General features: G+C 47.8%; 59 protein-coding genes (2 of these 59 only partly in view). 2 read left to right on the top strand and 57 right to left on the bottom strand.

The genetic code is table 11. From position 1 onward, the window contains the following. From EDI28_RS00600 to ccmA, 16 genes are all read right to left on the bottom strand, one after another. Window positions 1–77 carry the 5' end (the start) of a lipopolysaccharide biosynthesis protein gene (locus EDI28_RS00600; protein WP_128781911.1) on the bottom strand. Its footprint begins 1,336 nt before the window's first position, so 77 of the gene's 1,413 nt are visible here — the first part of the coding sequence; the start codon lies at window positions 75–77; its stop codon lies beyond the left edge, outside the window. After that, the gene (locus EDI28_RS00595) at window positions 74–1,039 is read right to left on the bottom strand and encodes a WavE lipopolysaccharide synthesis family protein (RefSeq protein ID WP_128781910.1); all 966 of its coding nucleotides are present in this window, start codon (window positions 1,037–1,039) and stop codon (window positions 74–76) included. Before EDI28_RS00595 ends, EDI28_RS00600 begins: the two co-directional genes overlap by 4 nt. Window positions 1,040–1,136: 97 nt before the next feature. Then, on the bottom strand, window positions 1,137–2,087 hold the full coding sequence (locus tag EDI28_RS00590) for a hypothetical protein (protein WP_128781909.1): 951 nt from the start codon (window positions 2,085–2,087) through the stop codon (window positions 1,137–1,139). 447 nt (window positions 2,088–2,534) lie between these two features. Then, window positions 2,535–3,263, bottom strand: a complete 729-nt coding sequence (locus tag EDI28_RS00585; protein WP_128781908.1) for a glycosyltransferase family 2 protein — start codon at window positions 3,261–3,263, stop codon at window positions 2,535–2,537. Then, window positions 3,260–4,846 (bottom strand): capsular biosynthesis protein, encoded by a 1,587-nt coding sequence (locus EDI28_RS00580; protein WP_128781907.1) that lies wholly within the window; start codon window positions 4,844–4,846, stop codon window positions 3,260–3,262. The genes EDI28_RS00585 and EDI28_RS00580 overlap by 4 nt, the downstream gene beginning before the upstream one ends. After that, entirely contained in the window at window positions 4,837–5,217 is a 381-nt protein-coding gene (locus EDI28_RS00575) for an HAD-IIIC family phosphatase (protein WP_128781906.1), read from the bottom strand. Before EDI28_RS00575 ends, EDI28_RS00580 begins: the two co-directional genes overlap by 10 nt. A 452-nt stretch (window positions 5,218–5,669) precedes the next feature. Next, window positions 5,670–6,485 carry an MlaA family lipoprotein gene (locus tag EDI28_RS00570; protein WP_128781905.1) on the bottom strand — a complete coding sequence of 272 codons (816 nt, stop codon included), beginning with the start codon at window positions 6,483–6,485 and terminating at the stop codon, window positions 5,670–5,672. A 76-nt stretch (window positions 6,486–6,561) separates the two neighbouring features. Further along, window positions 6,562–7,788: a c-type cytochrome biogenesis protein CcmI gene (ccmI, locus tag EDI28_RS00565; protein ID WP_128781904.1), complete on the bottom strand. Its 1,227-nt coding sequence runs from the start codon at window positions 7,786–7,788 to the stop codon at window positions 6,562–6,564. After that, window positions 7,788–8,291: a cytochrome c-type biogenesis protein gene (locus EDI28_RS00560; protein WP_128781903.1), complete on the bottom strand. Its 504-nt coding sequence runs from the start codon at window positions 8,289–8,291 to the stop codon at window positions 7,788–7,790. Before EDI28_RS00560 ends, ccmI begins: the two co-directional genes overlap by 1 nt. After that, window positions 8,288–8,842, bottom strand: a complete 555-nt coding sequence (locus EDI28_RS00555) for a DsbE family thiol:disulfide interchange protein (protein ID WP_128781902.1) — start codon at window positions 8,840–8,842, stop codon at window positions 8,288–8,290. Before EDI28_RS00555 ends, EDI28_RS00560 begins: the two co-directional genes overlap by 4 nt. Further along, a complete protein-coding gene (locus EDI28_RS00550) occupies window positions 8,842–10,824 on the bottom strand; it encodes a heme lyase CcmF/NrfE family subunit (RefSeq protein ID WP_128781901.1) in 1,983 nt (660 codons plus the stop codon). The genes EDI28_RS00555 and EDI28_RS00550 overlap by 1 nt, the downstream gene beginning before the upstream one ends. After that, on the bottom strand, window positions 10,821–11,306 hold the full coding sequence (gene ccmE / locus EDI28_RS00545; protein WP_128781900.1) for a cytochrome c maturation protein CcmE: 486 nt from the start codon (window positions 11,304–11,306) through the stop codon (window positions 10,821–10,823). The genes EDI28_RS00550 and ccmE overlap by 4 nt, the downstream gene beginning before the upstream one ends. After that, window positions 11,303–11,509, bottom strand: a complete 207-nt coding sequence (gene ccmD / locus EDI28_RS00540) for a heme exporter protein CcmD (protein WP_128781899.1) — start codon at window positions 11,507–11,509, stop codon at window positions 11,303–11,305. Before ccmD ends, ccmE begins: the two co-directional genes overlap by 4 nt. 7 nt (window positions 11,510–11,516) lie before the next feature. Then, window positions 11,517–12,248: a heme ABC transporter permease gene (locus EDI28_RS00535; RefSeq protein WP_128781898.1), complete on the bottom strand. Its 732-nt coding sequence runs from the start codon at window positions 12,246–12,248 to the stop codon at window positions 11,517–11,519. A gap of 236 nt (window positions 12,249–12,484) precedes the next feature. Then, window positions 12,485–13,153, bottom strand: coding sequence for a heme exporter protein CcmB (gene ccmB / locus EDI28_RS00530; RefSeq protein WP_128781897.1), 669 nt, complete (start codon window positions 13,151–13,153; stop codon window positions 12,485–12,487). Window positions 13,154–13,159: 6 nt separating this feature from the next. Beyond that, on the bottom strand, window positions 13,160–13,810 hold the full coding sequence (gene ccmA / locus EDI28_RS00525; protein ID WP_128781896.1) for a cytochrome c biogenesis heme-transporting ATPase CcmA: 651 nt from the start codon (window positions 13,808–13,810) through the stop codon (window positions 13,160–13,162). 336 nt (window positions 13,811–14,146) lie between these two features. On the opposite strand from ccmA, the gene EDI28_RS00520 reads away from it, so the two are divergent. Together EDI28_RS00520 and EDI28_RS00515 are read left to right on the top strand one after the other, a co-directional pair. Further along, the gene (locus tag EDI28_RS00520; RefSeq protein WP_128781895.1) at window positions 14,147–14,764 is read left to right on the top strand and encodes a hypothetical protein; all 618 of its coding nucleotides are present in this window, start codon (window positions 14,147–14,149) and stop codon (window positions 14,762–14,764) included. A gap of 78 nt (window positions 14,765–14,842) precedes the next feature. Further along, the gene (locus EDI28_RS00515; RefSeq protein WP_128781894.1) at window positions 14,843–15,136 is read left to right on the top strand and encodes an EscU/YscU/HrcU family type III secretion system export apparatus switch protein; all 294 of its coding nucleotides are present in this window, start codon (window positions 14,843–14,845) and stop codon (window positions 15,134–15,136) included. A 24-nt stretch (window positions 15,137–15,160) separates the two neighbouring features. Here the strand turns inward: EDI28_RS00515 and EDI28_RS00510 are convergent, their stop codons facing one another. The 41 genes from EDI28_RS00510 to flgH all read right to left on the bottom strand — a co-directional run. Then, window positions 15,161–15,595, bottom strand: coding sequence for a DUF2802 domain-containing protein (locus tag EDI28_RS00510; protein ID WP_128781893.1), 435 nt, complete (start codon window positions 15,593–15,595; stop codon window positions 15,161–15,163). After that, window positions 15,595–16,089: a chemotaxis protein CheW gene (locus EDI28_RS00505; RefSeq protein WP_128781892.1), complete on the bottom strand. Its 495-nt coding sequence runs from the start codon at window positions 16,087–16,089 to the stop codon at window positions 15,595–15,597. Before EDI28_RS00505 ends, EDI28_RS00510 begins: the two co-directional genes overlap by 1 nt. A gap of 22 nt (window positions 16,090–16,111) precedes the next feature. Then, window positions 16,112–17,362 carry a chemotaxis protein CheW gene (locus tag EDI28_RS00500; protein WP_128781891.1) on the bottom strand — a complete coding sequence of 417 codons (1,251 nt, stop codon included), beginning with the start codon at window positions 17,360–17,362 and terminating at the stop codon, window positions 16,112–16,114. Continuing rightward, a complete protein-coding gene (locus tag EDI28_RS00495; RefSeq protein WP_128781890.1) occupies window positions 17,352–18,131 on the bottom strand; it encodes a ParA family protein in 780 nt (259 codons plus the stop codon). Before EDI28_RS00495 ends, EDI28_RS00500 begins: the two co-directional genes overlap by 11 nt. A gap of 10 nt (window positions 18,132–18,141) precedes the next feature. Then, window positions 18,142–19,290 (bottom strand): protein-glutamate methylesterase/protein-glutamine glutaminase, encoded by a 1,149-nt coding sequence (locus tag EDI28_RS00490; RefSeq protein ID WP_128781889.1) that lies wholly within the window; start codon window positions 19,288–19,290, stop codon window positions 18,142–18,144. A gap of 175 nt (window positions 19,291–19,465) precedes the next feature. Then, window positions 19,466–21,805, bottom strand: coding sequence for a chemotaxis protein CheA (locus EDI28_RS00485; protein ID WP_128781888.1), 2,340 nt, complete (start codon window positions 21,803–21,805; stop codon window positions 19,466–19,468). Between the two features lie 9 nt (window positions 21,806–21,814). Beyond that, window positions 21,815–22,534, bottom strand: a complete 720-nt coding sequence (locus EDI28_RS00480; RefSeq protein ID WP_128781887.1) for a protein phosphatase CheZ — start codon at window positions 22,532–22,534, stop codon at window positions 21,815–21,817. Between the two features lie 36 nt (window positions 22,535–22,570). Next, entirely contained in the window at window positions 22,571–22,942 is a 372-nt protein-coding gene (gene cheY, locus EDI28_RS00475; RefSeq protein ID WP_036800231.1) for a chemotaxis response regulator CheY, read from the bottom strand. Window positions 22,943–22,996: 54 nt separating this feature from the next. Next, window positions 22,997–23,719, bottom strand: coding sequence for an RNA polymerase sigma factor FliA (locus EDI28_RS00470; protein ID WP_128781886.1), 723 nt, complete (start codon window positions 23,717–23,719; stop codon window positions 22,997–22,999). Then, window positions 23,712–24,599 carry a MinD/ParA family protein gene (locus EDI28_RS00465; protein WP_128781885.1) on the bottom strand — a complete coding sequence of 296 codons (888 nt, stop codon included), beginning with the start codon at window positions 24,597–24,599 and terminating at the stop codon, window positions 23,712–23,714. The genes EDI28_RS00470 and EDI28_RS00465 overlap by 8 nt, the downstream gene beginning before the upstream one ends. Continuing rightward, window positions 24,592–26,271 (bottom strand): flagellar biosynthesis GTPase FlhF, encoded by a 1,680-nt coding sequence (gene flhF, locus EDI28_RS00460; RefSeq protein WP_128781884.1) that lies wholly within the window; start codon window positions 26,269–26,271, stop codon window positions 24,592–24,594. Before flhF ends, EDI28_RS00465 begins: the two co-directional genes overlap by 8 nt. Before the next feature lie 85 nt (window positions 26,272–26,356). Further along, on the bottom strand, window positions 26,357–28,453 hold the full coding sequence (flhA, locus tag EDI28_RS00455) for a flagellar biosynthesis protein FlhA (protein WP_128781883.1): 2,097 nt from the start codon (window positions 28,451–28,453) through the stop codon (window positions 26,357–26,359). Between the two features lie 151 nt (window positions 28,454–28,604). Continuing rightward, window positions 28,605–29,735: a flagellar biosynthesis protein FlhB gene (flhB, locus tag EDI28_RS00450; RefSeq protein ID WP_128781882.1), complete on the bottom strand. Its 1,131-nt coding sequence runs from the start codon at window positions 29,733–29,735 to the stop codon at window positions 28,605–28,607. Window position 29,736: 1 nt separating this feature from the next. Beyond that, on the bottom strand, window positions 29,737–30,519 hold the full coding sequence (gene fliR / locus EDI28_RS00445; RefSeq protein ID WP_128781881.1) for a flagellar biosynthetic protein FliR: 783 nt from the start codon (window positions 30,517–30,519) through the stop codon (window positions 29,737–29,739). Window positions 30,520–30,572: 53 nt separating this feature from the next. Continuing rightward, complete coding sequence (gene fliQ / locus EDI28_RS00440; protein ID WP_128781880.1) at window positions 30,573–30,842, bottom strand: flagellar biosynthesis protein FliQ; 270 nt, start codon at window positions 30,840–30,842, stop codon at window positions 30,573–30,575. Between the two features lie 19 nt (window positions 30,843–30,861). Further along, a complete protein-coding gene (fliP, locus tag EDI28_RS00435) occupies window positions 30,862–31,710 on the bottom strand; it encodes a flagellar type III secretion system pore protein FliP (protein ID WP_128781879.1) in 849 nt (282 codons plus the stop codon). Next, window positions 31,697–32,104, bottom strand: a complete 408-nt coding sequence (gene fliO / locus EDI28_RS00430; RefSeq protein WP_128781878.1) for a flagellar biosynthetic protein FliO — start codon at window positions 32,102–32,104, stop codon at window positions 31,697–31,699. The genes fliP and fliO overlap by 14 nt, the downstream gene beginning before the upstream one ends. An 8-nt stretch (window positions 32,105–32,112) precedes the next feature. Further along, window positions 32,113–32,505, bottom strand: a complete 393-nt coding sequence (fliN, locus tag EDI28_RS00425) for a flagellar motor switch protein FliN (protein ID WP_128781877.1) — start codon at window positions 32,503–32,505, stop codon at window positions 32,113–32,115. Between the two features lie 15 nt (window positions 32,506–32,520). Next, window positions 32,521–33,576, bottom strand: coding sequence for a flagellar motor switch protein FliM (fliM, locus tag EDI28_RS00420; RefSeq protein WP_128781876.1), 1,056 nt, complete (start codon window positions 33,574–33,576; stop codon window positions 32,521–32,523). A 7-nt stretch (window positions 33,577–33,583) separates the two neighbouring features. Then, window positions 33,584–34,075, bottom strand: coding sequence for a flagellar basal body-associated protein FliL (fliL, locus tag EDI28_RS00415; protein WP_128781875.1), 492 nt, complete (start codon window positions 34,073–34,075; stop codon window positions 33,584–33,586). A gap of 65 nt (window positions 34,076–34,140) precedes the next feature. After that, window positions 34,141–35,997 carry a flagellar hook-length control protein FliK gene (locus EDI28_RS00410; RefSeq protein ID WP_128781874.1) on the bottom strand — a complete coding sequence of 619 codons (1,857 nt, stop codon included), beginning with the start codon at window positions 35,995–35,997 and terminating at the stop codon, window positions 34,141–34,143. 88 nt (window positions 35,998–36,085) lie between these two features. After that, window positions 36,086–36,529, bottom strand: a complete 444-nt coding sequence (fliJ, locus tag EDI28_RS00405; RefSeq protein WP_128781873.1) for a flagellar export protein FliJ — start codon at window positions 36,527–36,529, stop codon at window positions 36,086–36,088. A 34-nt stretch (window positions 36,530–36,563) separates the two neighbouring features. Beyond that, window positions 36,564–37,886, bottom strand: coding sequence for a flagellar protein export ATPase FliI (fliI, locus tag EDI28_RS00400; RefSeq protein ID WP_128781872.1), 1,323 nt, complete (start codon window positions 37,884–37,886; stop codon window positions 36,564–36,566). Continuing rightward, window positions 37,886–38,689: a flagellar assembly protein FliH gene (gene fliH, locus EDI28_RS00395; RefSeq protein WP_128781871.1), complete on the bottom strand. Its 804-nt coding sequence runs from the start codon at window positions 38,687–38,689 to the stop codon at window positions 37,886–37,888. The genes fliI and fliH overlap by 1 nt, the downstream gene beginning before the upstream one ends. Before the next feature lie 44 nt (window positions 38,690–38,733). Beyond that, on the bottom strand, window positions 38,734–39,774 hold the full coding sequence (fliG, locus tag EDI28_RS00390) for a flagellar motor switch protein FliG (protein ID WP_128781870.1): 1,041 nt from the start codon (window positions 39,772–39,774) through the stop codon (window positions 38,734–38,736). Continuing rightward, window positions 39,767–41,515, bottom strand: coding sequence for a flagellar basal-body MS-ring/collar protein FliF (gene fliF / locus EDI28_RS00385; RefSeq protein WP_128781869.1), 1,749 nt, complete (start codon window positions 41,513–41,515; stop codon window positions 39,767–39,769). Before fliF ends, fliG begins: the two co-directional genes overlap by 8 nt. Before the next feature lie 15 nt (window positions 41,516–41,530). Next, on the bottom strand, window positions 41,531–41,842 hold the full coding sequence (fliE, locus tag EDI28_RS00380; protein ID WP_128781868.1) for a flagellar hook-basal body complex protein FliE: 312 nt from the start codon (window positions 41,840–41,842) through the stop codon (window positions 41,531–41,533). Window positions 41,843–41,999: 157 nt separating this feature from the next. After that, complete coding sequence (locus EDI28_RS00375; protein WP_128781867.1) at window positions 42,000–43,382, bottom strand: sigma-54-dependent transcriptional regulator; 1,383 nt, start codon at window positions 43,380–43,382, stop codon at window positions 42,000–42,002. Beyond that, entirely contained in the window at window positions 43,379–44,449 is a 1,071-nt protein-coding gene (locus EDI28_RS00370) for a sensor histidine kinase (protein ID WP_128781866.1), read from the bottom strand. Before EDI28_RS00370 ends, EDI28_RS00375 begins: the two co-directional genes overlap by 4 nt. Window positions 44,450–44,589: 140 nt before the next feature. After that, the gene (locus tag EDI28_RS00365) at window positions 44,590–46,047 is read right to left on the bottom strand and encodes a sigma-54 dependent transcriptional regulator (protein ID WP_128781865.1); all 1,458 of its coding nucleotides are present in this window, start codon (window positions 46,045–46,047) and stop codon (window positions 44,590–44,592) included. A gap of 287 nt (window positions 46,048–46,334) precedes the next feature. Continuing rightward, on the bottom strand, window positions 46,335–46,739 hold the full coding sequence (gene fliS, locus EDI28_RS00360) for a flagellar export chaperone FliS (RefSeq protein WP_128782930.1): 405 nt from the start codon (window positions 46,737–46,739) through the stop codon (window positions 46,335–46,337). Between the two features lie 16 nt (window positions 46,740–46,755). Then, window positions 46,756–47,040: a flagellar rod protein FlaI gene (locus EDI28_RS00355; RefSeq protein ID WP_128781864.1), complete on the bottom strand. Its 285-nt coding sequence runs from the start codon at window positions 47,038–47,040 to the stop codon at window positions 46,756–46,758. Between the two features lie 23 nt (window positions 47,041–47,063). Further along, window positions 47,064–48,443 (bottom strand): flagellar filament capping protein FliD, encoded by a 1,380-nt coding sequence (gene fliD / locus EDI28_RS00350; protein WP_128781863.1) that lies wholly within the window; start codon window positions 48,441–48,443, stop codon window positions 47,064–47,066. Between the two features lie 23 nt (window positions 48,444–48,466). Further along, window positions 48,467–48,922: a flagellar protein FlaG gene (locus EDI28_RS00345; protein WP_128781862.1), complete on the bottom strand. Its 456-nt coding sequence runs from the start codon at window positions 48,920–48,922 to the stop codon at window positions 48,467–48,469. A gap of 65 nt (window positions 48,923–48,987) precedes the next feature. Beyond that, on the bottom strand, window positions 48,988–50,139 hold the full coding sequence (locus EDI28_RS00340) for a flagellin (RefSeq protein WP_128781861.1): 1,152 nt from the start codon (window positions 50,137–50,139) through the stop codon (window positions 48,988–48,990). Window positions 50,140–50,528: 389 nt separating this feature from the next. Continuing rightward, on the bottom strand, window positions 50,529–51,644 hold the full coding sequence (locus tag EDI28_RS00335) for a flagellin (RefSeq protein ID WP_438942781.1): 1,116 nt from the start codon (window positions 51,642–51,644) through the stop codon (window positions 50,529–50,531). A gap of 339 nt (window positions 51,645–51,983) precedes the next feature. Beyond that, window positions 51,984–53,174: a flagellar hook-associated protein FlgL gene (gene flgL / locus EDI28_RS00330; RefSeq protein WP_128781859.1), complete on the bottom strand. Its 1,191-nt coding sequence runs from the start codon at window positions 53,172–53,174 to the stop codon at window positions 51,984–51,986. Window positions 53,175–53,188: 14 nt separating this feature from the next. After that, window positions 53,189–55,072, bottom strand: a complete 1,884-nt coding sequence (gene flgK / locus EDI28_RS00325; RefSeq protein WP_128781858.1) for a flagellar hook-associated protein FlgK — start codon at window positions 55,070–55,072, stop codon at window positions 53,189–53,191. Window positions 55,073–55,220: 148 nt separating this feature from the next. Further along, the gene (flgJ, locus tag EDI28_RS00320; protein ID WP_128781857.1) at window positions 55,221–56,204 is read right to left on the bottom strand and encodes a flagellar assembly peptidoglycan hydrolase FlgJ; all 984 of its coding nucleotides are present in this window, start codon (window positions 56,202–56,204) and stop codon (window positions 55,221–55,223) included. A gap of 20 nt (window positions 56,205–56,224) precedes the next feature. Next, entirely contained in the window at window positions 56,225–57,286 is a 1,062-nt protein-coding gene (locus tag EDI28_RS00315; RefSeq protein WP_233353282.1) for a flagellar basal body P-ring protein FlgI, read from the bottom strand. Window positions 57,287–57,359: 73 nt separating this feature from the next. Further along, window positions 57,360–57,671: the 3' portion of a flagellar basal body L-ring protein FlgH gene (flgH, locus tag EDI28_RS00310; RefSeq protein WP_128781855.1), read on the bottom strand. The gene runs 453 nt beyond the window's last position; the window shows 312 of its 765 coding nt (coding positions 454–765); the start codon falls outside the window, past its right edge; it ends in the stop codon at window positions 57,360–57,362.

The following is a 57,671-nucleotide window of genomic DNA, read 5'->3' as shown; positions in this document are numbered from 1 at the left end:
ACATTAGCAGCTAGAGCAGAAAGTACTTGAATAGGAACATTAATTAGACCTACTGATATCCCTTTCTTATAACTCATAGTTTATATGTCTTCTTCTTTAAATACAACGAGGCTATCATGCATAACTTTTCATGAATAATATATTTAATATTAGATCTTTTTTTCTCGCAGTATTTCCTACTAAGCTGATTCCAGCGAATATAATTAGTTGTTACTGCGTAGAATGCCATAAAACCTTTAAGATCGCTGATGTTTTTTAAATTCAATTCACAGTAGTTCTGATATTTTAAAAAGGTAAACCCAATTCGATTTGGCTCTGCGACTATAAATTCAGATGAAAGTAACCTATTAGTAAAATCTACAAAGTTCTTATCTCTGAAATATGTAGGCAAGTCTTCATGATGTCCCTTAATAAATCCCAGCGTAATTAATTGCTCTGATGAAAACCTTCCGAAGTAGAACCCATTCTTATATTTTCTATCAGGAACGTTGTCTTCATTATGATAATAATCGGATTGAGAAATTAAATCCTGACACCATATTTTCTTTAAATCTTCAGTTAATCCAAAAAAGAACCAATCAGAAACTTGACATACAAACTGAAGGAAGCAGTTAGGGTTTGGAGTGTTTATCGAACTAATCAAAACTCTTTGTTTCAAAATGGTATTATCACTATCTCGGCAATATTTAAGATAGTTGTCTTTATAAAAAGTTATGAAGTTATCACTTGTAAACTCGATATCCGTTCTTGTTTTTACGCAATACTCTGTTTTTACATGAGATATTGCATTAGAAACAGAGTAAATTTGCCTGTTTGTATTTTCATAATTAACTACGTCATCATCCAGGAAAATTTTCAAACTACCAGGGTCTTCATTAAGTACTAATTCATCGTATTCAAGACCGCTAGTATCCTCTCCCTGCCAAGTACTAAGAATGACCCTTGACTCCGGACAATACTTTCTAATTGACTCCAATGATTCTTTTGTTCTATCTCTAATCGGGCCTTGAACTAAAAATGTAATATCTGAATTTCGCATAGATAACCTGGTAAATGACAATATTAGATTAAAAAAGTAAGACCTCATCAGTATGCTTCACTTACTGATGAGGCCATATACCTACAACACAACCCTGTTACTTCAATTTACATATAATTGTATTTCTAATACCATAAATAATGATAGTAACAGAGACAACCATAGAAAGAAGCAAAGCTAATATTGTATATTTCTTCAAATTTGGTGATGTTTTATATTCTGGTAGTTCAGGTTTTATTTGATACCTGAATGGCTCAATATCTATAGAGTCAATATTTATCGACTTTAAAACATCTAGTCTTGACTTAACATGGAAATCATTTCTGAAAACGTTATATGAATTAATCTGATACTCTTTAAGCTGACTATTAATAACCTCAGATCCCAAAGCAATCGGTAAGTTCATATCAAGCCCAGGATCGATAATTGGTTTTTTAATCCCCGATTTTTTTGTTATTTCGCTTGCAAATTTTAGTTTTTCTTTCTCACTTTCAAGTCGATAACTTGCGGTTTTCTCTAAAATATCAGATTTGATAATTAAACTCTTCTGTATAGAGTTAACACTATTTTGGGTATACTCAATAAATTCATCATTAATTTTTGAACTTACATGAGAAAGATAGCCTTTTAATTTTTCTTGAGCTTCTAGAGCTGAAGTTGATATAAAAGACACCTCTACTAACTTCTTATCTGCAGTTACGATAACTTTGATAATTTTATCAACTTGCGAAGATGAAGCTTCTAATCCTATCGATTGAAGGTAATCTCTCTTGTTATCAATACTAGTAACTTCTGATAGGAACTCTTCGAAAACATAATCTAGAGTTAACGGAGCAACAGAGTTATTACCTACACTTGATAAAGCCTTCAACGCTGAAAACAAACTTGAAGTTTGGTTATATGTCGGTGACTTTAAAAGTGATTTTGAAGTCCATTTATCCTCAGTATTTACACCTACAGATATACCTACGACTAAAAAAGCAATAGTAATTAGGACTAATAGTTTATATTTCTGCCTTATTTCTGCTATAAAAGCATTAAAAAACATCGTTTGCCTCGTTTAACAAATCAACCAGTTAAAAACTGGCAGCAATAACGTCATTAATTTTTAGTCAGGATATCTAGATCTACCCAACATATAGTTATGGTCAATTGAGAATCGTCAAGGTTTCACCACACAGCATCAGCCTACGAAATTAAATTACGCTACCGCCCTGAAGTCTCGTATCTTCCATCCGCTGTTTGAGGTGATTCATTCGGATCACCTCAAATTCAATAATTAGACTACATTGTGGAACTTAGGAAGTAACACTTACAACTGTATCGCTACCATAATGTACGGCTTTGTATATTATATCGAAAAACGCTAGCTCAAACTAGGTTAGACAGTATAGTACTGTATTGAATATACACTCTTTATACCAATTCAACATTCAGCGATGCTGTATGTCGACAGAAATAGGCAAAACCGCAAAATCATCTATACACTGGAATATTAGTAAGTTTTATTCATTTTGAATTCAGTATATTCATCAGGAACACCGCAAAAAACCACTTCATCACGGTCAATCAAATGGTAATGTATATCAATCCCTTTTTTTATCAAGAAATTGTATAAAGGTGCTACATAGAGCTCACCTTTTTCCCACTTTTCTTTTGGCATGCTCAGATATTCATTATACGAATCAACAAAAGTCTTCAAATCGCTGAAATAATACAAGCCCGTACAACAAAGGTTTGATATCGGCTTCTTTTCGGCAGTTAAAGATACTCTAGTATCTCCATCGTGTATTGGCTTGGCAAAAGACCAATTATCACCCTCACCTTGAAATACTTCTAAGTACCCCCCCCCCATTTTTTCAAGGTCTGGAAATTGAAAATTTGGTCTAAAAGTATCGATATTAAATATAGTGATCGGGCCTTGATAATCGACTCCATTTAAACCCAGAGCAACAGTCTCCGCCTGCCCACGAGTATCGCTGTCCAATATTGATATATGATAATCTTTAATACCAAGAGATTTGATTTGTTGTTCTACGAAAGTAGCTGTTTCATAAACATCGCGAATGATGAATAGAAATTTTTCCGTTTTAAAATACTGTTTGAAACTATTTATCGCATGACTAAACAATGTTTCACCATGCGCTTCTAGCATGTATTTGGGTTTTTTATAGCCCGCCTTAAAAAAACGGGAACTTAGGCCAGCCATAGGTATAACAATCATTTTTCCAATCTCTTAAGTATTTCGTATAATCGAAAAGCATTAGCAAACAACGCTTGTTGCCTTTGAGGCTCATCAGCATGAAGTGGCAGCATTGACAAAAATAGTTGAATTTGCATGGCATACAAACTTAAGGCTGTTAATCCAAAACGTTTTTCAACTATTTCAACAAAGGCTTGTTGTGTTTCTTTATGTTGACGAGTGCCAGCAAGATCAAAGGCTATTTTCTCACCATTAATATCAACATTATAATAACCTGCTATGATCCAGTCATACATACCCAATACAGAATGGCTTAATTTTGCCAAATCGTAGCGTGTATCACCATAAATAGTTAGCTCGTTATCAGGAGTCAGGCCTCTTGGATCGATAGTTTTCACTCGTCCAGTTCTGAAATCATAAAGAATATTACTGAAACAAAAATCACCATGCAAAACAGTTTCTTTTTGCTGCTCACTCGGCAAATAAAGCTCACAACTCGAAACTAACTCTGCTAATGATACAGGTTCTTGATCATTAAACACCCATTTTTGGTTAAGTGTTATCCCCTGACTTTCGCAATATTCTGCTAATCTTTGCTTAGTTTTTACACCAAATAGTTCACTTAACTTATTCACCGTCGCACCATCCGGCGCCCGGAAATCAATGCACTCGTCAATAAAGTCTATACAACCTCCTAAAATTTTCTTCCAAATTATAGTTGGTATTTCAGCAAATACGTATAGTTCATTAAGTGCGGTATGATGTAAATACTCTAGGCGGTATGAAAATCGTTCTGGCGTATTGCTAGAACCAAGGTACTGTGGAATATAACCTCGCAGCCTCGGTGGCAACGTATCAAACCAGTTTGCCTCAGCTCTAATCTTTTGATTCTTATAGCTCGACTTTTCAATCCATTCAGGAGTTATTATCAACTCATTAAATGCACGTTGTGTAGTGAAAGCTGCCTTAGAACGATAATACGTATTTACATGGCCAAAATCTAGCCAACTTTCAGTCTTAACTGCGGTAAGACCTAGCTCCTTATGGTAGCGATTCAGGCCGCCTAAAAAGTTCCAATGACTTTGCGTGATAGACTTTATCAATTGTCGAGGTTGGCTAAATTTAAAGTAGCCATTTACGACATTATTGGTATCCGCATTAAGGTTATTCTCACTATTTTCCAACCAATGCATATCATCATCAGTTACAACTGCCCAGTTATAACTATCTTGTACTTCTGAAATTCCCACGATATCGTCCCCAGTAGGTAAGGACGTTAACAAAGTATCACCAAAAAGAACGTGAAGTGGAGTATCAAGCGATCGTTCGGTTAAGTTAATAGCCGCAACCAAGGAAGCACCCAAACTTAAATTATCAGGTGTTCTGACAATTTTGACAGTGTTACCTTCTAACCATTTTAAGTCTATGCTCGACAGTTTATAGGACTCAGGGATAGAAATGATTACTTCAACATTTTCGGGTGCTAATTTCACCTGATGCTGGAATAACCTCCGATTACCTAAAGGAAGAAAACTTGGAGGAATTTTTCCGAATTCAGATTCAAGTTCTTGGCCAACATATGCCGCTGACATAATTAGGAACATTGTTTTTCCTTCTCAAATAATTGATTTATTTCATTGAGAGATAAACTTGCGAACTCAGATGGGCGTACTGCACGATCGTCAATGTAAAATCCTTCATGCCCACACCATGGTTTTCCAACAAGAATTTCATCATACGGTACGTTATGTTTGTTTAACCACTCTGTTATAATCGGTAATGTATGGATATTTATTTTTCCTACATTTCCTTCGTATGTGCGCATATTACGTGCAGTTGCAATGGTAATTGTAAAGCCATTATTTTTATAATCTTTTAGTGTTTCAATAACATCTTCTCTTGGTAATACATTGCGATAATCCGACGTATTAGCCTGAGTTAAGGTACCATCTAAGTCCACAACCAACTTCTTCATAACAAAACCAACATGTTAATAACTTATTTTTATGACACAAATGCCATCAAGACTAATTTTAGAACACCAAAGCATACTACATTAATTCACAATTTTAAATTGATTAAGACCAAAATTATGCCATATCCAGGATGAATAACTGGCTATTCCAACCTTCAACAACCAGTCATAACTATTTGTTTATTAAGCTTTAAAATGATTAACCCACCTAAATCAAAGAACAATCCCTTATTCTTTGACTAAGATAAACATCAACCAAGTCTTATTCATCGGAGTATGCTACAGGGCCTATGCAAAGTAACAGTTAATTGCCATGAAATGCATGTTACACTGTCAGAATATTGACAGCACTGCAACAACGTCAACATTCAGATTTATTAGCTTGTCTTGGATGATGCAATTAAATCTGACGCTTTTTGTTGAGTTGTCGTTATACTAGACGTAAACACCAATCACTCATCCACCTCATCCAGAAAATCATCCAGATACTCTTCGCTTTCAGGCTCTTCGGCGACACTTTCGCCACCTGTGGCACGGAAGTTCTTGTTCTGGATGTAAGCATCTCGGGTAAATATATACGGATCAGGAGAGTCTTTTAGCAGTCCTTCTTGCGAAACAAGAGCGGCGCGGTCTTCCATGCCTTCGAAGGCCCACTTGCCTAAGCTCTGCCAGAATGTCAGCAAGTTAAGCGGGAAGTAAAGTCCGTCAACAAAATCGCCAGCGCCTTCACGCAGGGTAACAGGGCCATAAACGGGAACCATAAAGTAAGGGCCGTTTTCTACGCCGTAATAACCCAATGAGTCACCGAAGGCGCGCTCGCTTGGCTTGGTAATATCAGCCGCTGTGGCGATATCGATTAAGCCAGCCAAACCAAAAACGGAGTTGATCCAAAAACGGTTAAAATGGGTGACGGCTTCTTCACCATCAAGCATGATAATGCTGTTGATCATGTTGGCGGGTTCATCCAGGTTAGACAGAAAGTTACGGATCCCTGTTCTGACCGGGGAAGGAACATAGTCTACATAGGCAAGAGATACTGGGCGAGCTACATACGGGTCGAGATAATCATAGTTAAGCTCCCACATAGCGCGGTTGAACCCTTCAAATGGGTCATAGGTACCTTTGACATTATATTGGGTTACCTGCTCAACGTATTCAGCATTGGTTTCCGTTGCCGTTTCTTGATTTAGAGCCTCATCATTTGGCGTCTCGGCACAGCCTGAGAGCCCAAGAATCAAAAGCAGTGATAAAAGGGTTGTTCTTTTCAAAGGTTTATTCCACGAAAATAAAAAAAGCAGACCGGACAATGATATCCAGCCTGCTCTATGAGTTCCAGCGAAGTTATCAGTATTGCTTATCAATCACCACATTTGTGGAGCCGCCAAGCGAAATTACATCGCTCTGACCATACCAGTCGCCTTTCTTGGTCATCACATTACCATCAGTATCAATACGCGCTTTAACAATCATATTGGGTAACGACGACATCAAACGTTCAGGGATCATGCTATCGCTATCGCTCAGCGTTAGCATCAACGGGAACTGAGACAACGGCATCCGACGTGCTGCAACAGGCATCGGTGCGCCATCAGCAGAATGCACTGAGATAATAACCAGCCCCTGCGTAGGCAGATTGACGGATGAGCCTAGCTCCACTTTCACCGAGACAGTCTTTGTCGGGATAGCAGCCTGTTTGCTTACCTGAGTGATCTGAGCCTGCGCTCGTTCAATACTGCGGTCCAGCATCTTGGCTCGAGGATCATCTTCACCAATCATCTTCTTCATCATGGTCCAGTATGAGACGGCCTGCGGGTAATCTCCACGTTCAAACGAATCGAAAGCCAACAGTGACATCGCACGAATATTGGTGTGATCCTGCTTGATAACACTGCGTAATAGCTGGCGTGCATAGTCGCTCTTAGCCGGATCACCAATCAACATCAGAGTTTGGGCATAGCTCAGCTGAACCTCAGGATTTCCTGGTTCCAATGCATACGCACGCTTCATTGCTCCCTGTGCTGTATCAGCATCGCGATTCGCCATACCGATACGACCAAGCAGCAACCAACCTGTCGCATCATTCGGGTTATCATGCAGACGGGTACGCAGTGCCAAGGTCAAATCGTTCATCTCGGCATCACTCAGCGGATCGGCACTTTGCTCATCCATCAGACGCTTCGATAGTTCAGGTAGCTGCGCGACTGTCTGTTGCCAAGATTCCACCTTATCAAGATTGCCGACACTGAAGTACATGCCGTAACACACACCCACCAGCAAAATAAGACCAGGGATCAACATGGCAGTACTTACCGCCGTTTTTTGCTGATCAGTATGCACTGGCACGTCATCAAGCAATGACTGCTGCAACTCAGACACCAGCTCACCCTGATTAGAAACCAAGCCTTCGCTGGTTTCTTCTTCCAACTCGTCAATACGATCTTTAAAGAAGGCTTTGTTCAGCTCATCACGGCTAGCGATATCATCTTGCGTTTTGCCATACAGCATAGGCACAATGAAAATAGCTGCAGCGATCAGAACCAAAACAACGGTTATTAGCCAAAACAACGTCATTACTTCACCTTCCCGTTGTTATTCGGTTGTTGTTCCATTTCTTCCAACAGTGATTTCAAGCGTTGTTCTTCATCTGCTTTCAGCTTTACTGTTGTTTGCTTCTCTCCATTTTTGCGAGAGCGCATCACCAACACCGTAAAACCGATCAACACAAACAACAATGGACCAGCCCACAGGATGATCGTTGACAGCATCAGCGGTGGATCGTAGGTCACAAAGTTGCCATAACGGGCAATCATATAGTCGACGACATCTTGCTCGCTTTTACCTTCGCTTAGCAAATCAAACGCCTTCTGCCGCATATCTTTGGCCAGTTCAGCATTTGAATCCGCGATGGTGTTGTTCTGACATTTAGGACAGCGCAGCGTTGCAGTCAGGTTGTGGAAAGCTTGTTCCTGTTCAAGAGTTTTAAACTCATAAACATCAATGGCTGCCGATACTGGAAGCGCAGCTGCCAACACAAGGCTAAGCCCCAGAAGTATGGCTGTGATTCTTTTGATCATCCCTTCGCTTCCTCCAGCAGTGCCTGATACATCGGCTCAAGCGTGTCTGCCCAGTTGCGCTCATTAACATCGCCAACATGGCGATAACGAACGATACCCTTGGCATCAATCAGGAAGGTCTCTGGTGCGCCATAGACCCCCAGATCCATCCCTAACATACCGTTACCATCGAACAGGCTATGAATATAAGGGTTACCTAACTCGTTTAACCACCGGACAGCCTTGATACGCTCATCCTTATAGTTAAGACCAATGATCTTCACGCCTTTACTTGCCAGATCATTGAGGTAGGTATGCTCGGCATAACACGTAGGACACCATGTCGCCCATACATTCAGCAGCAGTGGCTCACCTTTGAAGATATCCTGCTCGTACAACTTGCCCGTTTCAACCAAGTCTTCAAGTTTGAAATTCGGTACAGGTTTACCCACCAATACCGACTCAAGCTTGGTCGGATCGTCACCGCCTGCATTGCGGGTCAGCTGGACCATAAATACCATCGCCAGAGCCAAAAACAGTACCAGAGGTACAAACAATAATTTCTTATTCATCAGTTAACCTCTGCTTGTTTGGCGGCTTTAGCATTGCCAACTTTAGCTTTCTTACGAAAACGGTAACGTTTATCACTAATTGCCATCACGCCACCTAAGGCCATTAGTACTGAGCCAAACCAAATCCAGTTTACAAATGGTTTGAAGTAAATTCGGACAGCCCAGGCACCATCGTCCAGTCTCTCGCCCATGGCGACATACAGGTCGCGGGTAACACCGCTGTCGATAGCCGCTTCGGTCATCATCGAGCCAGCTGTAGTATAAAAACGTTTCTCTGCGTGCAGAGTGGTCTCATGCTTACCATTACGGGTAATATTGAAGTCAGCGATATAACCGTCATAGTTCGGGCCATCGGCATCACGCAGACCGGCAAAGTTAAAATCATAACCCTGCACCTGTATGGTTTCGCCCGGAGCCAACCGAACATCCCGCTCGATATCGTAGTTGGAAACCAACGTCATACCGATCACAGAGACGGCCAGGCCAATATGACCAAGCATCATCGCCCAGTGGCTACGACCTAGTTTGCCCAAACCCTTCATGAAAGTATGGCGGTGCGTGGCACGCTGGTAGAGCTCGAACCCGTGCATCACTACGATCCAAACCGCCATGACTAAACCCAGTATCGCCATTGGCTCCATGCTGTCAGTAAACAGCATTATGGCCAAAAACGAGAACGGCAGCGTGATCGCCGCAGAGATAATCATCGGCTTGGTGATGTTCGATATATTATCGCGTTTCCAACGCACCATTGGGCCAATACCCAGAATGAAGGCAAACGGGATCATCAGCCATGTAAACAGAGTATTGAAGAACGGAACACCAATTGATACAGAACCAAGACCAATCTGCTTGTGGATCAACGGTAACAGGGTGCCGATCAACACAACCAATAAGCCGGCAATCAACAACAGGTTATTAGCAAGCAGCAGGTTCTCACGCGAGAACAGGCTATAGTTACCACGCGCTCTAATTTGACCACCGCGTAGTGCATACAGCAACAAAGAACCGCCGATAACGACGACAAGGAAGCCAAGAATAAACATGCCTCGCGCCGGATCTGATGCAAAAGCATGCACCGACACCAAGACACCAGAACGAACGAGGAAAGTACCCAGTAAGCTTAGCGAGAACGCTGAAATTGCTAACAGCACTGTCCAGGCTTTAAATGTACCGCGTTTTTCCGTAACAGAAAGTGAGTGCATCAATGCCGTGCCCGCAAGCCATGGCATGAAAGATGCGTTTTCTACCGGATCCCAGAACCACCAGCCACCCCAGCCTAGTTCATAGTAAGCCCACCATGAACCTAGTGCGATACCAAGAGTCAGGAATGACCATGCAGCAATCGTCCAAGGACGAGACCAGCGCGCCCAGGCCGTATCCAGACGACCTGTCATCAGTGAGGCAATAGCAAAGGCAAAAGCCACAGAAAAGCCGACATAGCCCATGTACAACATCGGCGGGTGAATGATCAGACCCGGATCCTGCAACAGCGGATTCAAATCACGGCCATCAACCGGGAAGAAAGGTAAGGTACGTAGGAACGGGTTGGAAGTGACGATGATAAACAGCAGGAAACCCACTGAAATCATACCCATTACCGCCAAAACCCGAGAAACTGATTCTAACGGCATACCTCGGCTGAACATGGCAACGGCTGCTGCCCAAGTTGCCTGGATCAATACCCAAAGCAACAGTGAACCTTCATGCGCCCCCCAAACGGCGGTGATACGGTAGTACCACGGCAATAGGCTGTTGGAGTTACTGGCAACATAGGTTACGGTGAAATCGTTAGTGTAAAATGCCCAGCACAATACGATGAATGACAACAGCAACATGCCGAACACACCGAAAGTCAGTGGACGAGCCATTCTCATCATTGACTGGTTGCCGACAGAGGCACCATACAATGGATAGATACTTGCGAGGATCGACAGACCCAACGCAACAATCAGGCTAAAATGCCCTAGTTCTGCAATCATTGAACACTACCCTGCATCTGTTCTTCGCTATATTGAAGAGGTTCATGGGTTTTCTTCATCGCTTCAGCAACTTCCGGCGGCATATACTCTTCATCGTGTTTTGCCAACACTTCGTGAGCTTCTATTGTCGTTGGATCAATCAGCACACCCTGTGCCACGATGCCCTGACCTTCACGGAACAGATCCGGCAAAATACCATCGTACTTAATAGTAACTGCCGGGCCGACATCTGCCACATCAAAACGTACGATCAGCGACTGTGGATCACGTTGAACCGACCCCACGACAACCATACCGCCAATTCGCAGACGCTGCCCTACTTCGGGCTTGGTACCATCAGGCTTACCTTGTACCAACTCGGTAGGGGTGTAGAACAGGTCCATATTCTGGTTTAACGCATATAGCATCAAACCAATCGTTGCGCCGAGGCCCAGAACTAACGCCAACACTAACGTCAGGCGTTTTTTTCGTCTCGGGTTCATAGTGTGTTCTCCAGTTTTTTCGCTTCTTTAATACGGTGCTCACGAGCGATTTTGTTCTTGATTTCTACCGCAAGGCGGCGTTTTTTACTCAGACTTGAAATTAAAATCCACAGTAGTGCGGCAAAGGAGATGCCATAGGCCCCCCAGACATAAGATGCGTAACCACCCATCGCTAAAAAGTCACTGAAAGATTCAAAATGCATGATGGCCTCACTTCATTAATTCGCGTACCCAAGGGCGATGACTTTCACGGGCAATGATTTCATTGCGTAGACGTACCAGTGTTACCGCACCAAAGAAACAGGCAAAGCCGACAATATTCAGTAACAGCGGCCACAGCATGCTGCTATCCATCGACGGTTTATCAAATTTCGTAATTGTGGCACCTTGGTGCAGTGTATTCCACCACTCAACCGAGAAGTGGATGATAGGCAGGTTAATCACGCCGACCATCGCGAGAATACCCGCAGCCTTTGCCGCCGTCTTCTGATCATCGAAGGCGCTATAAAGCGCGATTACACCTAGATACAGGAACAGCAAAATCAGCTCGGAAGTCAAACGGGCATCCCATACCCACCAGGCTCCCCACATCGGTTTGCCCCAAATAGCACCAGTGAGTAGAGCAATCACGGTAAAGACAGCACCTATAGGCGCCATTGCCGCAGCTGCCATATCGGATAGCCTGATCTGCCAGACCATACCGATAAAGGCGGCAATCGCCATCGACATATAGGCCCCCATCGACCAGATGGCCGCAGGAACATGAAGATAAATGATCCGGAAACTATCGCCCTGCTGGTAATCTGTCGGGGCAAACATTAATCCCCAGATAGTACCGCCAATAATTCCCAACATCGCAATAATTGAGAACCAAGGTAACAGGGTACCGCATAGACGGTAGCAATTTTCAGCTTTCGCGTAGGGATGTAACCACTTCCACATATTTCTGCTCTACTCGTATAATTGTAATAAGTACGTTTTCAGCCAGCGTATCGTTCACTATCAGTGAAGAACAACATACTAATGAAACACTTCTCATCATTCATTCAGGATAAGCAAAGTTGAATACCTCCTTTGAGGTACTTACTCGCCTAACCTTCGCTTCCTTGTTCTTGCTCAAAATTGTCTCATGAGATCCATTATTATGAGACATATTACTCAAGTCTAATTGTAATCTTTTATTGCACACTAATTCGTAATGAAGCGGCAACGGCAAATGGTGCCAACGTGGCCGAGCCAACCAACATCGCTCCCATCAATGCTAGTTGCCCATTGAAAGCCATGCCAAGGCTGGCTGCATCAATGGCAGAAGTTGCAAAGATAAGCACGGGGATATACAGCGGCAAAATCAACAGGCTCAACAACACGCCACCTTTGCGCAGCCCCACAGTCAGGGCAACCCCTATTGCCCCGAGAAAACTCAATGTCGGCGTACCGATAAGCAGTGTCAGTACCACTGCCTGCCACGTCTGCCAATCTAGCGATAGCAAAATTGCCAGCAACGGGCTGATCAAAAGCAAAGGTACACCGGTAAGTAGCCAATGTGCCACCATCTTAGCAAATGCCAGCACCGGCAACGGGGTCGGCATCAGCAGCATCTGCTCAAGCGAGCCATCGACAAAGTCATCTCGAAACAAACGCTCCAGTGACAACAATGCCGCCAGCAAGGCCGCCACCCAAACAATACCTGGTGCAATCCGAGCCAACAGATTCGGCTCCGGTCCTACTCCCAACGGGAACAGGGTGATCACAATGATAAAAAACCACAACGGGTTAAACACATCAGCCTGACGACGAAATGCAATCAGCAGTTCACGTCGAATGACTTGAAAAATAGCGCTTAGCATCCTGAACTACTGCCCCAACTTAATCTTCCGTAAATGATTACTGTCTGTAAACATATCCTGGTGAGTCGTAAGCAACACCACACCACCACGCTCGACATGCGACAGGAATAACTGTTCCAGCACTTTCACGCCTTGTTTATCGATGGCCGTTAATGGCTCATCCAGAATCCATAGCTTATGATTGCTTATCCACAAACGGGCCAATGCCACACGGCGCTGCTGGCCGGCTGAAAGCTGACCGGCAGGGACATCTTCCCGCCCGGCAAGACCGACATGAGCCAGTGCCTGCCATAAGCACTCTTCGCCGCTAACCTGCGGCTTACCCTTCAAACCAGAGCCTTCCGTATTGGTATGCATTGCCTGGAAAAAAGCCAGGTTTTCAAAAGCGGTCAGCTCACGCTTTACCCCGGTCTGGTGACCGAGGAACAGCAAATCCTGGTAGTAGTCTTCCCGTGCTGATTCGATCTTTTCGTTATTCCAGCACACGTTACCGCTGTCTGCTCGCCCGAGACCGGCAATGATCCGCAGCAAGGTTGTTTTTCCGGCGCCGTTATGTCCCTCAACCTGAACCAGCTCTCCCGATGAAACGGAAAAACTCAGGTCATCGAACAATACCCGCTCGTCACGGACACAGCTTAATTCTTGTACAGACAACATATTAAATGATGTATCCTAGGTGACACAATTTAGCGGGCATATTACCACACTGGTCCAGAATTTTGTTAGACACCCAGTTGTATACTTCTATCACTTAGGTTAGTAATTGTGACATACATGCGTATCGATAACCTCCAAGCCTCTGCTTTAACTAAGAGTGGACAACTACACCCTAAAAAAGTGCCAGGAAATGAGACAAATCACAAATTACCTCAAACCGTGAATACCAATATCCCTATTAAGGGACAAATTTCCCAACTCTCTCAAGTATTAATGCAAATGAATGTGCTGCAACGTTTTTTTACAACTTTTGTAGCACTCGCTTCTAGTTCATCGATGCCATCATCACCTATTGTGACTAATTTGCTGTCTCAGCTTCTAATGCCTGAAAATCAAGCCACTCTCATACAATGGCTTAGACAAGGTGCAGGCAAGCAAGTGCTGGCCCAGCTGTTGGAACAATCTAGGCAATCAGATAGTCCGCTAAAACAGTGGTTACTACAGCTTCCTGCTGATAAGCAGGAGGAGTTCAGTGCATTGCTCAAACTCGCAGCAGAACAACGGTTGGCTCCTGCCGTAAAAGACACGGATACCACCTTGCTGCAACTACACCTGCTGCAACCGAACGGTCGCGAGCTGAAATTGTCAGTGGAAAAAGATCCCGGCTCTGGTGCAGGTAAAAAATCTAACCATTCTCCCAAATGGACCATCCGGCTGGCGTTGCCTGTCGGTCACGACGATACCGTGCATGCAGTTGCTGTATGGGAAAAAGAAACGTTGGCGCTACATTTTGAATCCGACAGCAGAAACTGGCTTCAGCGAACTGAATCACTTTCACCTATTCTGACCGAGCGATTGGCAATACTGGGGATCCAAAGTGAGCCTGCTACATTTACGTTTCGCCCCCCGCAAGTTTCCGAGCCAAAGAGAGAGGGGCTGTCGATCCTGATATAGACAGAATCAGAATTAGCCCTAACATCACATGGCCTTAGGCACGCAGCAAGTAATAACGACTATGTGGAAAAATCGAAAATGAATAACAAAAGTGCGATTGCACTACACTATGACGGGCAGCAGACTCCAACCGTTACGGCCAAGGGCTATAACCAATTAGCCGAACACATTATTGAACAAGTAAAACAGCAGGGTGGCTTGATCCATCACGACGAGGCCTTGGTTAATTATCTCAATAATCTTGAAGTGGGTGATGAAATTCCGGAAAACCTCTATCGAATCATCGCTGAATTGATTGCTTTTTCCTGGTTACTAAACGGAAAAACCCCTCCCGGCTGGGAAGGGCTCTCTAGTATTGATGAGCAAGTTTAATGTGACTAAATAAAGACGGCTTTTTCAACGCCGTCTTGGTTGCGCCATCTTTTGTTGCAAGCGCAGCAAAAGTTCCGCTTCCGCCTTCGGCAAATCACACTCTTCCATCAGCTCATTGACATCGGCGCCTAGCTCAACCATTTTACTGGCTCGGCTGTAGAGTTTTCCATCAGGATCCAGCATGGCCATTTCACCCTGCCGATCTGATATCATCTCAAGGTTTTCGGCCATATCAGCAAGCTTCTGGCTCATACCTATCGTCCCAGCTCGCAACTCAGTAAACTGCTTGAGCAGACTTTCATGCTGATGCCGAGAGTTTTTCAATACCAATTCTGTTGCAGCAAATTTTGCTTCCAGTGCCTGACGGGCCTTACGCTCACGACGAACCATCAGCCATGAAACAAACACGGCAAGTATCGCGACGGCAACCGGCAACCATTGCAAAATGAGGTTTAGCATTACAAGTACGCCATCTCATCCCATTCTTCGTCAGACAGCAACTTGTTCAGGTCAACCAGGATCAACAGCTCACCATCACGGTTGCTCACGCCCTGGATAAACTTAGCACTCTCTTCAGTACCCACACTTGGTGTACTGTCGATTTCTGAACTGCGTAGATAAACGACTTCTGCTACGCTATCAACCAAGATACCAATAACCTGCTTCTCAGCTTCAATAATCACGATACGGGTATTATCAGAAATTTCACCTGGCATTAGGCCAAAGCGAGAACGGGTATCAATAACCGTAACCACGTTACCACGCAGATTGATGATACCTATAACGTAATCTGGAGCACCTGGTACTGGGGCAATTTCCGAGTAGCGCAATACTTCTCGTACCTGCATCACATTGATGCCGTAGGTTTCCTCTTCCAGCTGGAAGGTTACCCATTGCAGTACTTCATCGCTACCGTCTTCTTTTTGTATTTCGGCTACACTAACCTGTGACATGCTGTTTCCTCTTTGGCCTTGCTCACATTACACTCTTAACATCTAAACCAGCATTGAGCATAGATATTAGTTCGCTAACATGAATTAGAGCACACATTTTTTCTTTAACCATTCCGGCAAGCCAAGGGCGTTTACCCGCCTGTTCCCGCCAACGAACACTCTGCTCTGTCAAAGTTTCAGTTCCGTGGAGTACATTACATGCCAATCCCCACTTACTTTCCCCTAACATCACGATATAACGATATTCTTCCTGATGTTCATTCGAACTCAGTTTCTCAGGCATCACCCAGCGTGCAGTATCGACTACATCTAGCTGATGCTCTCGGTTTGTCATCAGCCCAAGATACCAAGGCGGACGCCCCAGTAGGTGGTTCACCTCTCCAAGCTGATGAATGCCCCCCAATTCAGTCAACGGTACCGCAAAAGTTACGCCATTGACTTCAAAGAAAAGCGCCTGGAACTCAGCATCCCTGTCCTGTTGTTGTCGCCATACATCCGGAGGTCCGTCGCTTCCTGGCTGCGTTTCCGGAGCAACAAGCTCTTCAGGCTGTGCTTGTTCAGGTTCAGGGGCTGGTTGTTCTACTTCAGGTTCTAATTCTACGTCATTACTTTCAGGTTCAACAGAAAAAGGCTCAATTGCCGGTACTGTCGCCGTCTCTTCCAAAACGACTTCTTCAACAACCTGTTCCGCCAATTCGACAGCAAGTTCCATCTGCTCGGTAATAAGCGCATCTGATTCATGCCGGATCTCTGACTGCATCTGGCTCATTTGGCTAAGCAGTCGCTGAACCCCTTCCAGCTCAGTCTGCGGCTTTTCAGCAAAAAGAATTGAAGATTTGCTTTCTGGCTGCCGAGTCTCGACGGGCTCCTCCCGAACCTGAGGTACCCAGCCTGATGCTTTGTCTGACGGTGGTGACAGGTTTATCTCGACGGAGATAGTCGCTTGCCCCTCCTCGTCCGAGTCACCCGAAGGTTCCGACAGCTGCTCAAAATCAAACGGTGCCGCATTATCATCTTGAATCTGGTGTTCAGGCTCCTGCTCAGAGCCCGAATCATCGGATACAACCGTATCACTAGCCTGCTCGAGATCTTGCTGCGTTCCGCTATCGATCTCATCAATCAGAGGCGACGGCTCTTGTGCAGGCTCAACGTCTTTCGTATCAATCCCTTTCGTATCAATATCTTCCGACTCAACCTCTTCAGGTTCAATCAGTAGATCAAAAAAGTAATCATCCAGTGCCTGTTCACTGGAAAGACGATGCTTATCGTTCATCTTGATCCAGACGCTCCAGATAATTTAATAGGGTCTTATAGGCAAAGACACCCCGACAATTTCGCGCATACAACGAAGGCGGCATATGCTTGATACTGGCATCGCGAAACTTGGTATCGATCGGCACCGCCGATGCCCAAATCTGCTCGGGAAATCGGACTTTCAATTCTTGCAAAGTCTGCAACGATGCCCGAGTTCGCTTGTCATACATTGTTGGAACAATAGTTACCCGGAAGCCTGACGTGCGCGATTTTTGCATGATCTGAAGGGTACGCATCATTCGCTCAAGCCCCTTCATGGCCAAAAACTCGGTTTGTACCGGGATTAAAATCCTGTCACTGGCCGCCAGGGCATTAACCATCATCACACCAAGGATCGGCGGACAATCAATTAAGACATAGTCATAGTCATCAGTCAGGCTGTTCAAGGCCTTTTTGAGAACCAATCCCATTCCGCCGCGGTTGCCCATTACCCGATCAAGTGTCGCCAGCGACATATGAGCCGGAATGATATCGATATTCTTGAATTGGGTATTCAAGATAATCGGACGAACAGAGTTTCGCGTAACATCTGTAAGCTGAAACAAATCGAACAAGCTGGCCGGTACTTCATCGGCATCAAAATTAAGGTAGGTCGTCAGCGACGAATGAGGGTCGGTATCGACCAACAGCACCCGCTTGTTGCGCTCACTCAATAACCCGGCAAGACTTACCGTGGTTGTCGTTTTGCCTACCCCGCCTTTTTGATTAGCGATACTCCAGACGATCAAAGCAAACTCCCTACGACAACCCGATCTCAACCAAGATGCGCTCGGCAATCCGATCTAACGGTAAGTCTTCACTGGAGATACCAGCTTTTGCCACAGCTTGCGGCATTCCATAGACAACGCAGCTTTCCTCGTCCTGTGCCCAAATAGTCGAGCCGCTGGATTTAAGCATACGCGCACCTTCTCTGCCATCGGCTCCCATTCCGGTCAGAACCATCGACAGCACTTTATCGTGATAGATTTTTGCCGCCGAACCAAAGGTCACATCGACACAAGGCTTATAGTTCATCCGTTCGCCGCCATCGATAATACGAATACGTGACGAACCCGGACGACCGTCCAGCATCATTTGCTGGCCACCTGGTGCCAAATAGGCCATTCCAGGTTTAAGAGCGTCCCCATCCTCTGCCTCCTTAACCCCAATCTTGCACAGGTTATTCAGACGAGCGGCAAAAGCGGCGGTAAACGTCGCTGGCATGTGCTGAATTAGCACAATCGGATAAGGAAAGTTGGCCGGTAACTTGGTCAAAATTTTCTGCAGCGCAACCGGACCTCCTGTCGAGGTTCCAATCGCCATTAACTGGTATTTTTTACCCGATGATTTGAATCGAGCCATTGGCTTGGCTGGCGCTGCAGTACGCGGAGCCGGACGAGTTGCCGTTCCTGTCGCTGTCGTCGCCCTGCCAAGCGCTGGTTTGTTCAGCTCTCGGCCAGCAGCCGGAGCTGGTGTCGCAGCCGGACGTACCGAGCGGCGCATAAACACACGTTTGCGTGCCAGCTCGCCCACCCGCTTCTGTAGCAGACTGACCGCTTCATCGCGGTTACGTGCGATATCTTCAAATTTCTTCGGCAAGAAATCCAACGCACCGGCATCTAAAGCATCCAGTGTTGCCTTCGCACCTTCGTGAGTCAGTGAGGAGAACATCAGAATCGGGGTCGGTGCGCTTTTCATAATTTCGCGCACGGCAGTAATACCGTCCATCACCGGCATTTCAATATCCATGGTGATGACATCTGGCTGAAGCTTGTTAGTCAGTTCAACCGCCTCTTTGCCATTAACGGCACTGCCAACCACCTCAAGTCGAGGATCGGAATTGATTATTTCACTGACACGGCGGCGGAAAAAGCTTGAATCATCCACCACCAATACTTTTACTGCCATGTTGTCTTTATCCCGTATATATGAGTTACCCAGCCAATATAACAAACTGAACAATTATCTGACTCTTACTAACCTAGCTGGCAAGCAGAACCAAACTAATAAATTTAATATGCTATTTAGGGGCTTAGCGCCCCTAACTTATTAACGCTCTGGCTTTTAGTGAACAGCCTAGCCCTTAGCGACCAGCATAATGTTTTAGCAGATTAGGAACATCAAGGATCAGGGCAATATGACCATCACTGGTAATTGTTGCACCTGCCATTCCCGGCGTACCCTGAAGCAATTCATCAAGTGGCTTGATCACGACTTCTTCCTGACCAATCAACGTATCGACAACAAAACCAATTCGTTGATGACCAATCTGGACAATAACCACATGACCATGATCGCGTTCGCGCTGCGGAAGGCCAACGGCTGACAACCAGTCCTGCAAATAAAACAACGGGATTGCTTTGTCGCGAACAATAATCGTCAACTGACCATCGACATTATTGGTCTTACGCAGATCGAGATGGAAAATCTCGTTCACACTGGCCAATGGCAAGGCAAACGGCTGCTCTGCGACACCAACCATCAAGGTTGGCAAAATAGCGAGCGTCAGCGGTACCTTGATATCAATACGGGTACCTTTACCCAGAGCAGAGTCAATACTGATTGAACCATTCAGCTGGCTGATCCCTGTTTTCACCACATCCATACCAACGCCACGACCGGAGATATCGGAAATCTCTTTTTTAGTCGAGAAGCCAGGAGCAAAAATCAGGTTATAACATTCTGAGTCAGTTAAGCGTGACGCCGCATCGGCATCCATCACACCACGGTCAACAGCAATGTTGCGCAGTTTGTCCGGATCCATACCACCACCGTCATCTTCGATGGTCAACAGAATATGGTCACCTTCCTGTGATGCTGACAGCAGCACAGTACCAAGACGCGCTTTGCCTGCTTTCTCTCGGATATCAGGCATCTCGATACCGTGGTCAACCGAGTTCCGCACCAAGTGAACCAATGGATCGGCCAAAGCCTCTACCAGGTTCTTATCAAGATCCGTCTCTTCACCACGCATCTCGAGCACGATTTCTTTTTTAAGACTACGCGCCAAATCACGGACAACCCGAGGGAAGCGACCAAATACCTTTTTAATTGGCTGCATACGGGTTTTCATCACCGCACCCTGCAAATCGGCTGTGACCACATCTAGGTTGGAGACTGCCTTTGACATTTCTTCGTCATTGGTATTGAGACCCAAACTAACCAGGCGGTTACGTACCAATACTAACTCACCTACCATATTCATAATGGTATCTAAGGTAGAAGTATCAACACGAACGGTTGCCTCCGCTGCCGGCTTACTCTTCTCTTTGGTCGCCACTGCCTTTGACTTTCTCTCGGCCACAGGCTGAGGTGCCGGAGCACTGGCAACCGGAGCAGGTGTTGGGGCAACAGGCGAAGGTACAACGGGCTTTGCAACGGGAGCCGCTGGCGTCACAGGGCTTGCCGCAACAGGCGTTTCGGCCAACATCTCAGCAACAGGACGAGTGGCCATTTCTAGCTCTTCGTCTGTCGGTCCTTTACCCGAACCATGCAACTCATCGAGCAAACGCTCAAACTCGTCGTCTGTCATCAAGTCATCATCACCGGAACTGGCACCTGTGTCGCGAGGCACTGTCGATGTCGATACCGGAGTTACCGGTGCTGCCGGTGCTGGCGATGCGGTGATCACTTCATCAGTAGCTCCTGGACCTTTGCCTGCACCATGTAACTCGTCTAACAAACGCTCAAATTCATCATCTGTAATGTCACCAGTTTCAGATTGGATCTGATTGGCAACACCCGCGTTCCCTACCTGGGTAGCTGGCGTTGAAGCAGGGGTAGGAGCAGACTGTGCAGCGGCCGCAGAAGGGCTGCCTCCTGCCCCATGAAGCTCATCAAGTAGACGATCAAATTCATCCTGAGTCATGTCGTCGACAGTACTACCCGCAATTGCCGCTGACGAAGCAGCCGGAACGACTGGCTGCGAAACAGGCGATTCAACAACCGGAGCAGGAGTCGGCTCGGGAACCACAACGGGCTCAGGCTCTGCTACTGCCTCAACAGGCTGCGCTGGAGCGAGCTCCTCTGCAGTCGGTGGCTGGCTGTAGCGATGAAGTGCATCAAGCAAGCTTTGCTCAGCGGGAACAACGGGTTCTCGTTCCTGTACCTGAGCAAACATTTCATTGATTGTATCCAGTGCCTCTAGGATCACATCCATAAGTTCGGACGTGACGCTTCGCTTGCCGGTTCTCAACAAGTCAAAGATATTCTCGGCCCCATGACAGGCATCTACCAGCTCAGTCAGAGAAAGGAAACCAGCGCCACCTTTTACGGTGTGAAAGCCGCGGAATATAGCATTGAGCAGCTCTGAATCGTCAGGGCTACGCTCAAGCTCTACCAGCTGCTCAGACAGCAACTCAAGAATTTCTCCTGCTTCTATTAAAAAGTCCTGCAGGATGTCTTCGTCTAAATCAAAGCTCATATATTTCCCCTAAAATCCAAGACTAGACAGCAAGTCATCAACATCATCTTGTGAAGACATGACATCCACACGCTCTTCACTGTTGACAATTGGCCCCTCAGGAGTAAGAACACAAACTTCTTTAAGGGTGTCTGATCTGTCTTCTTGTTCCATGCCAAAGGCTTTAAGGATTTCGACTAATTGATCTTCCACTTCGTGCACCAATTCGATGACACGGCGTATTATCTGTCCGGTGAGATCCTGAAAGTCTTGAGCCATTAAAATTTCTGTCAAATGGCTACGAAGCGCATTGTTATCACTTTCAACCTGTACCAACAAGCTGTCAATTTCATGGCATAGTAACTTAAATTCATTAAGCGCAATTTGCCCGCCCATTAGTCGCTTCCACTGCGGATGAACCTGATTCAAGGTGTCATTCAGCCTATCGGCAAGCGGCTCGATACTATCGATAGCATCCATGGTTTTATTGGCAGCAGACTCCGTTTTATCAATCACATATGATAAACGGTCACGGGCATCAGGAATTTCGGTCTTCGCTAAATCATTAAGACGAGGATCAAGACGAAAATTTGCCAGTGAGTCATGCAATTGGCGGGTCAATTTCCCCACCTCCGCATAAACAGGATCACGGCTGTCAGAGACAAGTCCCTGTACAAGTATGTTAGCTTCGTCCTGTTTCCCATCTTCAAGCAGGCTGACAAGCTGCTTAGCCTGATCGAGTGAAATCATTATGGTTATTACCCTTTTAGCGCCTGACGATAGTGATTACTGCATACGCTCGAAGATTTTGTCTAACTTCTCTTTCAACGTAGCTGCCGTGAATGGCTTAACGATATAACCGTTAACGCCGGCCTGTGCAGCTTCAATAATCTGCTCACGCTTCGCTTCAGCGGTGATCATCAGTACCGGTAGGTGCTTGAGTTCATCATCTGCACGAATGTGCTTAAGCAAATCAATTCCCTGCATACCCGGCATATTCCAGTCAGTGACGACGAAATCAAAACCGCCTTTTTTCAGCATTGGTAGCGCAGTCAATCCATCATCCGCCTCCTGGGTATTGTTAAAACCTAGGTCACGTAATAAATTTTTAACGATACGGCGCATTGTCGAGAAATCATCAACAATGAGGATTTTCATGTTTTTATTCAAAGTTGCCTCCACTGAGGTCACAGTGTTTTTATCTAATATGTATTAAGCAGTCCAAACCTTGAGCTTGGAACGCAAACGTTGCATTGCCTGACTGTGAATCTGGCAAATACGGGATTCACTCACCCCAATAACCGCACCAATCTCCTTGAGATTGAGCTCCTCATCATAGTAAAGAGACAGGACCAACGCCTCTCTTTCAGGCAGTGTTTTTATTGCTTCTGCCAATGATTGACGAAAATTATCATTCACAACACCCTGAAATGGAAGATTTTCTTCAAGTGTTTCTTCACTTGCAACAGCATCTTCCGATACACCCAGGTCGTCCATACCAATAAGACGTCCACAATTAACATCATTTAGCGCTTGATGGTACTGATCGAGTGTCATTTCGAGATGTTCAGCAATTTCCTGATCATTAGGGTCTCGCCCAAGCTCTCCTTCCAGGAAAGAGATGGCTTCCGTGATGCGTCGGTTATTTTTATAAACCGAGCGCGGAACCCAGTCACCACGGCGGATGTCGTCTAACATCGCACCCCGGATCCGGATCCCGGCAAAGGTCTCAAAGCTTGCGCCTTTACTAGGATCATAATTTTGCTGTGCTTCCAGGAGGCCTATCATACCAGCCTGAATTAAATCTTCTAATAGGACATTGGGTGGTAACCGCCCCATCAAGTGGTGAGCAATGCGCTTTACTAATGACGAATAACGCTCAATAAAGGCATGCGGACTTTCCTGATAGCGTCCGTATGTCAATGCTTTATTCACCAATAGAAGCCTCATTAGGTGCTTGCTTGACCAGTAACTTCTCGACAAAGAACTCGAGATGGCCACCAGCACTGCTAGGCACCGGCCAGGTCATGGCCTTCGTCGCCAGCGATGTCAATGCTAATGCTGCCGGGCTACGCGGGAAGGCGTCAACCACAATTTTCTGGCGTTTAACCGACTGACGAACACGATCATCAAGCGGTACACAGGCGACCAGCTCAAGGTTAGCATTCAGGAACCGCTCGCTCACCCTGGTTAGCTTGGCAAACAATTCCCGTCCTTCACGGTAGCTGCGGACCATATTCGCGACAATCTTAAACCGCTGAACATCATATTCGCGACTCAGTATTTTAATCAATGCGTAAGCATCGGTGATAGAGGTCGGTTCGTCACAGACAACAACCAATACATCCTGAGCGGCACGTGAAAAGCTCAGTACCATATCAGAAATACCGGCTGCCGTATCAACTAATAGGACATCAATATCATCTTCCAGGCTACTGAAAGCACGGATAAGCCCCATATGCTGGGCCGCAGACAATTCAGCCATGTTTTGGGTGCCCGATGATGCCGGGATAATTTTCACCCCGTATGGCCCCTCAACAATAATATCCTGAAGATCGCACTGACCAGCCAGAACATGTGACAAGTTACGGCCCGCACGCAGACCCAACATGACGTCGACATTGGCAAGTCCGAGATCGGCATCAAGTACCATTACACGCTTACCTTGCTGGGCCATGGAAATCGCCATGCTCAGGGTAACGTTGGTCTTGCCCACTCCGCCCTTACCGCCAGTGACAGTAATGACTTTAGTGGATGATAATTTTGTCATACGGCGCAAACCGCTCGCTTGATCGTACATTGCGTTCTCAATCATAAAAGTCTGCCGCCTGATTATCTGAACTATCGCTACTCCAGAAATGAGATTGCTGGCTTAATTCTTGTTCTAGTAATTCGTTTGCACGTGCGACCAGGTAATCACCAGTCGCTACTTTAATATCTTCTGGTACTCGCTGGCCATCAGCTAAGTACGATATCGGTAGTGCGCTCTGAATCGATACACAAATCACCTCCCCCAAGCTAAGAGACTCGTCCAGCTTGGTCAGGACACAACCTGACAATGGAATCCGTCGAAAGTGCTCGATGGTCTCATGGAGTACACGACGCTGTGCCGTTGAAGGCAGAACCAGAAAACTGCGAATTTGCGAGCCACTGTTCTGCATCAGGGTATCGAGCTGTTCAGACAGCCTGATATCACGCTGTCCCATACCCGCGGTATCTAGCAGAACTAGGCGTCGATGCCGTAACTGATGAAGTATATCGGCAAGCTCCTCTGCATCTTTAGCAACTCTTACCGGACAACCCATAATTCGACCATATGTCGCTAGCTGTTCATGGGCGCCAATACGGTAAGTATCTGTTGTTACCAAGGCTATTTGGTCCGGACCAAAATCCATTGCAGCGCGTGCTGCCAACTTAGCGATCGTGGTGGTTTTCCCCACGCCTGTCGGCCCCAACAACGCGACAACCCCACCGGTTTCGAGAATACAGTCATCGGTGGTAATAATCTGATCAGACAGTAAATCTAACAAAGCCGGCCACGCTTCATTCGCTGGCACGTCTTCTGGAATATAGCAAGCAAGCTGATCGGATAATTCAGGCGATAGCCCCATTTTTTCCAATCGCTTAATCATCATCGCCCGCATTGGCTCGCGACGTTCAACCTCTTGCCACATCAGGCCGGAAAGTTGATGCTCAAGCAAACGTCGAATCGAAGCCATTTCGCTTCGCATCGAATCCATCTCATCACCGGAATGACTCGCTTTCGGATCGTAACGGCTCGGGTCAAGGCGATTGCCACCGCGTGATAATTCTTGCTTCTGTCCTTTGCCCGGTGTTTGCGGCCTGCGATAGTCACCAATATCCAAAGCATGCTTTGGCTGGCGCTGCGAAGACATCGAGCGCGAGGAGCCATTTTGCCCGCTCTGCTGACGACGTTCGGGACGTTGTTCCTGACCAAAGTTCTGACGACGGCCGGCCCCGTAGCCAGCGTCCTGTTGCGGGTAGCTGCTGTTTTGCGGTGAACGATTTTGTGCCGTGCGGCGCTCAGGCTGCATCGACCGAGGGCGCATTGATGGTCGTTCAGGCTCACCGTATTCATGTTCAGAGCTACTGCCATGGTGCTTAGACTGACGTTTTAGCAATGCCGACAACGAGTCTACTTCAGTTTCAGCAGGCTCATCTTGCTTGCTGTCACCGGTGTAGTTCTGCAGTACATTGGCAAAACGGCTTGCCGCTGATTGCTTCAATTGTACTTTGTCATCAACCAGCTTGCGCTTCGCCTGACCCAGCCGTTCCGCCAAGGCTTCGCGGGTTGCCTGTGATCCCTTGGTCGGTTCATTGGCAACATCTGTATCAACGGCAGCAACAATTTCGACTCCGCCTGTCACTTTTTTATTGGACATGATAACCGCATCAGCACCGAGCTCTTCTTTCACTTGGCTCAGAGCGGTTCGCATGTCCTTGGCAAAAAATCGCTTAATTTTCAATCTTGTCTTCCCGTTTAATCACGCTATTGCTTACGGCATCTGTCACGCCAAGCCAGCCATTGAGTGCTTTATCCATATATCCGCTTTAGTTACCCACTGCATTGACAATGCGTATCTGTTTCTCGTCTGGGACTTCCTGATAGGAAAGTACCCGCAGCGATGGAATAGTATTTTTGACAAACTTAGCGAGCGTTGACCGTAATACACCGGAAGTCAGTAATACGGCAGGCTCCCCTTTCAGCTCTTGTTGCTGAGTGGCCTCGGTCAGTGAGCGCTGTAGGCGCTCTGCCAGCCCTGGCTCTATGCCGGAAGATTCACCTCCGGCAGACTGCATTGTTTTATGCAATATTTGTTCCAACTCCGGCACCAACGTAATTACTGGCAGCTCAGGCTCTATACCATTGATTTCTTGGCAAATTAAGCGTTTCAAACCAATTCGTACCGCGGCAGTCAAAATGTCAGGATCTTGACTCTTAGAAGAGTACTCGGAAAGAGTCTGCACTATTGTGCGTACATCCCTGATAGGGATCCCTTCGTGCAACAAATTCTGCAGCACTTTCACCACAACACCCAGAGACAGCTGTTCAGGAACAAAGCCCTCCACGAGCTTCGGTGTGGTCTGGCTTAACATTTCAAGCAAGTTCTGGACTTCTTCATGGCCGAGCAATTGAGAAGCGCTGTTGGTCAAGATTTGGCTCAGGTGAGTCGCCAGCACGGTCGCTGAATCAACCACGGTATATCCCAGAGCCTGCGCATGTTCACGCTGTGCCTCCATTATCCAGACCGCCTCAAGGCCAAAAGCCGGATCAGTCGTGGCCTCACCGTCAATGGTACCGAATACTTGGCCTGGGTTAATGGCCAGCTCCATGTTTGGGTGGATATTGGCTTCTCCACAAGCAACGCCCATCAGGCTCAGGCGGTACGTGTTGGGCGGTAATTCCAAGTTATCACGAATATGAACAGGCGGGATCAGAAAGCCAAAATCTTGAGATAGCTTTTTGCGCACCCCTTTTACCCGTTCAAGCAATTCCCCGCCTTGTTCTTTATCCACCATAGGAATAAGACGATAACCCACTTCAAGGCCAATAACGTCGACAGGCTGCACATCATCCCAAGATAATTCTTTCTGGCTTGGCTGTACGGCCAATTCGGTCGGTGGCGCTTCCGCCTCTGCAACCGCTGCAGCTTTTTCTTTTTTGATCCGCCAGTAGGCAAATCCACCAATGGAAGCCGCCAACAACAGGAACGGAACATGCGGCATGCCCGGTACAATTCCCATCACAAATAAAATAACACCGGTAATAATCAATGCCTGAGGATTATTGAACAGCTGGAAGACAAGCTGTTGCCCCATATCCTCGTCAGTATTTTGACGCGTCACCATCATTGCCGCACCAATTGACAGCAACAACGACGGGATCTGGGCAACCAAACCATCACCAATGGTCAACAAGCTATAAATTTGAATCGCATTGCCAAAGTCGAGACCATGCTGACCCATCCCGATCACCAGGCCACCGATGATATTGATAAACAGGATCAGGATACCGGCAATGGCATCCCCTTTTACAAATTTCGACGCACCGTCCATAGAACCATAAAAGTCAGCTTCTTTGGTTACCTCAAAGCGGCGAGTTCTTGCCTGCTCTTGGTCAATCAGTCCGGCATTCAAATCCGCATCGATGGCCATCTGTTTACCAGGCAAGGCATCTAGGGTAAAGCGGGCACTCACCTCGGAGATACGGCCAGCACCTTTGGTGACGACCATAAAGTTGATAATCATCAAGATAAGGAAGACCACCAGACCAACAGCATAGTTGCCGCCAATCACCACCGAACCGAATGCGTCAATAACCTGGCCGGCGGCATCAGGGCCTTCATGCCCGTACAACAACACGACTCGCGTTGAAGCAACGTTCAGGGCTAGACGCAGCAAGGTGGCAATCAAAAGAACAGTAGGAAAAGCTGCAAAATCGAGCGGACGGCGGGTATAGACGGTTACCAACAGGACCACGAGTGCCAGAGCGATATTAAAAGAAAAGGCCATATCCAGCAGTAACGGAGGCATAGGCAGCACAACCATCGCCAAGGTTGCCAAAACCATGACCGGTGCGCCTATTGCTGGCATTGATTGCAGGCGTGATAAAGGTAATTTATCCGCAAAAGGTATCGAAAGCTTCATTCAATCTTATAATTGTTGGTGTGGTACAGATATATAGTGAGAGCGGTCTATTTTATCGCTTTCGACTCCAAACAGGAACCTCCAAAGCAATAATCATACCTTTTAGATCGTCAATAAATTGGCGCAACAATGTATCAATATGATCTTTCAATTAATACTGCAAGTCCGGTGGAATATTCGTTGCTTCCTTCGAAAGCTTCGGTCTCTCTCCCCTGCCTTTGCGGTATTGCTTTAGCTGGAAAATGTACGCAAGTACCTGAGCCACTGCGGCGAACAAACCGTCAGGAATTTGTTGCTCCAATTCAGTTGTGTGGTACAACGCACGAGCCAATGGCGGCGCTGGAACAATATCAACATCATGCTTGTTGGCAATTTCCCTGATCTTAAGCGCTAAATGATCAATGCCCTTGGCAACAACAACCGGTGCCGAATCCATATCTGGATCATAACGCAGTGCTACGGAGAAGTGCTCCGGGTTAGTGATCACCACATCCGCCTGCGGGACATCCGCCATCATTCGGCGCTGGGCCATTTCCCGTTGCAGCATTCGGATCCGCCCTTTGACCTCAGGTTTACCTTCGCTATCTTTAAACTCGTCTTTTATTTCCTGTTTAGTCATCTTTAGCTGTTCGTTGTGCTGCCATATTTGATAAGGGATATCGATGGCAACCACGATGAGCAACGAGCAACATATCAATAAAACAAAACCCGATAGAATATCGAGAGCATGAAACAGGTTCTGTGGATAGATTTCGACACTAAGCTGGAAAAAGTCCTCTAGATTGGACTGCATTAGGTAGAAAGCAACACCTGCTACAAGGGCAACTTTTAAAATCGATTTGATCAGCTCAACCAGGCTCTGCTTGCCAAGCATTCGCTGCAAACCGCTGATAGGGTTCATTTTGGATAATTTCGGCCTGGCCGCTTCGGCAGAAAAACTCACCCCACCAAGTCCGGCAGCCCCCACCAGCGCAGCTACAAATAAAAAAGCCAGCACTAACACCAACGGCAAAGCAACATGCCACACCGAGGCGGAGATAACCGCAAACAATTTATTGAGATCGAAAACTTCCTCTCGGCTCAAGGAGAACATCTTCATCATCACCTCGGCCAACCCATTACCGAGAATTTCGCCAAACCACATAAGACCAACAGCACCAGCCACTAGCACAGCTACTGAAGCTAATTCTCTTGAGCGCGGTACTTGCCCCTTTTCCCGCGCCTGCTGAAGCCTTCGGGGCGTGGCGTCTTCGGTACGTTCCTGACCGTCAGATTCAGACATATCAGCAATCCACCCTAATTAAACTGCATATCTGGCCAAACCCGATATCCCAGTGATATTCGTACTGCGGCAACATGGCCGCGACCAAAAACCAGCTGATCACCAAACCAAGTAACAAGGCGAACGAGAAGCCCAGCGAGAAAATATTCAGCTGCGGGGCGGCACGGGTCATCACACCAAACGACAGGTTGACGGTCAGCAGGGCGATAATCCCCGCCAGCGCCATATTCAACCCCGCTTTGAACATATGACCAAACCAGCCTGCAAGCTGGTAATAGTCGACAGGGCGTAGCATTGACTCGCCTATCGGCAAGGTCTTGAAGCTTAGCACCACCATATTCAGCATGGTCAAGTGACCATCAGTAGCCAGAAATAGCATAACGGCCAGAAACATATAAAACTGGCCCAATACCGGTGTATTCTGGCCATTAGCAGGGTCAACCATTGATGCGAAACCGAGGCTCGACTGCATACCCAGAATCTGTCCGAGCAATACAAAGGTCTGAGTGACAAACTGGGTTACCAATCCCATAGAGATACCAATTATCATCTGCTGGGCAGTTATCAAAAAACCGGCCACGGACAACAGTTCAATATCGCTGGGAACCTTTGGAAGTGCAGGCATTACGGCAAAGGTAATCGTCACGGCAAGATAGAGGCGTATTTTGGGTGAGACAAAACGGGCACCAAAAAAAGTCATTACCATCATCATGGCCGAGATCCGTGTCAGCGGCCAAAAATAATTAGCAATCCAATCGAGTAGCAGTGCTGATGGATAGGACATCGGTTTACTCACCCACCATAGTCAATTCAGCCATCTATTAATTCAACCATCCGCTAATACAGCAACTGCGGGATCTGATCGATAATGCGAAAGAAATAATCCATCAGCATCTGGGTCATCATATGGCCGAAAAACATCAACGCCAGCAACGTAACAATCAGGCGAGGCAGAAAGCTCAAGGTCTGTTCGTTAATGGAAGTCGCGGCCTGAAACACAGCGACCACCAGACCAATCAACAAGCCCGGTACGACAATCGCGCAGACCATCAACAGGACCATATATAACGCGTCCTGGAAAATCTCGACAAAAGCTTCAGGTGTCATTCGCTATAGTCTCCTGTACTCAGGTACCGAAACTGCCGGCCAGCGTCGACAAAATCAGGTTCCAACCATCAACCAACACAAACAGCATTAACTTGAATGGCAGGGATACAATCATTGGCGACAGCATCATCATACCCATCGCCATCAACACTGAGGCAACCACCAAATCAATGATGAGAAATGGCAGGAATAACATAAAGCCAATTTGAAAGGCCGTTTTGAGCTCCGAGGTTATAAAGGCCGGGATCAATACGGTGATCGGCACATCCTGCGGGTCGGTCGCTTCCGAACCTGACATATTGACGAAACTTTCCAGATCCTTAACTCGGGTCTGTTTAAGCATAAACTGACGGATCGGGATCTGGGCGGCAGACAACGCCTCGGGAGCGGTAATTTGTTCGTTGATATAAGGCTGCAGAGCAGTGGTATTTATCTTATCAAGCACGGGAGACATGATGAAGAATGTCAAAAACATGGCAATACCGATGATCACCTGATTCGACGGTGTCTGCTGCAGGCCCATTGCCTGTCTGAGAATAGACATCACTACCACGATGCGGGTAAAGGATGTCATCAAGATGACTATCGCCGGCAGGAAGCCCAATGCCGTCATCAGGGCAAGGATCTGCAACGTCACCGAATAGTCTTCACTACCATCTGGATTAACCGTAACAGAGAATGCCGGGATCCCGCCACCGTTTCCCGTTGTCATCAACTGGGTCGTGCCGCCTTCCTTCTGCATTTCGCTCACGGTCACACTGCTACCAGCCGCAGAAGATAGCCCATCCGCTGTTTCGGCCAAGGCCGGTAATGCCAGCAAAAAGCTAAAAGCCGCCAAAACGGCGGCAATAAGATTATTTCTTATCATTCTTTTTCAATAACTTCGTCAGTTGGCCGGCAAACTCACCGCCACTTTGAACCTCGTTCATTGACAGGGGGTGTTCCAGCTTGCTCAGTAAAGAGATATTTTGTTGCGTCACACCAACCAGCATTTGCTCTTCGCCAACCTGCAACAGAACAATTCGCTCACGCTGTCCCACGGGCAATTGACGCAAAATTTTAAGTGTTCCGTCGGCCCCCTGGATACCAGGCAGCTTCATTCTTTTGACCAGCCAGGCGAGAAACAGAATTAATACAACCACTAGCATCAGCGCAGCCAGTGTCGTGGCAATATTCATCTCTGCAGGCGCTGCGAATACTGGCGCGCTGACTGTTGCCAACACTGCACTGCCAGCAAACTTAATCGTCCGGAAAAACGTCATACTCAACCCTAGCGCAGCTTCTTGATGCGTTCAGTCTGGCTGATCACATCTGTCAGACGAATACCGAACTTATCATTGACCACAACCACTTCTCCATGAGCAATCAGTGTACCATTGACCATCACATCCAATGACTCACCAGCAACACGATCGAGTTCAACAACTGAACCCTGGTTTAGCTGCAACAAGTTACGGATACTAATTTGAGTTCGCCCAACTTCCATCGAAATCGTGACGGGGATATCCATAATCGAATCAAGCTTACGACGCTCGTCGTCGCTGATCGGTTTACTATCATCCGTCAACTCTTCCAACGGCGCTGGCTGAGCAATATCGTCAATCGCTTGTTCTGCAAGTGCAGCAGCCCAATCATCGGCAATTTGTTGATCATTTTGAGACATAACTTACACCTGTTATTAATCGTCTGGATTTTCGCTGTTGATATTAAGCAGCGCAGAACCTAATTCATCACGGTCTAGAAAGGCCAAATCAGTCTTCACCATATCCGGCCGCTTGAGTTTTTCAGTGACTTTAAGGGCTATATTATCGCCAGATTTACCCATTTTGGCGCGGTAGGATGGCAAGTCTTCAACAAATACCGTCGCCGCTTCTGGCATATCAATCGGGATTACATCTCCCGGCCGAAGCTCCATCAAGTCACGCAGTGAAAGATCGACATCCATGAGCTTGGCACGGATGTTAACCGGCACATCCATGATCTCGTCTCGCAGCGCTTTGCTCCAGCGCACATCGGTGTCCATCTTGTCACTCTGAACACCGGCATCCAGCAGCTCGCGGATGGGTTCAACCATCGAGTACGGCATCACGACATGGAAGTCGCCCCCCCCGCCATCCACTTCGATATGGAAGGAGCTGACAATGATAACTTCCGTCGGGCTAACAATATTGGCCATAGTCGGGTTAACTTCCGAGTCCAAGTATTCGAACTCAACACCCATTACCGGTGACCATGCCTCACGATAATCTTCAAACACCAGCTTCAGCAGCATCTGAACAATCCGACGCTCGGTAGGGGTAAACTCACGTCCTTCAATCTTGGCGTGGAAACGCCCGTCACCACCAAAGAAATTTTCTACCAGAATGAAAACCAACCGGGCCTCCATGGTGATCAGAGCCGTCCCTTTCAAAGGACGAAAACGCACCATATTCAGACTGGTCGGTACATACAACGTATTTTGGTACTCCCCGAACTTGATCATCTGAACACCGTTAATCGACACCTCCGCAGTTTTTCGCAGCATGTTAAACAAGCTGATCCGCATATGGCGCGCAAAGCGTTCATTGATCAATTCCAGCGTGGGCATTCGCCCACGTACGATCCGGTCTTGTGATGAAAAATCAAACGAGTGGACACCGGCACCGTCATCCTTCCCGCTATCCTCATCATCTTCCACGTCATCGACACCGTGTAAGAGGGCATCAATTTCGTCCTGAGTTAGTAAGTCACTCACATTAAACCTATTGCATTACAAAACCAGTAAAGAGTACTCGCTCGACAACCTGGCCGCCGGAGACCTTTACCATGGCATTCTGGACTGAAGATAAGGCCTGCTGACGCAGATCCGCTCGACCATTAGGGGTTCGAAGCTGTTCTACTGTTGCTGCACCGAAAGACTGTAGCAACGTACTTTCAATCAGCGGAATATGTTGACTGGCCGTTGATTCATTACTGTCACCACGCACCATCAACTGCACTTTCACCTGTACGAGACGATCTCGTTTGTCACCCGTTACATTAAAGATAAACGGTTGTGGCAGGATCACATAGTATGCCGGTTCGACCGTCGTCGGCAGTGCCTGGGAAGCGGCTTCGGCAACTTCGGCTTCCGGGGCGTCATCACCCATAAAGAAAAACCACGCGCCGGCACCACCACCGAGCAGCAGTACAACCACTGCAATAATGATTATTAGTTTTTTCTTTCCGCCGGAATTTTCTTCGCCTTCAGCCATAGTGCCTATAATCCTTTCTCATGATCGACCGTCACTTGGAGGTCATTGTTTGGTGGTTATTGTTATTATGCATAATAATCAACGCGGTCAGATGGCTGACTCACGTACATATCGACGGGCTCAGAGCCTCCCGACTCCGCTTGCTGATGACGAGAGTCACCATTGCCCGGCTGACCACCGCTATTATTTTGCTGGCCAGCGTTTGTCTGATTTTGTTGCTGGTTCTGCTGTCCGGCAAACTGCTGTCTTGAGCTATCTTGCTGCACCGAGGTTTGGGCGAGCTGTAGACCTTGCTGATTCAGAAGCTCCCTTAGCCGCGGCATTGCCTGCTCAACCAGATCACGTGTTTGCTGATTACCCACAGTAAACTGAACCGACGCCTGGTCTTGGTTCAGCGATAATTTAATTTGCAACTTGCCCAACTCAGGCGGATCCAGACGGATATCGACATGCTTAAGGTTTTTCGACATCATCACCTGCACACGCTCGGCAAGTTCATCGCCAGCCTGTTCTTTACTCAGCTGCAACGGGCTTTGTGCCAGCGCGGCTTCTGCCCGTGCCTGAGCGTTAGCTTGCCCCTGCAGTGTCGTCGGACCTGCCAGCGAATGTGTCAGCTCGGCTGACTTGCCATCGCTACCACTCTCATTCGCGCCAAGCTCCATCGCTGTTACCAATGCGCCAGCTGCAACCCCTGCGGCAGCGCCTGCTGCACCACTAAGTTGGGCTTCAGACGATCCGGTAGTCGCAGACATCAGGGCCGGATTGCCAAAATTCAGAGCCGTCCCCTGCTCTGCCTCAGAAGAAAGCAAAGGCTGACTATTCGCGGCGGTGAATGTCGCGGCGGTAGCTGCAGCATTCGATGTTAGCGCATTGCTTGCTTTGTTCTTGCTATCCAACAGTTCGGGAGAAGCTTGTTGTTCCTTCGTCAACTCCGCGGTTCTTGGATTTGCCGATTGTAGCAGATCAGCCGACGTTTGAGGTGTCGGCTGGACACTTTTAACCTCGGTCCCTGCTGCCGGCACAGCAACTCCCAAGCCAAGCGCCGTCATCGCCCCTTCACCCGTCACATCGGCGTCTCTATCAGAGTCCATCTCTCCCTGTTCTGAGACGTCGGAGCTGACTTGATCAGTCGCTTGGCCTTCTACCGTTTTGAGACCCGATACGGCAAAAACCTTGGCCAGTTCTTCTTGACTTATACCCGCAACGGACGCTTTCTTCTGCGCCATGCTGTCAGTTTCGACTATATTGTCAGGGCTGTGCCCTTGATGAACGCCAGCTCCTGACTGAGCCTTACCTTGAGTATTCACAGCATCAACGGCAACCTCACCATCAACCTGTGCTGCCAGCGGCAATGTTTTGCCTGCTTCCGGCATATCGGCAGCCGCAGCTTGAGTCGCCGACAACTGCTTACTCGATTCAGACAGGCGATTGAGTAATGCTTCACCGTCGTCCATTATCTGCTGCTTTGACGCCGAATCAAGCTCGGCGCTAACATCAAGCTTCTGGCTGGCTGAGATTTGTCCGTTTTGTCGATCTGTTGTTTGACTGGCGTTAACTTCAGCACCAATTTCATCTTGGTTCACCCGCAGGTTGCCTGCTTCCTGCTCACCAGAGTTGACAACAGCGCCCTTATTACCAGCGGATTGAGATGAAGCTGCATCCGTCAGCTGCAACTTTGATTCAGTATCTTCCGCCGAGGTCGTCGAAACCTCGGATTTAGCATGCGCTTCAGTAGCGACTTGTTGATCGGCCTTTAATTTTTTTTCATCACCAGCGACAGCTTGAAGCTCTTTGGCAAAATGCCCTTCTTCATGTGAAGCAGCACTCTCCTTTCCAAGCATCGCCGGACTGGCTTTGGCGCTCTCAGCTTTGGCTTGGGAAGACGGTGGGATATCTGCTGTCAATAAGCGAGATGAAAACATAGCGGCTCTTCAGATTTGAATAGTAATGAGACTGTTACATGCAAAAAACGAGCCACTTGAGAGTGCGCTTATTAAAATGCGAAACAGCCTAATGACGTGTTTTGCGGGCAAACTGCAAAGTTGCAAACTCATCCATCATCTTCTGCTCTTGTTTATCACGTAGCTGCTGTTGCTCGTTCTGTTTTTTCTCCAACAGCCACTCAATAGAACGGCGCTTTTTTCGCACCTCGTTCCAGTGCTCGCTACATTGTTCGACCTGCTCCTCAAACTGCATACCGGCTTCTTTCTGTTTCACCAAGGTTTCATCCAGCTGACAGAGAAACTTTTGCAAATGCCCGTACGAGCTGGCACTTAGCCCTTGCTGACCACGGGCTGAAAGCTGTTTGCAGTAATCGAGTCGGTATTGTTCAATCTGCTTGAGCTGTTCATAATAGTTTTCCCGCTCAATACGGGCATTGCTAAGCGCAAGCGAGGCCTTATGCTCGTCATCTTTGGTTATTTCCAGAATCAGCTCTAGTGCATTGTCTGCCATCATTGCTCCCGTTTAACCTGATCATGCAGATCAGTTAGCCACCCAGTGTGGAGCGCAGCATGTTCACACACATATCGTAAGGGACTGACTCTTTCATGGTCTGCTGCAAATAGGCATCAAGTTTTGGCTTAAAGGTAAAAGCCTGATCGATACTTTGATCGGTTCCTGGCTTATAGGCACCGATTGAAACCAAATCTTGATTCTTACGGCATATCGATAAGATTTGACGTACAGCCTTAGACATCAGCATATGTTCTTCACTGACAATGGCTGGCATGACTCGGCTGACAGAACGCTCAACATCAATTGCCGGATAATGGCCTGCGTCGGCCATTTCCCGTGACAGGACAATATGGCCGTCCAAAATGGCCCGCGAGGCATCAGCAATTGGGTCTTGCAAATCATCACCTTCGGTTAGCACGGTAAAGAAGGCGGTGATTGATCCCTGATGTTCTCCGCCGTTACCGGCACGTTCAACCAATGCCGGCAGCTTGGCAAATACCGATGGCGGATAGCCTTTGGTTGCCGGAGGCTCGCCGACGGACAAGGCGATTTCTCGTTGTGCCTGGGCAAAACGAGTGAGCGAATCCATCAGCAACAGAACATCTAAGCCCTGATCCCGAAAATACTCGGCAATCGTGAGTGCAGTCTGACAACCTTTAAGGCGCATTAAAGGCGAGGCATCTGCCGGTGCCGCAACAACGACAGCTCGCTGGCGTCCTTCAGCCCCGAGGATCTCGTCAATAAATTCTTTCACTTCCCGGCCCCGTTCACCGATAAGGCCGACAACGACAACCTGAGCGGTGGTTCCCCTCGTCATCATCCCCAGAGTCACCGATTTACCGACACCGGAGCCGGCGAAAAGGCCGATACGCTGGCCTTTCCCCACGGTCAACAAACCGTTAATCGCCTTCAAGCCGACATCCAGCGGTTCTTTGATTGGCTTACGGGCCAGTGGGTTAATCGGTTCGGCGTTGAAGGATGCACGGTTTGCCGTGTAAATATCGCCAAGGCCGTCTAGCGGGTTGCCCACACCGTCAATAACCCGGCCAAGTAGCTCTGGTCCTACCGGCAATCCGCTATTTTGCAATACAGGGGTAACCTTGGCACCAGGCATAATACCGGTGAGCTGCTCACTGGGCATCAGGAAAAGGGTGTCACCGGAGAAGCCAACCACCTCGGCTTCCATATCGCCGTTGAGGGTTTCTACTCGGCACAAGCTGCCAAGCGGTGCCCGGCAGCCAATGGCTTCGAGCGTCAGGCCGACGACTCGAACAAGTCGACCCGACGCTACCGGACGACAGGCCGTGCTATTCGTTTGATAGCGGGAAAGGCGTTCAGCCAACGGTGCGGTCATTACTGGCCTCCGTTGTTCTGCTGGCTATTTGCCCCGTTGAATTGTTTCAATAAGTGACGAATACGATCTTCAATATAATAATCAACACTGGAATCACCAGAATGCACCTGCAGATCGCCTCGATTCAGAGCCGGCTCTGCTTGTAGTTTCCAGTCGCGCTCAGCCAAATTATCTTCGCCATAGGCTTGTTTGACCAAAGCCAGATCATCAGGATGCAAGCTAAGCTGGGTCTGCCGTCCGGCAATAGGTAGCGCACCGATAACTTCACGAATCGTATTTAAAATAACCTGCGAGTTAGTCTGAACTTCAACTCGGATCAATTCTCGGGTAAGGCTGGTCACCATGTTTACAACCTGGCTTTCAACCTCACTATCAATTTGCTCCAACGGCGCTGCCAGCTTTTCAATTAGCTGAGTCAGATGCCCGACATGTTCACTGATTTGTGCCTGACCTTGTTCCAGCCCTTGCTGTAAACCTTGTTCCAGCCCTTCCAGCTGTCCTACTTCCAGTCCTTCGGCCTTGCCAGCCTCTACCCCTTCGGCATGCCCGGCAGCCCGACCTTCTGCCAGCCCTTCTTCGTAGGCTGAATGACGGATATCCTCAAGATCAGCCGCCGTTAACGGCGGCGGCCCCTGCTCTTCCTCTTCCTCAAGCAGTTCAGGCTGCCATTGCGGATCATAGCTAATCGCATTATCTAACGGTACAACTTGTTCATCAGCGTAGTCCGGGTAGGCCCAGCGCTCGAGTTCCTGAGCCTGGTGTTCTGATACGCGCAGAAAGCCACGACGACGTTCAGTGCTCATAACAAGCCCTTATCGTATTGCAATCTTTGTTGGCAGCATAAAGGTTACAAGAATTCATCGGCACCGCCTCCTGTTAGCATCAGCTCACCGGCATCGGACAGGCGACGAGCAATCGACAGGATCTCTTTCTGCGCAGCTTCCACATCGGAAACGCGGATTGGTCCCATTGCCTCCAGGTCGTCCTGGAGCATCTCGGCCGCACGCTTCGACATATTGCGAAGAATCTTATCGCGTAGCATATCATCGGCACCTTTAAGTGCCTGCTGGAGTAGATCCTGAGGAACATCACGCAGCAAGGTCTGGATACCGCGATCGTCCACCTCGGCCAGATTATCGAAGACAAACATCAAATCATCAATCTGGGTCGCCATGTCTTCGTCAGTCTCACGGATCTGATCCATCAACAAACCTTCGACGTTATTGTCGAGATAGTTCATGATCTCGGCGGCAGCTTTCAGGCCGCCAATTTTCGCTGCCTGAGCACCAGCCTGACCAGCAAACTGTTTCTCCATGATGTCGTTCAGCTCGTGCAATGCTGCAGGCTGTACTTCTTCAAGGTTGGCAATACGCATCATCAAATCCAAGCGTACTCGTTCCGGGAACTGTGCCAGGATCTCTGCAGATTGCTCCGGTTCCAAGTAAGACAGGACAATCGTCTGAATCTGTGGGTGTTCGTTAAGAATAATGCTCGCCACCTGGCGCGGATCCATCCATTTCAACGAATCCAAACCACGCGAGCCACTGCCCATCAAAATCTGATCAACAAGGTTGTTGGCCTTATCTTCACCGAGGGCCGCGATCAGGGTATTACGGACGAAGTCTTCGCTACCCATACCGATACTGGTATATTTCTGGATATCTTCCAAGAAATGGCGGTGAACGGCTGAAACCTTGTCCTGGCTCAGGTCGGCCATTGAGGCCATCACCCCACCGACGCGCTGAACCTGTTTCGGCTCCAAATGGCGAATAATACTTGCGGCATCCTGCTCACTGAGGCTGAGCAATAAGATCGCAGCTTTATCGGCCCCGGTTAAAGTCGAGACATCAAACTTTTTATCTTCTGTTGTTGCGACTTCATTAGCCATCTTCAGTTACCCAATTTTTCACTACTTGCGCAGCCAGATCCGGTTCATTGGCGACCAGCGCTCTTACTGCTTTCAGCAAATCTTCATCTTTATGCAGGTTCGGTAAATCCAAACTACTGCTGCTAAGCTCCAGTGATTCAGCACCATCAAGCTCAGCTCCAATCAAATCGATACCGTCTTCGCCAGCAGATAGTATCGGCAGTCCGTTTTCATCCAACGGCGTACCATCCGAAGCCTGGTTTGGATACAGCAATTTACGCATCGCAGGACGCACCAGCACGACCACTACGACAATAATTACCAGCGCGGCAGCCAGCCAGCGAATCCAGGTATTGAAGTTAGGGTGCTCCCAAATAGGCAAGTCTGGAACCAGCTGCTCTTCAGGCAAGGCAAACGGTACGGAAATGACTTCCAACAAGTCGCCACGAAAGTCAGAAAACCCGACCCCGCCTTTTAGCAAACGGCTGATCTTGGCCAGTTCAGCTTCACTAACAGGCACACGGATAATTTCGCCGGTCTCCGGGTTGGTAACTTGCTTGTAGTCAATGGCCACAGAAACGGTCTGGCGGCTAACAATGCCGGTTTGCGCACGCTTATGTCTGATGGTGGTATCAAGCTCAAAGTTTCGAGTTGCCTCCTTATGGACGGAACCGTTATTGGAGCCTTTGCCCGATTGCATCTCGACAATATCTTGCGGGATCGAGGCATCAGCTGGAGGTTGATTACTCAGTGCGCCCGGAATACCGGCAACAACATTGCCGTTATTATAATCTTCCAGCGTATACTCACTTCGGGTTGATGGCGTCGCTGGATCATATTTCTTGCGAGTCTCTTCGATTGCACTGAAATCCATCGATACATCAACCTGGGAGGTATAATTACCCAGGCCGAGAACAGGGATCAGGATCGCATCGATTTTCTCGCGCAAAGCTTGCTCTTGCTTGCGCTCTAGCTCGTATTCTTTACGCTGTGCTGTTGCACTCGGATCTTCCGTCCCCGAGCTTAGCAAGCGGCCATGCTGATCGGTTACGGTTACTCGTGTAGGCCTTAGCCCCGGCACAGCTGTTGCCACCATATCAACAATCGAGTCTACTTCCTGCTGACCAAGCGAGCCATTGGTGCCCAAGGTCAAAAACACGGTCGCCGATGCATCCTGATTATGACGTACAAACACACTCTGCTTTGGCATTGCCAGCAACACCTGAGCCTTTCGCACCTGACGAATTTGCTCTATAGCCCGGGCCAACTGGCGTTCCCGGCTTAATTTTAGCCGCTCGCGCTCTAGGCGCTGGGAAACCCCAAACCCCATATCCTGCAGTAGGATCTCGTCCCCTTCTGCAGCATTGCTGTTCAAGCCCGCGCGAGTCATTTCAAGTTTTATCGATGAGAAAGAATCTGCAGGAACACGGATCGTATTACCGTCGAGGCTGTACTCTATTTTTTTCTGGTCGAAATGATCCAATATTGGGATCAGCTCTTCAGTCTGAAAGGTGCCAAGAGGTCGCATTTCCGGCTCTTTAATCCAGGCGACCACTAGAACAATTAACGCCACACAGATCGCAACCGACAGCACCAGGATAACCTGACGAAGTAAATCAAGGTTACCCAGCATGCTGTCAACACGAGTCGCACTTTGTTCTTCTGTATCAGGATTTTGCAACTCCAGGTCATTATCTGTAACGACCGGAGCCGGAGCATTACCTGCAACGGCTAATTCGTTGTTTGAAGATGTTTCCGACACTAACTATTTCCTGAATTAGACTGGCATGTTCATTAGTTGTTTATACGCATCCACCAGCTTGTTACGAACCTGGACGGTCGCCTCAAACGCCACACTGGATTTGTTACGGGCAATCATGACATCAGATAGCGATACACTGCGATCACCCTGATCAAAACGTGTTGCCAGTTCGCTGGATTCTGACTGAAGGTTGTTCACTGATTTAACAGCATCATTGAGTACTGCACCAAAATCAGCACTGACTTGCTGGCTTGTCGCCGGACGAGTCGTACTCTGGGCTTCCAGTTTCATTGCCTGCATTTCTGCTTGTAGTCCGTTGACTTTCATGTTCCACCCCGCACAGTCAAAAATTTGTCGCCCCTTAAAACGGGGGACGTTTTTTCTTCATTTGTGATTTTTACTGCTTTGTTACTTTTTTATTTATCGTAATGAGCAAGCTTACCGTCAGCATGACTCAAAAGACCAGTAAATTAATAATTTTACTCTAAACTGGGATCTCAATTCCGGCATCACGCATTTTAGCTAGCTTATAGCGCAATGTCCGCGGACTGATGCCCAATTTTTCGGCAACATCTTTGCGACGCCCTTCGCAGGCACGGATCGTGTCGAGAATAATGGAAAACTCCTGCTCCCGCAGCTCATTGCCAAGCCCGTCGGGAGAAGGGGGAACCTGAACCGGCTCAATCGTCGGAACCGGCGCCGCTAACTCTACCGCGGTCTGCAAACTTTGTGCATCAAGCCAGTCCAGGCCTTCCAGTAATATATGATCACATTCAATACAAATACTGTTACCCAGGATCAGTGCACGCTGAATCACATTGTCCAGCTCACGGACATTACCCGGCCAGCTGTATTGCTGTAACTTCGATAGCGCCGACTGACTAATCGTCGGCACGGGCAGCCCCTGCTTCATACAATGACGTTCAGTCAGGTAGGTTGCCAAAGGTGCAATATCGCCTTTTCGCTCCGTCAGGGCCGGCCATACTAATGGAAAAACATTCAAGCGGTAATATAAATCTTCACGGAAGTTCCCTTCAGCCACATACTGCTTCAGATCACGGTTGCTGGTTGCCAGCACCCGGACATTAAGTTTGATACTTTTTCGGCTCCCCAGGCGCTCAACTTCGCGCTCCTGCAACACACGCAATAACTTCACCTGGAGGTTCAAGTCCATCTCGCTGATTTCATCCAGCAAAATCGTTCCGCCCTGCGCCTGCTCAAATTTGCCCGGACAAGCCTGTATCGCACCGGTAAATGCACCCTTCTCATAGCCAAACAACGTGGCTTCCAGCATATTATCAGGAATCGCTGCACAGTTGATTGCAATAAATGGTCCTTCACTACGGTGGGAGTGGTCATGGATATACCGAGACATCACTTCTTTCCCCGAGCCACTTGGCCCCAGGACCATAACACTGGCATCCGTTTTTGCGACTTTTTCAGCTAACGCAAGTAATTTTCGGGATTTTTCATCTGCCGCGATGGCCCGGCTCGATTCATTTTTAACCGGTGCATAGCGACTTACCATATTAAGCAGTACTTCCGGAGCAAAAGGCTTGGCCATATAATCAATAGCGCCTTCTTTCATCGCGGATACCGCATCTTCAATATTGGCATACGCTGTCATCAGCAGTACGGGAAGCTTCGGCCAGTGCTGCTTAATGCTCCGCAGTAGTCCCAAGCCGTCCATACCTGCCATTTGTACATCAGAAACCACAATATCAACTTGCTCGGATTTCAATAGCAACAAAGCCTGTTCGGCACTCTCTGCCTCAAGCCACTGATAACCGGCCAGCGCCAATGTATCAACCAGAGCTTCACGTAGCCCTTCATCATCTTCTACGACTAGTACTCGGCTTTGATTCATCGCAACTCTCCAATTGCTGGGTTATTCTCGGTTTGGGCGGACTCTAACGAAGGCGCCTGACTATCAGCCAGTGGCAATGACAAGGTAAAACATGCCCCTTTACCTGGCTCGGATTCTAGTAACAAGCGCCCTTTATGTGCAGTGGCAACCATTTGCACGACAGCCAAGCCAAGACCGGTCCCTTGCTGCCGGGTAGTAAAAAAGGGTTCAAGTATCTTGGCCTGCATCTCTGGGGCAATACCCGGTCCATTATCAATAACAGATAGATAGATTACATCATCTTGCTGCAGGCAGTTCAGTGCGACCTTGCACTGCTTGCCGGACATCTGAATCGCATTAGTGATCAAGTTACCCAATGCGCTGGCCAAGGCATTGGCATTGCCAAGGATCATAGGGCTTTCATCGGCACAATCAATACTGAAGTCAACCTGATTGGTAACAACCTGGGCTTCAACCATGTTATCAAGCTCATTGAGCAAGCTTTCCAGGCTGAACCGCTCCACCACCTTGTTGTCCCCGCCTTTGGCAAAGAGCAGCATATCATTAACCTGCTTTTCCAGATCGTGCAGGCGATCAACTAATTTGGTCTGAAACCGCTGGCGGGTTTGGCTATTAAGGTTTGGTGCCGATAAATTAGAGGCATATAACATTGCACTGGATAACGGAGTCCTAACCTGATGCGCCAATGAGGCGACCATCTTTCCTAGCGAGGAAAGGCGCTGCATTTCACTAATGCGTGACTGCAGCAGGCGGGTTTCCGTCATATCAGTAATAAAGATTAACTGCCCGGTATCCGAAGCAGAGATCGCCAGCTTAACTTTGCGGCCACTGCGCAGCGACACCTCATGACCGTCATCTTTCTGTGGCGCGAAGGCCCGCTGGATAACAGAAAACCAACGCTCCCCCTCAAGGGGATCGCCTAACAGGCGGCGGGCTTCCGGGTTAGCCTCACAGACGACTCCCATCGAATCGAGAAATATCACCCCTGACGGCATCACGTCCAGCACCTGCTGATACCGGCTAACCTGTTGTGCTAACGTGCCAAGCGGAGAAACATTGTCACCCATGAGATACCTGATTCAATACGCATAAAACGTTAAATAAGCACTTTTTATGCCAAAATAAAAAGCATATTATCAATAGGTTACTAGGAAGGAAAGAAAATTGACGGCGTCAAGAATGTGACACCGCCATAACTTGATGAGTTCTAGCGCAGATCTTCTTTATTCAAACCATACTTACGCATTTTTTCAACCAGCGTAGTACGTCGCATTCCCAGCATATCAGCGGCGCGCGCGACGACTCCTGTTTGAGCTTCTAGCGCCTGGCGGATCATTTCCACTTCTAGCTCTGCCAGCATTTCTTTCAGGTTGACCCCTTCAGGCGGCAAATCATTCATGCCCGCCGCATCCTCAGGGTCTACATAGCTGGAGGCAAACATATCGGCCAAGGCCGCACGTTCCTGATCTTCTGTTGACAGGAAATGCTCCTCTGGCTGAAATTCCGGCAAATCATTGTAGCGGTACTTCATAGGGAGGTGATTCACATCCACCATTTCACCCGGATACAGAATAATTAAGCGCTCTACGAGATTTGCCAGCTCACGCACATTACCCGGCCAATCATGCTCCATAAGGGAAGTAATCGCCCGTGGCGTGAAATGGATAAGCTTCGCGCCCTCGGCTTCCATTCTTGCCAACAGTTCCTGAAGCAAGAGAGGAATATCACCAATACGCTCACGCAGTGCTGGCATCTCGATTGGAAAGACATTCAGACGGTAGTAAAGATCTTCACGGAAGGTATTATTCTGGATCATTTCTTCGAGGTTACGGTGGGTCGCGGCTATAATACGGACGTTAACCTTGATAGTACCATTGCCCCCCACTCGCTCAAAGCATCGCTCCTGCAGAACGCGCAGCAACTTCACCTGCATAGACATTGGCATATCACCAATCTCATCAAGGAATAATGTGCCACCATCTGCCAATTCAAAACGGCCTTTACGGGCAGCTATTGCGCCGGTAAACGCGCCTTTTTCATGGCCAAAGAGCTCACTTTCGAGTAGATCAGGAGGAATGGCCCCGCAGTTAACCGGTACAAACGTACCCTTTCCACGGGAAGAATGGTAATGAACGTTACGAGCAACCACTTCTTTGCCCGTACCTGATTCGCCGAGGATCAAGACACTGGCATCGGTTGATGATACCTGCTCGATTAAATAACGAACTTGGCTGATTGTTTCACTACGACCAACCATACTACGAAACAGCGTATTCTTACGCCCAAGTTGCGGAACCTGGAACGCGCGCTTGCCAAGGAACTCCTGGCAATGCCGTAATGCATCCGATAGTTGCCCGTAATGCAGTGGCAACTCCAGCTCCCCAACATAATTCGGCAAGCCTGCCAACTCGTTGGCATGGTTAGACAATGCAATAACGGGGATATGGTTATGGATACGCAAAAAATCCAGGATCTTACCCAGTGATTTACCAGTACTGATTTTACCCAGTAAACAAGCACCCCAATCCTTTTCCCAAAGCGAATTTTCCACCTCGTCTGTTGATACAGCTTCATGCTGCTCACCAACAAAATTAAGGATGACACTAAGGTCATGACGGTGCTGCTGATCGTCATCAATAACGAGGGTCTTAGCTAAACCTTGCATAGGAGAGATATTGCCTGCCTTTATAGGATTTTCTATTCTGTGGCTTTTATACCAAACTGAACAACTATCAAATCCGGTCAAAATTGGTTCAGTTTGCTATTACTGAGGAACAGCAACCAAAATTATTCCGACTATTGTAATAAAAGCACAGGAGAAGGCAACAAGGGACACCCAAAAGCTGTGACCCCAGTACAAAGGAAAGTGCAAATCAAGTCATTGATGCTTATTTTTTGACTTCACTAAGAAGAAAGTTGCTAACCAATGAGTTGCATTCCCTCTAAAAGATATTATACGTCTAGCTGAGTCATATTGTGGTATTCACCCGGAATTTGGTCCCAGGCAGATTTTATTTCGCGCAGCATACCGATGACATCATCAATCGGCTCTGCAAGGTTATCCTGGTTTGCCTTATAGATCTGATGGATCATATAGTCATAGAGTGCATCGAGGTTTGACGCAATCTCCGCCCCATCTTCCATCGACAGACAACTACGAAGGCTGATCACAATATCCAACGCCTTACCAAGGCGCTCACCCTTTACGGCAATAGAGCCCTGCTCCATAGCAGCCTTGCCTTGGATCAAGCGTTCAACTGCACCAGCCATCAGCATCGATATCACACGGTGCGGCGATGCCGATGTTAACTGACTATCCACTGAGACTCGTTTATAAGCCTGTAGAGATCCTCTCATTGCCATTTTTCTAACCTTACCGAAATTTATTATAAACCTGCATCGAGCGTTGCCCGTGCTGCTGTCGCTGAAGCTGACTTGCCGATATATCCCGATGATGACGGATCCGGGCAAGTAAGTATGACGTTCGTTCGACGGCGGCCTGCCACTCTGCTTTGTCCAAGTGTTCAGGCTGAGCCATTAATTGCTGTAAAAGCTGGTCGCGCTGTTGTAATAGCTGCTGCAACTGCTCAGAATCGACTTCTCCTTCAACGGCCAGCATAGCTTCCAGTTGATTGTCTAGTTGATTTAAACGTTGCATACACGATTCTCTCACATTTAAAACTATTGAGGCATCATGCTCATCATTGAGTTGAGCTGGCCTTTCATTTGACCCATCGCTTTGTCCATCGCGGTAAACTGATCATGGGTACGTTTCTGGACACTCTCCATTCTTCGATCTAGTTTGCTTTGATCGGAATTCAGACTCGTCACCTGTTCGTTTAAACTATTCTGGCGTCCCTTGATACTACCGGTAATACCGGTATGGGCATGGATCAAGTCTTCAATTCTACGGGCAAAGCCGTCCCGGCTACCAAAAAACTCACCAACATCGGCGAAGTTCTGCTCAAGCTGTTTATCCAGTATATCGTAATCAATCTCGAGCCGCCCGGCCATGGTACTGGTCACCCCCAGTTCACTCAAGGTCTTGATCGTCTCTGGAGCCCCTTCTACCGGGGAGGAAAACGCGGTACGAAGCTGGTTATCAACGGTACGAATAATACTGTCGCCTACCAGCGGGCCTTTTTCCTGCGTTTCCAGATTAAACTTACCGAGTTCGCGAGAGACATCAAAAAACTGATTATAGGTATTAACAAACTGTTCAACCGCACCACCGACCGCGTTGCGATCATAAGCAACATCAACTAATACATCTTTGTTTTCTTTACCGTCAGTACTGTCACTCAATGCAACGAGGTTAAGGTCAACGCCCTTAATGGCATCTTCAATGATATTGGTATCACTCGTGACGACCGCTAGCCCATCGATTACCACTCTTGCATCACCGGCAGCCTGCATCTCTCTCATTGAGTTAATGTCGTTGTTGTGGTTAAAGCCAAACTTTTGCAAAGTACTGGTGATAGGCGCATCGACCCGCACTTTGATATTGTTCTGCTCACCGCTTTTGTCTGCAGAGAGTACCAACCGAGCACCGACATCATCTTTAATGACCGAAGCCATCACTCCGGTATTTGACGGATGACGGTTAATAAGGCGAACAACATCGATAATTTTGCTTTCGTCTTCAGCGATGTCGACATTAAACTGGCTGGCACCCAGTGAAATAGCCAGCTGACCCGCTCCCATTTTATCATCTTCATCGAAGGTACCTGAGACAATTTTATGAGACTGGGCAAGCTGCTCAACCTTCACATTGTATTTACCAGGGATCGCTTCATGGGAGGCTTTTGCCGTCAGCACATCACTATTGTCGCTGGAGGCCGTACGGGTTGACATGGTATGGTTGCGACGAAGATCTGACATTGTATTCTTCATATCGTCTAACGAACTTTTCAGCTTACCGTAAGCACTGATACTGACATCAATGTTGTCGCGCTGCTGGTTGATCCGCGCTTCTTTCGGTACCTTTTCTGCCTCAACGATCGAACTAACCATTTTGTTAATATCAAGACCGGAAGCAGTAGCCGCTGCGCCTATGTTCATTGACTACCTCAAATGATGTCGGTTTACACTTTCGTCGTTAACAACCCTCCCGAATTAGCTGCCAACTGTCGGGATAGTGCTAACATATCTTGGTCAGGAATTTGACGGACAATATCACCGGTACGCTTATCGTAAATGGTGACAATATTTTTGCCCGATTCTTCATCAATTCGAAAAGCCAGCCCTTTATTTAGCGTACTGCCGACAAACTCTTCGATACGTTCTACCACCTTTTCCAGTTGCTCACGCTGCATTTGGTGCTGCTGCTCAACCTTGGCACTCTGTTCGACCCTGCGTACATCAGCTTTTCCGCTGTCGCTGCCGGATGTCACAGGTTGGCTGGAGGTATTTACGGTAGATGAAGCTCCCTGGGAATCACTATTAGATTTATAAGCAATACTTGTGCCAACAGAAGCATGGGTGCCATTCTCAGAGGAACGGGGAGGAAGTGAAGAAGTAGAAACAGGTTTGACATCCATATTCTTTCACCTTCTGATAGCAGAAAACGGCAAGGAGCTTCCCCCTTGCCGTTAATAACGAGGTATTAACCTAGCAGGCTTAGTGCCGCTTGCGGCGCCTGTTTTGCCTGAGCAAGAATTGACGTAGAAGCCTGAGACAGGATCTGGTTCTTCGTCATGTTCGTTGTCTCTTTCGCAAAGTCTGTATCACGGATACGACTGTTAGATGCAGATACGTTCTCGTTAACGTTATTCAGGTTGTTGATAGTGTGGTTCAAACGGTTCTGAGACGCACCCAACTCAGCACGGTGGGAGTCAACATTCTTCATCGCACCATCAAGAATAGCAACCGCTTTTTGAGCACCACCGACAGAGGTTACATCAATTTTTGAAACGGTTTCGTTAGCCGCAGTACCTGCGATTGTTCCGGTGACATCGGTTTTACCATCGGCACCCAACATCGTCAGGTCACCTTTTGTAACACCAACCGTACCTTCGCTAGAGAACAATTGCAGCTCGCCGTCTTCAGTAAGCGAAGCGTTGATCTTATCATTCTGGCCATTGATACGGGTTGCAATTTCTTCACGGTCATCGCCTTTCAACAGGTCAACAGACACGGCAGTCTCTTTACCTAATGAATCGGTAACCTTAAGCTCAACGGTTGTATCCGCTTTTACAGTATCACCGGCACCGATTTTGTTGGTTGACGTTAATACACTACCACCCATTTTAGCGTCATCAGAGCGCATATTATTGAACGTCATCTGTACCGCTTCACCAGAATCGGCACCAACCTGGAAAGAACGTGAACCAAACTCACCGTTCAGCAGCTTGGTACCACCAAATGATGTGGTTTCTGCGATACGGTTAAGCTCATCATTCAGCGCAGTCACTTCTTGTTGAATTGAATCACGGTCTTCCTGTGAGTTCGAACCATTAGAAGACTGTAGTGACAAGTCACGCATACGCTGTAGGATGCTTGTGGTTTCCTGCATTGAACCTTCAGCAGTCTGTGCCATTGAGATACCGTCGTTGGCATTACGTACTGCCACATCCAGACCACGGCTCTGGGTCATCAAACGGTTAGAGATCTGCAGACCTGCCGCATCATCTTTTGCACTGTTGATCTTGCTACCAGTTGCAAGACGCTCCATCGATTTACCAGTAGATTCAGTCGCCTGGCCTAAGTAACGCTGAGCGGTCATTGCAGAAACGTTAGTATTTACTGTAACTGCCATAATGTCTCTCCTTAAGTATTCAAAATGGCTTGACCAGCCCAGCCGGAAAAACCTTATTATTCTTTGTACATGACCTTTAACGGCCTGCCCCAAAAAACCTTTAAGCTTTTTTTTTGTATTTTTTAAAAATCGATTAAAACGTGATCAAGTTAATAAAAATAGGCGTAAAAAAGGTGAGAGGTGAGAGGTGAGAGGTGAGAGGTGAGAGGTGAGAGGTGAGAGGTGAGACAGATTATAAAAACCTCATGCTAACTCATAAGGAAATATCATAGAGTATCAGGCATACCAAATAGCTCGTGACTCGTAACAATACCTTCCACCGAATTCCACATACGAAAACGGCAAGGGGTTGCCCCTTGCCGTTTTGCTCTATCCCGATTAGCGGAAAGTTATTGCAGTAGGCTCATTGCCGCCTGAGGAACCTGTTTCGCCTGCGCCAAGATAGATGTACTAGCCTGTTGCAGGATCTGACTCTTGGTCATTTCTGTCGTTTCTTTGGCAAAGTCCGTATCACGAATTCGGCTATTTGATGCCGAAACATTTTCAGAGGTGTTCGCCAAGTTGTTAATGGTGTGACCCAAACGGTTCTGTTTTGCACCTAGGTCGGCACGTTGGCTGTCAATATACTTCAGCGCGGCATCAATGATCGGCACGGCTTTTTGCGCTCCGCCAACAGAGCGCACGTCAATATCACCGGCTGATTGATTAACAGCAACCCCCGCGATCGTTGCATCAATATCTTTACCGTCGCTACCTAACATGGTTAATGTGCCAGTCTTGACAGAAACAGCGCCATCACCGGCAAAGAACTGCAATTGGCCATCTTCAGTTACTGAAGTATTGATGATGTCATTCTGACCGTTCATGCGAGTTGCTATTTCTTCGATATCATCACCCTGCAGCAGAGTGACAGTTACATCCGTAGCGTTACCTAATTTATCGGTAACGGTAAGTGTGACATCGGTATCTGCCTTTACGGTCGCGTCAGCAACAAGCTTCTTATCTGATGTTAGCAAGCTGCCGCCCATACGGGAGTCATCAGCACGGATGCTCGTCATCCCCATAATGATCGCTTCACCCGAATCCGCACCAATCTGAAATGCCGCTTCGCCAAAAGTACCATTAAGTAGCTTACGACCACCAAATGCCGTAGTTTCGGCGATACGGTTCAATTCATCCTGCAGTGCAGTCACTTCTTCCTGAATTGCCACTCGATCATCATCCGAGTTGGCACCATTCGAAGACTGTAGTGACAGATCTCGCATACGCTGTAGGATGCTGGTTGATTCCTGCATTGCACCTTCAGCTGTCTGTGCAATCGAAATACCATCATTGGCATTTCGCATTGCTACGTTCAGACCTCGCGTCTGTGCCACCAAACGGTTGGAAATCTGCAGGCCCGCCGCATCGTCTTTTGCACTGTTGATCTTACTACCAGTCGATAGACGTTCCATCGAGGTACTAAGACTATCTGACGCTTTGCCCAGGTAACGCTGCGCAGTCATGGCAGACACGTTGGTGTTTACTGTTACACCCATTTTGCTCTCCTTTGACTTTCGCTCTTCATCAGCGAAACAGCCTACCCGCAACAGTCAATACGAAAGACAGTGAAGCGGGGCCAGCTATATTAAAATTGTTGGCAACGTCTTTGCCACCAACCTAGTATTAGCAATCATCATGCCAAAATTAAATAAACTTAATTTCAATGACTTATGCTTGAATCTATTCTTTAAATCAGATCAGCGGCAACCCTATGCCCATCGGCATTACCATTTTTGCCGGAGTGGTAATAGCTGTTGCCGCTGTGAATAAGTTCAGCTATCACCATCGATATTGCTTTTGTGTTAGATATAGTTAAACAAGTTCAAATCTTTGGTTTTGGCGAATGCCTGCTGAGAAGCCTGCAGTGCCATCATATTTTCATTAAGGTCGATAACTGCCGTCGCATAATCCAGATCCTCCAGCGTACCGCGAGCCTGGGTCATCACGATCCTAAAGTCTTCATGCATATTTTCCTGGCGATCCAAAGTTTGCAGGCGAGTACCAATTTCAGAACGTGCCCGGTTGATATGTTTAAATCCTTCCGACAAATCAGCAACTGCCTGGTGAAGCTCAGCAGAAGCAGAAGCATCAGAGACATCGCTATCCGACAGCTCAATACTGCGCCTGAAAGCATCAAATACATCGACCTTGTCCTGACGTGACAAATCAATGACATCACCGTCTTCGATTTCTCCCTCTAGATCGACCTGCAAGGTTCCCCACTGGATCCCCTTGCCCGGATCAAACGATCCACTACTGACCTCGCTCCCATTCTGAAACAACTTATAGGCCGGTCCGGTCGAGGTAGTCGCAAACTCGACACGATACGCCGATTGATCAGCATCATTGGTATTGCTGGCCTGAGACAAGAGTAGTAGCGAACCACTTTGCAGCTGATAATCTGGCTGGTAGTCACCATATGGATTGGACACTTCCATGAATAGCTTGTCACCTGCATCATTCATCGGGACCTCAACCGACGGGGCAACTTTGGCCATCCGCTGATAGCTATCACCGGAATAGGTAACTTGGCCGTTATTGTCTCGGAAAAAAGGCTGCTTGCTGTACTGGGTGCCGGCAAAAATAAAATTACCGGATTCATCCTTGGTGTTGACCATATTCATAAATGAGTCAAACAGTCCCTGCATGTCTTGCTTGTGGGCCGTTCGATCATCACCCGACAACGAGCCATTGACCATCATCATGGTCTTGCGCTTTGCATCATCAAGCAGGTTTTCAGCTTCAGTGATCGCAGTCTCTTCATTATCCAGGCGATTACGTGCCAGGGTGATCGACTTGAGTGATTGCTCGATCTGAGTATTTTGCTGATCAAAGTTCTGAATATAAATCGAAGATACCGGATCATCACCAGCGGTAAGCAAACGCTTTCCGCTTGCCAGCTGCTCCTGATTTTCCTGCACTTTTACCTGCTGACGATTCATGTCATTCGCGACAGAACGGTAATTATGGAAAGTTGCCATTCGGCTGATCATGGTTATCAGTCTCCCTAGCGTGACACGTTAAGTAACGTATCGAAGGTTTCGTTGGCAACCGTCATTATGCGTGACGAGGCCATATAGGCTTGCTGGAACTTCATCATATTGGCGGCTTCCTCATCGAGGTTCACACCAGAAATTTCTGCGACCCGGCTTTCCGCAGCGTCTTTCTCGACCAGTCCAACTTCTTTAAGACGGGCTGCCGATGCTTTTTGCACCCCCATCTCGGTGTTCAGGCCCTGATAGACATCAATCACGGTAGAGCGTCCCTCATCCATGATCTTCTCGGCCTGCAGGGTCTGCATCTTGATCAGGTTGCCATTGTCACCATCAGCCGAATTCAGGTTAACGGCAAAAACATCACCGCCGGCAGCTCCTTGCTCCAGAGTAAATCCGGTACCACCGACAACGACCTCTCCCGCTGGCGGGTAAGGCTGTGGGGGCTGCAAAATATTGCCTTTCATATCCAGTACGGCAAACTGGCTGGCATCCGGTGATACTGCCACCTGAAACTCTGACAAAGCACCCTGCTGGGTAATATTAAAATCCGCCTGCCCCTGAGTCTTGCTCGCAGAGCTCAAATAACTTTGAGCGGCAATTTTTGCCGGATCAGTCATGCTGACACTGATTTCTCCCGCGGCAGAGCGCGTCGGGCGAAGCACAACATGCTCGCCCGCTTTCAATGGCGCTGCCATTTCGACCCGAAAACCATCCATAGTAAACGACGGTGGAGTTCCGCTCGGGATCACGTTCTGTCGGGAGCCGTCCGGCAATGCCAAGGTGTGCTGGCTCCCGTCGAAAGCCAGGCCGTATTCTCCGATTTTAACTTTGCTCAAATCGTCGATATACACCTTCACCTCTGCCGTCGAACCAACCGGCAATATCGCTCGTGCAGCTGCAACAGCCGGATCATTAACATCACGGAACATGTCCTGGCCCACCTGACCATTGAGATCCAACCCCTGCTGCTGAAGCTCGTTTACCGATTGGGAAAAACCAATTGCGATACGGCCGACTTCATCCATGGCATGGGTCAGTGTTTCATCCCGAAACTGGAACAATGCCGCCATCTTGCCGCCGATATCATCATTACGGATAGTTTTTAGCGACTTGCCTTCGACGACTGCCAACTGGGTCTGCTGCGGATCCGGCTTACCGCTGACCATCCGCAATTCACTGGATTCCGTTCCTGATACCAAGGTATGCCCACTGCCGATCATGACATTGAAACTTTCGGCATTCTTTCGGGTAACAGTAACTTTCGTGTATTCCGACAGCTCATTGATTAAGTTCTGATGGCGATCCAGAAGATCATTGTCGTGACCGGAAGCCGGCGTTTTCACCAGCGCCTTGTGTACGTCCACCAGCTCCTTGGCGATATCATTCACCCGATTCAATGTCCGGGACAATACTTCATTGGTTTCTGATTTCTGACGTGACAAAGTGCCATGATTATCGTTTAGCCCTGCTGTCACCATCTTTGCTTTTTCAAGCACCACCTTGCGCGATCCCATGTCATTCGGGCTATCAGCCAGCGCCTTGACCGCGTCGTACCACTGGTTCATGTCCTCGGGAATTTTCTTGGCGCTATTGGCCAACATATTATCCAGACGGCCCAGCTGACCTTCTCGCTCGGTCGCATAGCTCAGGTTGGTGGTTGTCAGGTTTAATTCATTGGTGGCAAACTGGTCGAAGCCGCGGCGAACTTCTGCCGCATGCACGCCGGTACCATACTGGCTGCCCCCCCACCAAATAGGATCATTGGCTTGCTGAACAACAGATTGGCGGCTGTAGCCTTCGGTATTAACATTGTTAATGTTATGGCCGGTCGTATTTAACTGCCGCTGTGCAGTCATCAGACCTTGTGAGCCCATATTTAGCAAGTCAAACCCCATGGAGCCTCCGGAAAAGTGAGGGGGTTACAATTATTCAATAGCTTAAATGCAAAAAGTGTTCCAACTTTAAAGCACGCTTAAGCTTTTGATTTTATTGATACTTGCTTTGGATGGGGTGGTGTTTTTTTAAGCAGAGGCAAAGGGTTGCCTATTCCATTAGTCTGTTTACCGTGTCCATCACACTGATCACCTTGTTAGAGTATTCAGGATCCGTCGCGTAACCAGCCTTGTGCAGGTTACGGATGAAATGCACCGGATCAGCTGGCTGATCCAAAGCTTCGGAATAACGCGGATTCTGATTCAGGAAACGAACATAGTCATTGAAGCTGTCCTGATAGCTGTCATAAGAGCGGAATGCCGCCTTTTGCTGCACCGGTATTCCATTATGGAACTCTAGGGTATTGGTCGCGACTTTGTTACCAGACCAACGCGGATCGGCTTTGATATTAAACAGATTATTACTGTTACCGGCCGCGTTTTTAATAACCTTCTTTCCCCAGCCCGTTTCTAGTGCAGCCTGGGCAATAAGCACTGATGGCTCGGTACCTATGGCATGAGCCGCTTTTTCAGCATAGGGGCGCATCCGGTTGACAAAGTCTTGAGGAGAATCAAAACCACGCTGATTTTGCTGAGGCTTCAAAGGCGGAAGAGGAGCGGTAAAGGTGGCTGGCTGAGCTTGCTGCATAATTTTCAACGCATCATCGGCAGCCTTTTCTACCATCGCCTTATCCGGCTGCTTCCCTTTGGTATCAAAAGGCAAGTTCAGTGGTGCTTCTTTTATCGCTTCGCGAAAGTCCTGCTCTGAAGGCGGAATAGGACTCTGAGCATCTTCTTCCCCTCCAAGCTGGGAGACAATAAGATCAGCCAATCCCAGCGAGCCGGTAGAACTCAACTCACTGGCCATCTGCTCGTCATGCATCTGCTCGAAGAACTTACTGTTGCTACTGCTCATCAGATCAGATTCGAATACTTCATTGGCCTGGCGCATCGACTTAAACAGCATCTGAGTAAAAATAGCTTCAAACTGCTGCGCAGCCGCCCGCAAAGACTGACTTTCATCATCATTGATCCCAGCCCTTAGTCGCTCAAGGTTGGAAATATCGTGGACGAAGCCCGGATTGGTTGTTTTCATACTCAGAACCAAAGACCTATTTAAATAATGATCAACTGACCTTCAATCGCCCCGGCCTGCTTCAGCGCCTGCAAGATAGCCATTAAATCTGAGGGCGCGGCACCGACCTGATTAACCGCACGTACCAATTCATCAAGAGTGATCCCCGGCTCGAATTTGAACATCCGGGAGTCTTCCTCGGTAACCTCGATATCAGAGTTCGGCACAACCACCGTATTCCCGCCGGATAAGCCGTTTGGCTGACTGACGGAATAGTTTTCCTTAATCGAAACGGTCATACCACCGTGGGTAATAGCCGCAGGCTTTAGCTTCACATTCTGACCAACAACAATCGTGCCGGTACGAGAGTTAACGATGATTTTTGCAGCACCGTCCGCCGGATCAAACTCGAGATTTTCGACTGTCGACAAAAAGGCTACTCGTTGGCTGACATCACGCGGAGCTCGTACCCGTACAGATGTCGCGTCTACCGCTGCCGCCATTTGCGGACCAAGAAATTGGTTAACGGCATCTGCCATACGCTGTGCCGTGGTAAAATCGGACTCGAACAGATTGAACGTCAGAAAATCACCGCGACCAAACGGGTTTGGCACTTCCTGTTCAACCATCGCACCGTTTGAGATCCGACCGACAGTCGGTATATTACCCACTACTTTCGAACCATCAGCTCCTGTTGCACTGAACCCGCCGACAACCAAGCTGCCCTGTGCAATCGCATATACCTTGCCGTCCAAACCTTTAAGGAAGGTTTGAAGCAATGTACCGCCACGCAAACTTTTTGCAGACCCAATCGACGAAACCGTTATATCAATCGTCTGTCCCTGCTTGGTAAACGGTGGCAACGTCGCATTCACCGCAACTGCGGCAACGTTCTTTGTCTTTGGCTTGGTGCCCGCAGGTAGCTGAATTCCAAAATTTTGCAGCATGGCATTGAAGCTCTGGTCCGTAAATGGCGTCGTCTCACCCGTGCCCGGCAAACCGACAACCAGACCATAGCCAACCAATTGGTTACTCCGAACCCCGGCAACTTCTGATACATCTTTAATTCGTGCCGCCTGCAACGGTAGTGCCAACAGCATCATCAAGCCAATGCAAAAAGTCTGGAATCTCACTTCAGTGCTCCGTAATGTCACTTATCATTCAAACGAAATAGAGTTAAATACTGACATTAAAGAAGCGGGCCAACCACCCCTGCTCTTGAACGTCCTGTCGCTCACCGGTACCGGAGTACTGAATACGCGCATTGGCGATTCGGGTTGAAGCTATGGTATTTTCCTGGCTGATATCATCCGGACGGACTGTTCCGCTGACCCGGATGTACTCATCGCCAGTATTGAGTGTCAGCCACTTCTCGCCACGAACCAATAAGTTACCATTGGCAAGAACATCGATCACTTCGACTGAAATAGATCCCTTGATGCTATTGCTCTGATCGGCAGAAGTACTACCGGCAAACTTATTGGCGTT

The organism is Photobacterium chitinilyticum, from assembly GCF_004104355.1.
GTDB classification, from domain to species: Bacteria; Pseudomonadota; Gammaproteobacteria; order Enterobacterales; family Vibrionaceae; genus Photobacterium; species Photobacterium chitinilyticum.
This window is presented reverse-complemented; position numbering and strand designations above follow the sequence as displayed.

Bases quoted from the DNA above. Each gene is read 5' to 3' on its own strand.
- EDI28_RS00595 (WP_128781910.1), bottom strand. From the start codon at position 1,039: ATGCGAAATTCAGATATTACATTTTTAGTTCAAGGCCCGATTAGAGAT.
- EDI28_RS00590 (WP_128781909.1), bottom strand. From the start codon at position 2,087: ATGTTTTTTAATGCTTTTATAGCAGAAATAAGGCAGAAATATAAACTA.
- EDI28_RS00585 (WP_128781908.1), bottom strand. From the start codon at position 3,263: ATGATTGTTATACCTATGGCTGGCCTAAGTTCCCGTTTTTTTAAGGCG.
- EDI28_RS00580 (WP_128781907.1), bottom strand. From the start codon at position 4,846: ATGTTCCTAATTATGTCAGCGGCATATGTTGGCCAAGAACTTGAATCT.
- EDI28_RS00575 (WP_128781906.1), bottom strand. From the start codon at position 5,217: ATGAAGAAGTTGGTTGTGGACTTAGATGGTACCTTAACTCAGGCTAAT.
- ccmI (WP_128781904.1), bottom strand. From the start codon at position 7,788: ATGACGTTGTTTTGGCTAATAACCGTTGTTTTGGTTCTGATCGCTGCA.
- EDI28_RS00560 (WP_128781903.1), bottom strand. From the start codon at position 8,291: ATGATCAAAAGAATCACAGCCATACTTCTGGGGCTTAGCCTTGTGTTG.
- EDI28_RS00555 (WP_128781902.1), bottom strand. From the start codon at position 8,842: ATGAATAAGAAATTATTGTTTGTACCTCTGGTACTGTTTTTGGCTCTG.
- EDI28_RS00550 (WP_128781901.1), bottom strand. From the start codon at position 10,824: ATGATTGCAGAACTAGGGCATTTTAGCCTGATTGTTGCGTTGGGTCTG.
- ccmE (WP_128781900.1), bottom strand. From the start codon at position 11,306: ATGAACCCGAGACGAAAAAAACGCCTGACGTTAGTGTTGGCGTTAGTT.
- ccmD (WP_128781899.1), bottom strand. From the start codon at position 11,509: ATGCATTTTGAATCTTTCAGTGACTTTTTAGCGATGGGTGGTTACGCA.
- EDI28_RS00535 (WP_128781898.1), bottom strand. From the start codon at position 12,248: ATGTGGAAGTGGTTACATCCCTACGCGAAAGCTGAAAATTGCTACCGT.
- ccmB (WP_128781897.1), bottom strand. From the start codon at position 13,153: ATGCTAAGCGCTATTTTTCAAGTCATTCGACGTGAACTGCTGATTGCA.
- ccmA (WP_128781896.1), bottom strand. From the start codon at position 13,810: ATGTTGTCTGTACAAGAATTAAGCTGTGTCCGTGACGAGCGGGTATTG.
- EDI28_RS00520 (WP_128781895.1), top strand. From the start codon at position 14,147: ATGCCATCATCACCTATTGTGACTAATTTGCTGTCTCAGCTTCTAATG.
- EDI28_RS00515 (WP_128781894.1), top strand. From the start codon at position 14,843: ATGAATAACAAAAGTGCGATTGCACTACACTATGACGGGCAGCAGACT.
- EDI28_RS00510 (WP_128781893.1), bottom strand. From the start codon at position 15,595: ATGCTAAACCTCATTTTGCAATGGTTGCCGGTTGCCGTCGCGATACTT.
- EDI28_RS00505 (WP_128781892.1), bottom strand. From the start codon at position 16,089: ATGTCACAGGTTAGTGTAGCCGAAATACAAAAAGAAGACGGTAGCGAT.
- EDI28_RS00500 (WP_128781891.1), bottom strand. From the start codon at position 17,362: ATGAACGATAAGCATCGTCTTTCCAGTGAACAGGCACTGGATGATTAC.
- EDI28_RS00490 (WP_128781889.1), bottom strand. From the start codon at position 19,290: ATGGCAGTAAAAGTATTGGTGGTGGATGATTCAAGCTTTTTCCGCCGC.
- EDI28_RS00485 (WP_128781888.1), bottom strand. From the start codon at position 21,805: ATGAGCTTTGATTTAGACGAAGACATCCTGCAGGACTTTTTAATAGAA.
- EDI28_RS00480 (WP_128781887.1), bottom strand. From the start codon at position 22,534: ATGATTTCACTCGATCAGGCTAAGCAGCTTGTCAGCCTGCTTGAAGAT.
- cheY (WP_036800231.1), bottom strand. From the start codon at position 22,942: ATGAAAATCCTCATTGTTGATGATTTCTCGACAATGCGCCGTATCGTT.
- EDI28_RS00465 (WP_128781885.1), bottom strand. From the start codon at position 24,599: ATGATTGAGAACGCAATGTACGATCAAGCGAGCGGTTTGCGCCGTATG.
- flhA (WP_128781883.1), bottom strand. From the start codon at position 28,453: ATGAAGCTTTCGATACCTTTTGCGGATAAATTACCTTTATCACGCCTG.
- flhB (WP_128781882.1), bottom strand. From the start codon at position 29,735: ATGTCTGAATCTGACGGTCAGGAACGTACCGAAGACGCCACGCCCCGA.
- fliR (WP_128781881.1), bottom strand. From the start codon at position 30,519: ATGTCCTATCCATCAGCACTGCTACTCGATTGGATTGCTAATTATTTT.
- fliQ (WP_128781880.1), bottom strand. From the start codon at position 30,842: ATGACACCTGAAGCTTTTGTCGAGATTTTCCAGGACGCGTTATATATG.
- fliP (WP_128781879.1), bottom strand. From the start codon at position 31,710: ATGATAAGAAATAATCTTATTGCCGCCGTTTTGGCGGCTTTTAGCTTT.
- fliO (WP_128781878.1), bottom strand. From the start codon at position 32,104: ATGACGTTTTTCCGGACGATTAAGTTTGCTGGCAGTGCAGTGTTGGCA.
- fliN (WP_128781877.1), bottom strand. From the start codon at position 32,505: ATGTCTCAAAATGATCAACAAATTGCCGATGATTGGGCTGCTGCACTT.
- fliL (WP_128781875.1), bottom strand. From the start codon at position 34,075: ATGGCTGAAGGCGAAGAAAATTCCGGCGGAAAGAAAAAACTAATAATC.
- EDI28_RS00410 (WP_128781874.1), bottom strand. From the start codon at position 35,997: ATGTTTTCATCTCGCTTATTGACAGCAGATATCCCACCGTCTTCCCAA.
- fliJ (WP_128781873.1), bottom strand. From the start codon at position 36,529: ATGGCAGACAATGCACTAGAGCTGATTCTGGAAATAACCAAAGATGAC.
- fliI (WP_128781872.1), bottom strand. From the start codon at position 37,886: ATGACCGCACCGTTGGCTGAACGCCTTTCCCGCTATCAAACGAATAGC.
- fliH (WP_128781871.1), bottom strand. From the start codon at position 38,689: ATGAGCACTGAACGTCGTCGTGGCTTTCTGCGCGTATCAGAACACCAG.
- fliG (WP_128781870.1), bottom strand. From the start codon at position 39,774: ATGGCTAATGAAGTCGCAACAACAGAAGATAAAAAGTTTGATGTCTCG.
- fliE (WP_128781868.1), bottom strand. From the start codon at position 41,842: ATGAAAGTCAACGGACTACAAGCAGAAATGCAGGCAATGAAACTGGAA.
- EDI28_RS00375 (WP_128781867.1), bottom strand. From the start codon at position 43,382: ATGAATCAAAGCCGAGTACTAGTCGTAGAAGATGATGAAGGGCTACGT.
- EDI28_RS00370 (WP_128781866.1), bottom strand. From the start codon at position 44,449: ATGGGTGACAATGTTTCTCCGCTTGGCACGTTAGCACAACAGGTTAGC.
- EDI28_RS00365 (WP_128781865.1), bottom strand. From the start codon at position 46,047: ATGCAAGGTTTAGCTAAGACCCTCGTTATTGATGACGATCAGCAGCAC.
- fliS (WP_128782930.1), bottom strand. From the start codon at position 46,739: ATGAGAGGATCTCTACAGGCTTATAAACGAGTCTCAGTGGATAGTCAG.
- EDI28_RS00355 (WP_128781864.1), bottom strand. From the start codon at position 47,040: ATGCAACGTTTAAATCAACTAGACAATCAACTGGAAGCTATGCTGGCC.
- fliD (WP_128781863.1), bottom strand. From the start codon at position 48,443: ATGAACATAGGCGCAGCGGCTACTGCTTCCGGTCTTGATATTAACAAA.
- EDI28_RS00345 (WP_128781862.1), bottom strand. From the start codon at position 48,922: ATGGATGTCAAACCTGTTTCTACTTCTTCACTTCCTCCCCGTTCCTCT.
- EDI28_RS00340 (WP_128781861.1), bottom strand. From the start codon at position 50,139: ATGGCAGTTACAGTAAATACTAACGTTTCTGCAATGACCGCTCAGCGT.
- EDI28_RS00335 (WP_438942781.1), bottom strand. From the start codon at position 51,644: ATGACTGCGCAGCGTTACCTGGGCAAAGCGTCAGATAGTCTTAGTACC.
- flgL (WP_128781859.1), bottom strand. From the start codon at position 53,174: ATGATCAGCCGAATGGCAACTTTCCATAATTACCGTTCTGTCGCGAAT.
- flgK (WP_128781858.1), bottom strand. From the start codon at position 55,072: ATGGGGTTTGACTTGCTAAATATGGGCTCACAAGGTCTGATGACTGCA.
- flgJ (WP_128781857.1), bottom strand. From the start codon at position 56,204: ATGAAAACAACCAATCCGGGCTTCGTCCACGATATTTCCAACCTTGAG.
- EDI28_RS00315 (WP_233353282.1), bottom strand. From the start codon at position 57,286: ATGATGCTGTTGGCACTACCGTTGCAGGCGGCACGAATTAAAGATGTA.